Raw genomic sequence first — 57,671 nt, 5'->3', positions numbered from 1 at the left:
CTGAATATGTAGAAGATTTACTTTATTTGTTGCAATGTTATCAGCAACATTATCCCCATCTCCCCTCGACATTGCAAGCCGAAATTGAGGATGTAGATATTGATTTCATTGTCGATGATTTACCTAAACTTTTAGCTTCTATGAAAGTAGGTGCTAACCGCATTCGGGAAATTGTTTTATCTTTGAGGACTTTCTCGCGCTTAGATGAAGCTGAAGTCAAAGAGGTTGATATTCACGATGGCTTAGACAGTACTTTGATGATTCTCCAACACCGCCTCAAACCTAAAAATGGGTGTGCGCCGATAGAAGTCATCAAAGAATACGGCCAGCTACCGCTAGTAGAATGCTATGCAGGACAACTCAATCAAGTGTTTATGAACATTCTTGTCAATGCCATAGACGCTTTGGAAGAGTATAATCAAAAGCGATCGCCACAGGAAATATTAGCAAATCCCAGCCAGATTACTATCTGCACTGAATTTAGAGACGGAGATATAGGAATTGAACCCTATATCAGCAAATCTGAATCTTCAATAGTGATTCGGATTATAGACAATGGCCCTGGGATTAGTGAAGCAGTCTCCAATCGTTTATTTGACCCTTTCTTTACCACCAAAGAGATTGGTAAAGGTACAGGTTTAGGTTTGTCTATTAGTTACCAAATTGTTGTGGAAAGACATCAAGGGCAAATTGAATGTTATTCCATTCCTGGACATACAGAATTTGCGATCGTCATTCCCCAACAGCAGGTAAAAACGAAAGTTTAGCCAGTTTACTCCACAACCTCATTCACAGGGAATCTATCAATTAACTGTATGGCACGGTAAGCATTACGTACTAGTGAATCTGGCAAATTAGGAACATGGGGGATTTGGGATAATAAATCCAACGTCCGGCGTAATATTCTTACCACATCACCTTCATCTAAGGTCGTATTTTCACATAGTTCTGTCCACTCAATGCCCAACGCCCATTGTTCTACCAAAGCAATTAACTCAAACTCTAACCACATAGGCAGTGCCACATTATACCGCCTTTGCATTTGGAACATCTGGCGGCGAATTCCCCGCAGTTTTGCCAAAGCCTCAACGACTTGATTGCTCAACTCGAAACGGACTTTACTATCTGGGCGAGGAGTTTCTGTCACCAAAGCAGCAACAGCAGCTGCTAAATGCTGCGGATCTAAATTGTTCAATTCACCGCTGGCGAGTACCAAACCCAGCCATAATTCATTTTCTCCCCGGATGGCGGCGGCAACTTGTCCTAATGCTGTTGGGACTAAGTTATCTAAACAGCCGAAGTGCTGCAAAATTTCAATTAAATTGAGAAACTCTTCCCAATGATGTCGTGATTGTTGCTCTACATGCTCTTGCAATAATTGCAGTTCGGCTTCTAATTCTACATAACGTGCCTTACCTTTAAAAATAAATGCGGCATTGCCTGATTGATAAATCGGATGAGCTTCTAATTGCTCTTGTACAGCAGTCATCCGGCTAAGTTGTTCTGCGACTTCTGGAGCCATATATAAAGACTCGCCTGGATCGGGAATTTTTTGAGCAATGGCTGCTGTTTGTTCATCACCACGGTAGATCTGTCCTGGTTTAAAAATTAGCTCTGCTGGTGGCAAAATATCCGGTGGGACATCAACTCGTGGTAGTTCTGCATACAAATCGACGATATCTTCGGTTGTGGCTACATACCAGCGGTTATCCCTTCCCAAGCATACCAAGCATGGTGTTTGCGCAGAAGCGGGGCTTTTGCCGACTAATACTGCGGCGATCGCTGTTGGCACTGTGATATTTTTACCCTTGAGACTCAACATTGTCCCGGACACAGCAAAGTCCAACATCATCCCCAATTGCTCTTTGCGGTCTTCCTGTGCTTGTTTTTCCAGGGTTTTCAAGATTTGCCGTTCTACTTTCAGGCGTTGTCGCAATTTTTCATAAATAGCCACTTCATTTTCATCAATTGCGGCGATTTGCTCCTGAAGTTGCTCTAATTCGGCTTGCAGTTCGGCAATCTCATCGTAATTTGGTCTTAAATGCAAGGTAGCCATGTACTGGCCAAAGCTGCGTTCTATTAGCTCTCTAGTGTCCTCCAAGGTGTGGGTTTGCAGTAAATTCAGTACCATCCCGTAGCTAGGCGTAAACTGGCTGACTAAGGGGTCTGGTTTAGATGTGGCTAAATATGCTGCTTCTTTAGCTCCTTCAAAGGGAGTTTGGACTGTGACCACATGACCTTGTAAATCCATGCCACGACGTCCAGCCCGTCCTGCCATTTGCAGGAATTCGGAAGCGTTCAGCAGACGGTGTCCGGTGTCGGTACGTTTGGAAAGGGTAGATATGACGGTGGTGCGGGCAGGCATATTAATTCCCGCCGCTAGGGTCTCGGTAGCAAAAACTACTTTAATTAGTCCTTGCTGAAATAGTTCTTCTACTAGCACTTTCCAAGCAGGTAAAATCCCGGCATGGTGGGCGGCAATTCCGCGATACAGGGGGGCAATTTGTCCAGAACGACCGGCTTCGGGATTACGGGTTAAAAAGTCATCAATTTGACGGCGCAACACCTGAGATTCATCATTATTTACCAGCCATAAATCACCTACTTCTGCCACCGCTTTATCACAACCTCGGCGGCTGAAAATAAAGTAAATCGCGGGTAACATATCCCGCTCCTGCAAGTGGTTTAAGGTATAAATAATGCTAGGAGCCTCTGGCCTACCACCTCTGCCTTTGTCTCCTGGTCTCCTTTTTCCCCGATTGGCAAGGCGGGGACTGATTTTGGTATTACTGTCGTTGAGGAGAGGAAACAGTCCTTTAGGAGTACAAAAGTGAAATTCTAGCGGTACGGGGCGAAAATCGGAGTAAATCAGGTCAGTAGGCCCGTGGACGCGATTTAGCCAGTCAGTAAGTTGATCGCTATTGGCCACAGTTGCCGAAAGGGCTACTAATTGAACTTCACGGGGACAATAGATAATAGATTCTTCCCAAACAGTACCCCGTTGGCGATCGTTCATGTAGTGGCACTCATCTAGTACCACAGCTTCTACATTTACCAGAGAAATGCCAACTTGCCCTATGGGTGTGCCATAGAGCATATTGCGGAAAATTTCTGTGGTCATAACTAAAATCGGCGCATCTCTGTTAATGGAAGCATCTCCAGTTAACAGTCCCACCTGGTCAAATCCGAATTTCTCGCGAAAGTCGCGTAATTTTTGATTTGACAGGGCCTTTAAAGGAGTAGTGTAAAATACGCGTTTTCCTCGCGCTAGGGCGCGGTAAATAGCGTACTCACCTACTAGGGTTTTGCCCGAACCTGTGGGCGCACAGACAACTACAGAGCGACCATCATTGAGAGAGGCGATCGCATCTTTTTGAAATTGATCCAGATTGAACGGGAATATTGACCCTAGGTCAAGTTCTGGGGATGGTGCGGGATAGTTCACTCAATCACATTTGCAACCAGACTGTTTACTATATTAACGGCTATATTGTCAACTTCGTCATTTGTCATTGGTCAATGGTCATTTGTCATTGGTCAATGGTCATTTGTCATTGGAGATTAATCCCCTTTTCTTCCTTGTCTTCCTAGTCCTGCTTCCCTAGCCTAAGCGCCCCTAGTCCTGGTTCCCCTAGTCTTTATTTTCCCAATTCTTGCGATCTCTCACAAGCTGCTTTGACTGCTTGAATTAAAGCTGAACGAAATGCGGCTTTTTCTAATTGGGCGATCCCAGCAATTGTTGTCCCGCCTGGGCTTGTCACACGGTCTTTGAGTTCTGCTGGGTGCATTTTGCTTTCATGCAGTAGTGTGGCTGTTCCGAGTACGGTTTGCAGGGCTAGTTGGTTGGCGATATTTCTGGGTAACCCTGCTGCTACTCCCCCATCAGCAAGTGCTTCTACCATCAGCGCTACGTAAGCCGGTCCACTCCCAGACAGTCCTGTGACTGCGTCCATGAGGTTTTCGCCAACTTCTACCACTTCTCCGACTGCGGCAAAAATTTGCTGTGCTATTTGATGGTGTTTCCCAGTAGTGTACGCCCCTGAACAAATTGCTGTCATTCCTGCGCCTACGGTAGCAGGTGTATTGGGCATGGCTCTAATTACTGGTAATTGGGGAAACGCCGCTTCTAGCTGGCTTAAAGTCACGCCTGCTAAAATAGAAATCACTAGGGGTGAGTGTTCGGTAGTTTTCATCTCGATCGTCTCTGCCAATTCTTGAGCGATCGCACTGAATACTTGGGGTTTCACCGCTAACAAGACAACTTCCCTACTTTGTGCCAAAATCAAGCGATTATCTGTAGTTACGCTCACGTCGTATTGCTGTTTTAAAAAATTTTGGCGCGAGGGCTGCGGTTCGCTGACTATGACTTCTGATGATTGATAAATTCCACGCGCAATAAGGCGGGATAACAGCGCTTCTCCCATTACCCCACCACCAATTAAACCAAATTTTGTAGTCATTAATTAGTCATTAGTCATTTGTCATTTGTCATTGGTCATTAGTCATTTGTCATTTGTCATTTGTCATTTGTCAATCGTTAAGATTCATCACCTTTAACTGTTGACTTTGGACTATTAACTTTGGACTATTAACTTTAGACTATTGACTAATTTAACTTTATTGTGCCGCCATCCGGTTAACTTCACTGCCCCATGTTGGTGTTGCACCTGGGGTACGTGGACGTGCTGGGGGTTGTGGTACTTCATGAATAACTCCACCGTGGGTGCTAACTTGCACACAGCTGGGTGTAAATAAAAATATGCTTTCGCCAATCCGCTCTTGATGTCCGTCTAATGCGTAAGTACCACCTGCGACAAAATCAACTGCCCGTTGAGCTTGATCGGGGTCCATAATTGTTAAATTTAATACTACCGACTTGCGCTCACGCAAAGCTTGAATTGCCTGGGGCATTTCTTCAAAGGTGCGTGGTTCAAGTACTAATACTTCCGAAATTCCGTTAATTGCTCCTGGCATACCGATCACATTCCCCATTGACTTTGACCCTGTTGCTACATCATTACCCATTGTAGGCATGGGTTCCCGCCAACGTCGATTCTGAGTTGCAGGTTCTGGAGGCGCTGGTTGGACATTCTCTTCTTGATAGAGATTTTGGTAGCTTTCGGCTTCTGGTTCTTCTTCGTAGTACTCGTATTCTACCTGCTCATTGAGTCCTACAAAATCTCTGAGTTTAGAAAATATATTGTTCATTTTGTCCGCTCCTGGTGCAAATTACGCTTATGTTTACCTGGCGATAAATCAGTGTAGCCGACTTTGATCGCTACACAAGGGTTTATTCAGCAATTCTATTACTAGCTGTAGCTTCTATTACTGCTTTAGGTGAGGAACAGACGCTTGGTCAGACATCTGAACATTACCTAGCTGGGATAATGAGTCAAGATTATATACTAATGTTTTTGTAAATGAAAGTTCCCGTAACCCCGTATTTTTCTGAGTAGATTTTTTGATAAAACTATATCTTTTGTTACCTATTGCAATATTTAGCTTGAGAACTCTTCTCAAAAGCAGGTGACAGCTTATGATACAAATACCACAAGCTATTGAACAATGTTTTGCGGGCGATCCCCGAACAAGATAGTTCCTAACCTTACCATAGTTGTACCTGCTTCTACTGCTATTTCGTAGTCACCTGACATCCCCATCGACAGGTGCTGCATTTTGATCTGCGACCAGTTTTGCTCTCTAATGGTTTTTGCTAGGTCTGAAGTAGCATTAAATACATCAAAAATTTCCGCTTTATTTAATCCTAAAGGCGGAATTGTCATCAAACCTTGAATTTGTAAATTTTTATATTGATTGATTACAGGTAAATCAGCTAACAGTTGGGGTACAGTCCAACCTGACTTGTTGGGATCGGGGAGAATCTTGACTTGCAGGCAAATTTGGGGATTCACTCCTAACTCTTGGGCTAAGTGATTTAAGCGCTGTGCCAGTTGCAAGTTATCTACGGAGTGAATCCATTGAAATTGTTCTAGGGCTTTTTTGGCTTTATTGCTTTGTAAATGTCCAATAAAGTGCCAAGTAATATCTGATAAGTCTTGTAACTCGGCTTGTTTACTGGCGGCTTCTTGAATCCGACTTTCGCCAAAATCACGTATTCCTGCGGCATAGGCAGAGCGGATCATGTCCGCTCTAACCGTTTTGCTGACTGCAATCAGGCGAACTGAATCAGGGAGGGAGGAGCGAATTTTAGTAATACGTTCGCTAATCGAACTACTCATTGGAAGGTGCGTTGGAAAACACTCTGAAGCTGATCGTACTCCTGTAACTGCCCTGTGCGACGCAGAGTACGCAAGCGATTTTCCAACATCATTCTGGCTTCGGTACGACCTATCGGCTGAAATTTTATACCTTTGATGTCATTTGCTACTAAAAAAAATAAGCGTTGGGCATACAGTGTAGTGAACAGATCCTGGGCCTCATCAACCATACAGATTTTGTAAAGTAAGCCCCAAGTCGGATGATTAATGTAAGTTTCTGCGTTTTCTGGATTCATTTAATAGTCAAGGTAAGCGTCAATTGTTCTTTTCGCCGTTTTAGTACAAACAATCAGACGATAATAACTCCCTTTCGTCAGAATATTTGTGCTTTCTTTATGCGAAATTCAATAAGTTTTGCTGTGTAACGGCAGCTGTGAAGCCCTTGATCTCGTTACTCATAGAGATATGATGCTACAAGTGGGGATTTGGTCTTTTGGAACTTCCACTAGGTGCTATGCAAGAATCGGCTCTGTGATCTTGTTTCTAGTTAAGAACGGCAGGGTAATGCGCCGTCAGACTTGTTTTTGCATAAGCCTCTCTCTATGCTGCCATAATTCTTGCCTATCGGCACATTATGGTCAAAGGTACACTATTCATTAATTGAGCTTGTTGTGTTGAGTGCCATTAGTTGTGCTTGAGCTTTGTGCAGAGATTCATCCCATTCTCGCTCACGATCGCTCTCTGCGGCAAGACCTGCGCCAACTTCCAATATAGTTTGGCTCAAAAGATAGGGGATGAGGGGGATGAGGGGGACAAGGGGGACAAGGGGGACAAGGGGGACAAGGGGGAATAAATTTTTTACTTCTTCATCTCCTTCATCTTCCCCATCTCCCCTATCCTATTTAAAAATTTTCAAACATCAGTACCGATCGCTAACCGCACGCCCCAAAATAGAGTTAATGTGGCAATAGCCAGCCAATCCCACCGTTTTAACCGTAAGTCATGCCAAGGCACTCGATGCTCATTCGGACTGGTAAAACCGCGTACCATCATTGCACTAGCCATTTGTTCTGCCCGGAGTAGCAGATTTTCTAACAGTCGCTCTGCTACAATCATCCAAACTTTGACTGCTCCTTTGAGTCCTAGCTTTTTCCAATTAATTGCCCTAGTCATTACCGATCGGATTAAGTTCTGTACTTCTTCCAAGACTAGAGGTATAAATCTCAAAGATAAAGTCAAAGTCAGCGCAACTTCAGTTACAGGTATCTTCAGCCGTCGCAAGGGTTGCATTAAGCTTTCCATCCCGGCTGTGATTTCTTCTGGTGCGGTTGTTAGCAGATAAAGATTGGTGCTGTAAATTACTGTAAATAAAATTGTACTCAAGCGCACAGCTAAATCTAAAGAACGGCGGTTGACTTTGACTGGCCCTTGATGAAATATTACGTATTTATATTCTTTATTACCAAATGCTGCTTGTTCATCAACTTTGGCAGTATTTGTGGTATTTGATTGGGGGCTGAAAACTTGTTCGTTGGCTGGTAAGCGTGGCTGATAGTTGATCCCCAACCCATCGGGACTGATGGCTGCAATTGCAAACACAAAAAAGCCTAATAGCAACAACCAGCCCATTTGCTGTTGCCATACTCGCCGGGGAATTCTGGCAGTTAACGTCACTATAATTAATAACGTCACCAATAGTATGCGCCATTCGTTCCTGGCAAAAGTGTAACTTGTGAGAAAGCTCATTAACCAAGCAAACTTGACTCTGGGGTCAATTTTATGTAGCCAAGTTTGAGGTTCTTCTAAGTAAAGTCCTAGTGGTAGCGATCGCAGTAAATCCATAGATCAGGCAAAAGTTAAAAGATAAAAGAAAAAGGTAACACTTATTCTCTTTTACCTTTTTACTTTTTACTTTTTACTTGATTACACGCGGGTAGCACGATTGACCGTACCACTTTCCACATCACGGACTTTCTTACTGCGCCATAATAACCGAATCGGAGTTCCTTTAAATCCTAATTGTTGGCGAAATTGTCGTTCTATGTAGCGACGGTAATTGTCGTTAAAGCGTTTGGCGTCGTTGACGAACAGGGCGATCGCTGGAGGTTGGGTACTAACTTGCGTCCCATAATAAATTTTACCTTGTCGCCCGCCCCGTGAGGTTGGTGGGGAATGCCAACTCACAGCGTCTTCGAGAACTTCGTTAATCACTGCTGTACTTACACGGCGCTTGTGTGACTCAGCAGCTTGATTTACCAATTCTAAAATTTTTTCTACCCGCTGTCCGGTTACAGCACTGACATATATCGTGTCTGCCCATTCGGTAAAATGTAGCCGTGATTGCAGGTCTTTTTCGTAGTCATAAATCGTGTAAGAGTCTTTTTCGACTGCATCCCACTTATTAACTACGACTATACAACCTCGTCCTTCTTCCAGAATTCGTCCTGCTAATTTTTGGTCTTGTTCGGTAACTCCATCTAAAGCGTCTATCACCATTAAGACTACATCAGCGCGCCTAATCGCTTTAAAAGCACGGTTAATACTAAAGAATTCTGTGCCGTAGTCTATGCTTTTCTTTTTGCGAATGCCAGCGGTATCAATCAAGCGATAGGTTTGTCCATTCCGTTCGACTACTGTATCAATCGCATCACGGGTTGTGCCAGAAATTGGACTGACAATTGCTCTCTCTTCGCCGACGAAAGCATTCAATAAACTGGATTTACCGACATTTGGTCTACCAATTATGGCTACTTTAATTTCGTTAGTTTCCGGTACTTCGGTAACGAGAGGAATGTGCTGAATTAACTCATCGAGCAAGTCGCCTGTACCGCTACCATGAATTGCAGAAATCGGGTAAGGTTCACCTAATCCTAATTCCCAAAATTCCGCAGCTTGAATTAAGCCTTGTTCGGGGGATTCACATTTATTGACAGCCAGCAGCACAGGTACTGGTTGTTGGCGTAACCATTCAGCAATTTCTTGGTCAGCGGGTAATGGGCCTATTTGACCATCAACCACAAAAATAGCCGCACTCGCTTCGGTGAGTGCTGTCATGGCTTGTTGACGAATCAGGGGTAAGAATTCGGTGTCATCATTAAAGACTAAGCCGCCTGTATCCACCACCAAAAACTCGCGATCGCGCCAGTAAGATGGCAGATAAGTGCGATCGCGTGTCACTCCCGGTTCATCGTGGACAATCGCCGTTTGTTCCCCGGCGAGGCGATTAACCAGGGTGGATTTGCCCACATTTGGGCGTCCGATAATAGCAACAATTGGCAGTCCCATAAACTCAGGATAATGTAGAGGATTAATATATCATGTCTCTACATTTTATCTACTTTAATGCTTTTATGCTTGTAAATAATAGAAAAACAGGAGGCTAAAAACCTCCTGCTGTTTTGCGATTTTAATTGTTACTTAAGTGCTGTTAATAGCGATCGCGATGGTTGCGTTGCTGTTCCAGTCTACGTTGGCGTTCACGTTGACGCTCGATTTCTAGGCGCTGTTGGCGATCGCGTTCTTCCTGAAGTCTACGTTGGCGTTCGACTTCCAATCTATGTTGGCGTTCGACTTCCAACCGATGTTGGCGATCGCGTTGTAGTTGTTGTTCACGCCAATCATGTCGCTGATTCCCGCCAAGAATTACCTGGATTTGGGCAGAGGCTGGTTGTGCTAAAACGCTAGAAGCTAGCACAACACCTAATAAGCAAGATGAAATAATTCGTTGCATAAAATCCATCCTTGCATGAAATTTATTGTTAGAAATGGCAGAAAAAGAAGCCACTATTAAGTAGCTTCTAAGAGCATAAGGAACGGTAAAAGTAATTGCTGGTTGACTTATCTGTAGTTGGGATTTGGTCAGCTTTTATCGCGTAGAGAATTAAGCAGATAGCACCTTTAGCTTTGCCCTAGCAAATTGACAGTTACTATTTATTTATTGCTCTTATTACTTAGTAACAGCTTCAATTTCAAATGGTAGATGCAAGTTATATTAAAGCTCTTTTTTAAAAAAAATAATTCAGACAAAAGTCATGGATTTATTCGTGACTTTTGTCACATTGGGCATAGGGCATGGGGCATTGTCACTTGATGCGTAGATGCGTTCGACGAAGTCGTTCCCGTTCGCGCAGCGTCTCCTTCAGGAGAAGGGTAGCGGCTTTTCGTAGACATCGCTTGACTTTGAAAACAGTCGCTACAGCTTGAGGAGATCTCCACAAAATTAGGACTCAAAATTAGGACTTATGCATTGACAATCAATACCAAATATGAATTATGGAAAAAACACACCTATTGTAGGGGGTTTAGCACTGCTAAACCCTCCCTAGCTCCAAATATACTTTTCCTGAGTCAGGAGAGCGATAGCACTTTTTTGTACTAAGAGCGATCGCTCCTGCTGCATTTACCAGTGTTTCGCTCAGGTTGTGCGATGTCTAATGACAGGAATTTAAAAACAAGCTGCTTTCTAATAGTACTGTCTAGAGAGGCACTGGAAAATTGTGTCCAATGATATTAGAGAAACTAAAAGCCATACCAGGATTATTGGCATTACCAATAAACTCGAAGTTCTTCACGTGCATATCTGTAGAGCCAAGACTTATTGTGTAAAAACCCTCGTTATCTGTGGTTTTTGAGACTGTATATTTTCCAGCACCAAAAAGCAGCATATCTTTACCATTGCCGCCATCAAAAAATCCGCTCCCAAATCCTTTGATGATGTCTTTACCATCGCCAAGTCTGGTAGTGCCATTGCCAGCAAAGCCACCAGTGAGAGCATCAACCATGTCGTTACCACAGCCGGTATCGATGGTGCTGTCGTTGATGATGCCAACTTGAGTACCCGTGCCAATGATGGTGTCATTGCCCGTTCCACCAACAATAGTGCCCGAAGAATTATTGATGCCGACTTGACCAGTACCGGAGATCAAATCATTGCCCGCTCCGCCATCAATAGTGCCACCAGGTATTCCGAATTCACGGTTGTTGATGAAAATGCCGAGGCCATTGGGGGCGTTGCCAGTGATGGAATCATTACCATCTCCACCACTGATGGTGCCATTGATACCGAGACCGTAACCAGGTACCCCAGCAACGGCAGTACCAGAGATAGTATCATTACCATCGCCGCCACTGATGATGCCTTGGGAAAGCCCTTGGGAGTCACAGGTGATGCCAAATGCGATTCCAGTGCCGGAGATAAAATCATTGCCCGCTCCGCCATCAATAGTGCCACTGCGGTTTTCGATTCCTATAAGCCCGCCATTACCAGTGATTGTGTCATTGCCAGAGCCGGTATCGATGGTAGCACCGATCCCGTTGAAGATGCCGTAGCTCCCATTTCCAGTTCCGTTTGAAGTTCCAGTGATGGAGTCCTTGCCATCTCCGGTATCGATGGTGCCGCTATTGTTGATGCCGATGCCGCCAGCGCCAGTGATTATGTCCCTACCATCACCAGTATCGATGGTGCCGTCATTATAGATGCCGTTGCCCTGAGTGGAATTGCCAGTGATTGTGTCGCGGCCAGCGCTAGTATTGATTATGCCATCGTTGTAAATGCCAAAAGATCCGCGAGAAGACCCAACGATGGAGTCATTACCATCTCCAGTATCGATTTTGGGCTTTTCATTGTTGAAGATACTGTTGAAAATGCCTATTTGGTTGCCAGTGCCGATGATAGAGTCATTACCATCTCCAGTATCGATTTTGGCCGTTCCAAAGTTGTTGATGCCGATCGATCTATCATCATCCAAGCCAAAACCATTAATAGAGTCGTTACCATTCCCCGTATTAATCGTGCCACCGCCAGAAATGCCAATGGAGCCTCCAAACCCATTAATAGAGTCGTTACCGTTCCCAGTATTAATTGTGCCTGTGGTGTTCTCGATGCCACCACCAGATCCCTCCCCGAAGATATAGTCATCCCCTGCTCCTGTATCAATTTTGGACTTTTCAAAGTTGAGGATGCCTAATTGTTGGTTGCCATACCCAGTGATTTTGTCGTTACCAGCACTAGTATGGATAGTGCCTAAGTTGAAGATGCCGGTGGAAGTGCCCTCGCCAGTGATTGTGTCATTACCAGCGCCGATATTGATGGTGCTACCAGTGTCATTGTAGATGCCGAAGGAGCCGCCAGTGCCGGTGATGCTGTCGTTACCACCAAGGGTATTGGCAGTGCCAGTATTGAAAATTTCTGCTTTAGTCCCTAACGGAGGGATGATATCAGCCTTGTTGGTAAATCTGAGTGTGGAAAGGTTTATAGCCATATTAAAAACAGTAATAACTATGAGTTTTCAACCTTCGTCAAATTAGGAAAAACCATGCCAAAACAAGAGAAATTTACGAATCGTGAAAAACTCACAATTATGAAATTCCTGCCTATCAAAGTGTTTAGCGCAAGTATCAAAAGAATGGAAAATTTTCGCATTCAGCGCCTAAAGTTGGTTGCAAGTCTTTACTGATTACACTTTTAACGATTCGTGTAATTTCCACACAAAAAATCTTTTTCAGCACAGTCTCGCCTACTTTGAGATTAGATCAAGATTGTGAGGAACTTGTGACGGAACCAAAAAAATTAAGTAATTATATGTGAGTTCGATGGGGAGTTTAAAATCACAAGAACTGCGATCGCCCCCACTGACTTCAAGCGAGGAAACCCCAGAGAAGCGATACACATTTTTGTCAGTTGTCATTCTTACAAAGTTCTAATCTAAGGAAGCCTTAGCTCAGACTTTGCGCTTTGTCATTTGTCTCCCTTGTCTCCCTTGTCCACTCTGCTTTTCTCATCGAGAAACTTGAGCTGCTGGTATATACAATTAATCTGGGGTAAATTGACACCTGCGGCTTGGGCTTTGCGTAATGGATTGCCAAAAATTGCTTCTACTTCTAAAGAACGGCGTTCGTCGTGGTCAATTTTCATGCTCGTTCGATAAGGCTTCATCTTCACGGTATAATCCAGCATCATTTGAATGAAGCTATCAGAAATGATGCGATCGCAAGTTTTCGCTCCAGCTGCAACTTCATACATCAATTGTTCAGCTAACTTACGAGTATGTTCATACGCCATTAATTCATCGGTTCTGGCGTTGAGAATCACAGATAAACCATTATAGGGGATATTCCATACCAATTTTTTCCATCGCCCTAATAATAAATCTTCTGTTAATTCTATCGAAATACCAGCATTAATAAAATCATCGGCTATTTGCCGCATCTTCTCTGTAATCCCACAAGCATCATAACCAGGCGCATATTCCCCTAAGGTAATTTGTCCATAGTCGAGGTGGCGAATATGTCCTGCGCCGACTTTATTGGAACAGAGAAAACACAATCCACCCATAATACTGACATTGCTCACTATCGCCGCAACTTCTTCTTCTACAGCTAGTCCATTTTGGAGAATTAACACTACCCCATCGTCTTTGACAACGGGTGGCAACATCTGTGGTAATAAATGATTTTGTGTCGTCTTCAGTGCCACAACTACCACATCGCACTGTGGCATTTTTGTCACATCGTTGTAGGCGTTGACTTGGGGTAGGGTGAAATCACCGTCTTTGGATTCAACAACTAAACCAGATTTACTGACATATTCATAATCACTCTTCAGCAAAAAGTGGACATCTAAACCAGCTTTTTGCAGTTTCGCACCATAAAAGCCACCTAATGCACCAGTTCCGAGAATGGCGTAGCTACGATCGGACATTTTGCTTACACAGAGATTTTTCTATGATCATCATAGAGCGATCGCCCTATATCCTTACAGCCCTATTTACCGCTAAATTTGTTTAATATAGCTTAAAAATAGTTTACTATCCTTTAAGATAACATACACACATTAAGGTGGAATATATGGCTGATATTGTTGATATTGCTGTTTCTGCTGACGCTTTTAAAACCTTAGTAACTGCTGTGAAAGCTGCGGGTTTAGTAGAGACATTAAAAAGTCCTGGCCCGTTCACGGTGTTTGCACCGAATGATGATGCTTTTGCCAAGTTACCACCAGGAACTATCCAAACTCTGGTGCAGAATATTCCCCAACTAGCGCGAATTTTGACATATCATGTCGTACCTGGAAAGCTTTACCAGGAAGACTTAGCTAAACTCGGTACGGTTAATTCTGTAGAAGGTTCACCAATTAAAATTGATTGCTCTAACGGTTTTGAAGTGAAAAATGCCACAGTTTTAGCAGCAGATATCGAAGCAGATAATGGTGTGATTCATGTGATCGATACGGTGATTTTAATGGGTTGATTTAGCTATGGTGGGTAACGCCCACCATACTCACGATTAACATTTTACAATTGCCGAGATTAATTTAAATTATGTAACATAATTAATGCGGGCACTGCAATCAGATGCTAAGGTTAGTTCAATTATTTATAAATATATTAAATTTGTTAGTATATGTGAACATTATCCCCACAAATTGATGCTCGATTTCCATACCTTAGCTGAGTTCTCCCGCTCCAACTGCGTGAGTATTTGCGCATTTCTTGTGCCAGCAAACTTACTAACCACAATACTGACAATGATCCTCACAGCATTACATCGCCCATCACATCAAGTGTGGCAATCTGCTGGAATTGCCAGTATTTTTGCTTTAGTAATGGTAATGCATGTATATAGCTGGTTTGTCGTCGGCATAGTGATGCTGCCGACTTATATCTTGTTATGTTTAGCGATTACCTGCTTGTTGATTAATTTGGCAGCAATTCTCTGGCTAAGACGATCGCCTAATCTCACTGTCGCCATTAATACCACTTCCGAGTAAAAATAGTAGTCAACCATAGTAGTCAGGACTTTGGTGCTGACTACGAATACTACATAACAACGCTAATTACTAAAGTGGGCGAGAATCTCAATACTCAAGCCAAGGACAAAGCCAAGCATGTATTTGTGTTCTTAGAAGTTTTTATACATGAAGGTGGTATTCAGTCCTATGTTAAAGATATTTTTCGTGCCTATCAAAAATTGAGTCCCGGCTATCAAGCAGAAATATTTGTACTGCGAGATCGTCCGAATTCTGCAAAAGACTGGGAATCAGAGAAACTGAGATTTCATGGCTTTAAAAACCAATCCCCCCAGATTGGTAGATTGAAAATGACACTGGCGCTGCTGAAGTGTCTGTTGCTACAGCGTCCTCAGCAGGTTTTTTGCGGTCACATCAACTTAGCAAGACTGGTACAAACTCTTTGTCAACCCTTAGGAATTCCTTACACTGTCCTCACTTACGGTAAAGAAGTTTGGGAACCGCTGAACAATAGAGAACGTCACGCACTCACATCGGCATCAGGGATCTGGACAATTAGCCGCTATAGTCGCGATCGCAGCTGTGCGGCTAATTTTATCAATCAGAATCAAGTAAAAATACTGCCTTGTGCCATTGATGGTAATAAATTTACACCGGGAACTAAACAGCCGGAATTGATAGCCAAGTACGGCTTAACTGATGCCAGAGTTTTGATGACTGTAGCACGGCTGTGGTCAGGAGATATTTACAAAGGCGTTGATGTCACAATTCGGGCATTACCGCAAATTCTTCAGGTTTTCCCAGATGTAAAATACTTGGTTATTGGTCGCGGCGATGACCAACCAAGATTAGCCCAACTCGCACAAGATTTAGGTGTAAGCGATCGCGTAATTTTTGCAGGTTTTGTCCCCACAGAAGAATTAATCGCCCATTACCGCCTTGCTGATGCCTACATTATGCCTTCCCAAGAAGGATTTGGTATTGTGTATTTAGAGGCAATGGCTTGCGGAATCCCCGTACTATCGGGTGACGATGACGGTTCCGCCGACCCCTTGCAAGATGGGAATTTAGGGTGGCGAGTTCCCCACCGCGATCCCGGTGCAGTGGCCGCAGCTTGTATAGAAATACTCACAGGAATTGACCAACGTTGTGATGGGTATTGGCTCAGAGAACAAGCGATCGCTCTTTTTGGCATGGATGCTTTGCAAAAACGGCTACAAGAGTTACTTTGAAGGGCATGGGGCATGGGGCATTGGGCATTGGGCATTGGGGGACAAGGAGCACAACTGACAACTGACAACTGACAACTGACAACTGACAACTGACAACTGACAACTGACAATTGACTAATGACCAAACTCGCTATCCTAGAAAGAGAGAAACACGAAATTTAAAAATGAGCCTTAAATCTTTTCCATCACAGCTTGAAAGTCTTCGCCCTTGGCTCACGTTGTTAGCAGTTTTTTGGTTGCTAGCATCTTTAGGCTTGGGTTGGTTAGTGAATTCACTACTGATTATTTTTGGATTGCTGCTATTAGCACCTGTGATTGCCTTTTTTGGGTTTCGCTGGTGGCTGCAACGGAACTTGGTTGTCGATCAGTGTCCTGTATGTCGATATGAGTTTACAGGGTTAAATAACAGCCAGTTGCAATGTCCTAACTGTGGTGAGCAATTGTTAGTCCAAAATAGCCATTTTCGCCGCTTTACTCCCGAAGGCACAATTGATGTCACAGCGGTTGATGTGACGACAAAATCACTGGAAGATTAAAGCCACAAAGCGTTGGTCGTGTCTAATTTTGTCGAAATCAGAGTCAGTTTTTGCCATCTGGCGACATTCATGATGAAGTTTGATAACTTTTTGTAAGGTTTCAATTGCTAAATCCGCATTTCCTAGTAAGGCATAACAGCAAGCTTTGTTGTACCAGGCTTCGTGTTTGTCTGGTTTAATTGCTAAAGCTTGGTCGTAGGATGCGATCGCATCTGGGTATCTGTGTAGGTAAGTCAGTGCTAATCCTCGGTTATTCCAGGCTTCATGTTTGTCTGGTTTAATTACTAAAGCTTGGTCGTAGGATGCGATCGCTTCTAAATATTTTCCTAAGTTACGTAAAGCATTACCCCGGTTGTACCAGGCTTCGTGTTTGTCTGGTTGAATTACTAAAGCCTGGTCATAGGATTTTACCGCCTCTTCATATTTACCTAAATTAGACAAGGCATTGCCGCGATTTTTCCAAGCTTTAGGTTTGTCTGGTTGAATCAATAAAGCTTGGTCGTAGGATGCGATCGCTTCTTCATACCTTCCCAAGTTAAATAAGGCATTACCCCGATTATTCCAAGCTTCGTCTTTGTGAGATTGAATTGCCAGTGCTTGTTCGTAGGATTTTACTGCATCCTCATATTTTCCCAGATGCAACAGTGTATTGCCGCGATTGTACCAAGCTTCGTGTTTTTCAGGATTAATTACCAGTGCTTGGTCGTAAGATTTGACCGCATCCTCATACTTACCCAAATCACCAAGGGCATGACCCCGATTATACCAAGCTTCATCATCAGGTTTCATCGCCAGTACTTTGTCATAAGATGCGATCGCTGCTTCTAATTTACCCAAATTCTTCAGGCAATTACCGCGACTGTACCAGCTATAACTATCCTGGGGTTGAATAGCCAGTGCTTTGTTATAAGACTCCACCGCCTCTGCAAATCGCCCCAGGTTGCGCAAGGCATTTCCCCGGTTCACCCAACTTTGGTGTAAATTAGGGATAATTGCCAGAGCTTGATTGTAAGATGACAAAGCTTCTTCATGTCGTCCTAAATTCCGCAGGGCAATTCCCCGATTATTCCAAGCTTGATGTAAATCTGGTTTGAGAGTCACTGCTTGATCGTAAGATGCGATCGCTTGTTCATGCTGTCCATCTTCATCGAGAACATTACCCCGGTAATACCAGGCTAAATAGTCATCTGCTTTGATTTCTAGTAATTTGTTATAAGATGCGATCGCCTCAGCAAACCGTCCTAATTTACTCAGTACAATACCCCGATTGCCCCAAGCCGGGTAATAATTAGGTTGAATTTCTATGGTTTTATCCCAACAGGTAATCGCTTCCTGATAATAATTTGCTAGCGCCATCTGCACACCAAAATTTAGTAGTAGGCGTTGCATTTCTTGGGGGTGTCGCTTTGCTAGTTTTAATATTAATTTGCTGAAGGGCAATAGATATTGCTTAGCATCTAAATGTTTACCCTTACCTTCTATTTGCCCATCCCTAGGTGAAAGAATACGTTCAGCATGAATGAGAAAGTTCAGAGCAGTGTTTATTTGGTAACAATACCACAGCCGTTGCCAACAATTCCCACCTGCCAACATTTGCGCTGTTGCTTCGACTAGGAAACGTTCTAGCGGGAAGTCGAATTGCTGTAGCAAATCCACAGCATCGTAAATATACTGAGCATGAGGGTAGCGCTGCACTGACTCTTGATAGCGATTTTCCCAAGTCTTCCCCAAACTCTCCCGGTAATTGTTGGCGTTTAAAGGTAAACCGTCATTGCGCAGACGTTGGAGATTTTCTACAACATTTCTAAAAGTTGCATCATTGCGCCTTGCTAGTTCCGCATACTGTTCGGGCTGGGTGGGGATTTTAGTTTTGGGGACAGTTGCAGCTAACACCTCAACAATAGCCCGATCCTCCGGTTCTGGTAATTCATACACTTGAAATTGCTGCCAGAGTTTGGGATACTTGTCCCATTGCAATTTATCCCAGGCGTTAGCTTCTCCGGGAAAATCTGGTTGTTTTTCATTCCGTGCTGTAGCGATGACGCGGATTTCGGCTTTACCGCAAAAAGACTCGTATTTAGTTAAAGTATCTAGCAGACGTTGTTGTAAAGGAACAGTAAATCGTTCCGCCAGACTTTTTTCCGCTTCGGGAGAGATTTCCTCAAGACTGCGGTGCATTTTTTGATTGAGGTCATCTAAGAAAAATAGTAACTTGCGATCGCCTCCAATTAACCTAGGCAATCGAGCAGGCGCATCTAGCCATTCATTCGGCTTGAGATAAAGTACCGTCCAACCTGTTTGGTTAAAATACTTAGCTACTTCCGCAGCTTCCCTAGTTTTCCCCAGTCCATTACGTCCAACAATTAACACCCAACGGTGTTGTTCTAGCAACTGCTGTAATTCTTGGCGGATGCTGCGATTTTCCACCCGCCTTTGATAGGATATATTGCCATCTGCCAAAGGGTCTTTCTCATCCCCACCCAAAATGCGCTGCATCAAATCTGGGCTTTGAGGTTTAATCACCTCAAAAGCAAAATTTTCTGGGGGAATTCGCCGTTGGCGCTGTCGCCAAATCAGCCACCAGAAGAAACTGACAATAGCAGGTAAAATAGTCGGCAACCCGCCTGAGAGTAGATTGTCAATAAATTCCTGATTGTCTGCATAGAAATTGAGCATTGGATCGAGAATATCGAATCCCTCCAATTCTTGCTAGGTTCGGGGATGGGGGACAAGGAAGACAAATGACCATTGACCATTGACCATTGACAAATGACTAATCCCCAATCAACTCCACTGCATCTTTCCCATCCCAATCTTGTAAGTAAACTTTGACAATCTCTTCTTTAGCGGTGGGTAGCTGCTTACCAATAAAATCTGGATGAATTGGTACTTCACGATGACCTCTGTCTACCAAAACCGCTAAACGAATTACCTCTGGTCTACCGTACTCATTTACCGCATTTAAAGCAGCACGAATCGTTCTTCCTTTAAAAATGACATCATCCACCAGAACAACCGTTTTCCCTGTGAGGTCAAACGGAATATTGGTTTTGGCGGGAGTCCTCAACCCAATTTGATCTAAATCATCTCGATAAAATGTAATATCTAATGCTCCGACCTCTACAGATACACCTTCTAATGTCTCAATCTGACGTGCTAATAACTCAGCTAACAGCACACCCCTAGTATAAATACCTAGTAAAACCAGTTGAGATAAATCACGCGTCCTTTCCACAATCTGAGAAGCCAGACGAGTTACAGTACGACGAAGTTCTTCCGATGAGAGAATTTCAACTACTTTCACAGACATAGCCATAGACCGATACCCCTGAGTAATGCATGATACCAGATATTAGAGGCGACTGGGAGCAGAGAAGGAGGACAAGGGGGACAAGGAGGATAAGGGAGATGAGGGAGTGTGGGGAGTGTGGGAAGTTTTCTTCGCCATCTCTCCCCCTGTCCCGCCACAAGCCCAATGCCCAATGCCCAATGCCCAATACCCTATATTTATCATTACCTGTTTGGGTGTATTAAGAATATAGCGATCGCTACCCCTAACCAAAGTAAAAAACAATATCTAGTTAATTGCAAAGCAGATTCAATACTTTGAGGGGTAATGGGATAAATGTCATCTCCCAAAAGTGGTTTTTCTTTGGCTACGCCGCGATACCAGTTTGTACCACCCATCTGTACACCCAAAATGGCTGCATAGGCGCACTCACTCCAGCCAGAATTCGGACTAGGATCAGTTACCGCATCTCGGCGACAAATACGCCAAACATGCAGGGGTTTACCTGATAACAGCGCTAGCGTTATTACTGTCAACCGACAAGGAAGCCACGTCAGATAATCTTCTAAGCGCGCACTAAACCAACCCAAATAAGTATAGGGTGCTTCTCGATAGCCCACCATTGAATCCAGAGTACTACTAGCTTTGTAGGCTAAAGCTAAAGGTGCAGCCCCGACAAAGGGGATGAATGCTCCCACAATTGCATAAAACAGCACAGCCATCACCCCATCAGTTGCATTCTCCGTTACAGTTTCTAAAATCGCTCGCAAAATTTCTGGTTCAGAAAGGTTTTTGGTATCTCGACCAACATAATTACTTAAAGTATCACGAGCTTCTATTAAGTTTCCGGCTGTTAAAGGTTTTAATACAGTCACCGCAGCTGTTCTCAAACTTCTGCCAGCAAAACAACTAGCTAACATTATGCTTTCTACAGCAATTGCGAATACTGGATGCAGCCATCTAGCACTTTGAATTATTAACCAGCTGACAACTGCGCTACCAATTACTAAGATAATACCGAGGAAAATTCCAGCTATTCTTTGAGTGAGAGAATGGTGACAATATTTCCCAGACAGTTGGCTAAAGTGAGAAATTACCCATCCCATAACTTGTACTGGATGAAGCCAACCCCAGGGATCGCCAATTAAGTAATCTAAAATAGCAGCAACGATCAATATATAGATGTTATTAGTCATTAGTCATTAGTCAATGGTCATTAGTCAATGGTCAATGGTCATTAGTCAATGGTCAATGGTCAAGAAATTCTTAACTGTGGACTATGGACTTTTGACTATGGACTATGGACTAAACCACAAAATTCGCTTCTTCTCCTAGTGAAGCTTGCCAACTCCGAGCATCGTAATAGAGATCGGCTAAGGTAATACTGTATATAGCTTCTTTTAGCTTTTGGTTGAGTCTCTGCCAAAGTGTAAAAGTTACCCAATCTTCAGCTTGGGCTGATGTTGGGGCATGATCGGGCAAATAAGCGATCGTTTCACCCACTGACTCTAAAATTTGTCCTATAGATATTTTTACAGGTTCTCGTGCCAATTGGTAGCCGCCAACGCTACCACGAATTGATTTCACTAACCCAGCACGACGCATTTCTATTAACAATTTTTCCAGGTAAGGAGCAGGAATATCTTGGCGATTGGCAATTGCTCTTACAGAAACAGGGCCATACTTGGGCTGTAAACTTAAATCAAGTAAGGCCTTCACACTATAATGTCCTCTCGTTGTTAGTTTCATTCTCAGCAGCTTTGTTGTTTAGTCAACAGTCAATAGTCATTAGTCAATAGTCAATAGTCAATGGTCAAAAAAAGTTGGACTTTGGACTCTTGTAGGGGCGGGTTTAACCAACATATCTCATTTGCAAATGGAAATTTTACAAAACCCGCCCCTACTGACTAAGGATCAGTTTTGCTTATCATTCTGTACCCCAATTCTCTATATCAGCAGGTAGACAACTTTTGTAGCGCTACTTTAGAAAACTTAAACAAGTATAGTCTAGCAGTAATTTACAACCTATCGATAGTTATCAGTATTGCCAGCATTCTATAAAATAGATTGTCTTGGCAATATTGGAAATCAAGTAACAATTCTGCCAATGAATGTAATATACTTGGCAAGGCTGAAATAAAAACTAAAGGATTCTGTTCCTACTAGCTCAATGTCAGCTAAAATAAAATCGATTCAAAGACTTGAAACATTCGTTTTCGACCTAAGTTGATGGCTAAACAGAAAAAAATTGAACCCCTAGTCGGTGAAGATCTGCTCAAAAAAGTTAAAGAGCTAGAGAACGAGAGCAAAGAAGACAAAGCCAAGAAGTGCGGCTACTATACCGTTACCAAAAATGGTATAGAGCGCGTCAATATGATGAAGTTCTTAAACGCTCTGATTGATGCGGAAGGCATTCAATTGGATAGCACACCTAGTGCTAATGGGCGTGGTGGACGTAGTGCCAGCTATAGAATTAGTGTGCAATCGAACGGCAACTTGCTGATAGGTTCGGCTTATACAAAACAGATGAATCTTAAACCAGGAGATGAGTTTCTCATCACTTTAGGTAAAAAGCATATTCGTCTCAGACAGGTAGATCCAGAAGATAGAGAAGATGCTGAAGATATAGAAGCCACTGCTTAATAAATAGTCCATAGTCAAGAGTCCAAAGTCAATAGTCCAAAGTCAATAGTCCAAATAGTGACCATTGACCATTGACTGTTGACCATTGACTATTGACTAATGATTAGTCACCACATCTTTCATCGGCTGGATGAGTAAATGCTGGTGAATTGCCCGACGTGTTACTGCTAAACTGCACGTTAATGCAATTTGCTCTTTTTCAAGTAGACCTAAAATGCGCTCATGGTTGTCTCGTGCTACCACTGGTAACTGATGCAAACCCCGGAGCGCCATGCGGTCTAAAGCTTCAGATAAGGGTTCATCCCTCCAAGCATAAAGAATTTCAGTAGTACAAATATCCCGGAGAGTTTGACTGGATAAATTACTCTCAATTGCGGTGGGCAAATTTTGATAATTTTGCCCAAGGCGGAGTGCGCGGTTAATATCTTCTAAAGAAATAATCCCTATTAATTGCTCGGCTTCATTAATTACTAAAGCACTATGGCAGCGATCGCGGATCATTTCCTTAGCTGCTTCTAACACCCCTACTGTTGCCAATAATTTTTTCGGACAAGTTAGCATTGCATCTTCTACTAAAAGTTGCTGCAACATCTCCGTCTTCTCATCTTTCAATTCCGGCAGCCCAATCTGTTGTAGATTAGTATTAGAGTTGGAATTGGGCTTGATTCGCTCTATCAACCAGACACTCAAACCCACAGCCGCCATTAAAGGTAAAACAATGCGGTAATCACGGGTTAATTCAAACAGCATGATAATTGCTGTTAACGGCGCTCTTACACTAGCAGCCAAAACTGCTGCCATTCCTACCATTGCATAAGCAGGGGGAGCCGCCATTTGTGCGCCAATAGCTGGGGAAATCAAAGCTACGACTTTCGCATAAGCTGAACCAAAAGAAGCACCTAAAAACATCGCTGGTGCAAACAACCCGCCAACAAAACCACTACCACTACTAATCGCCGTCATCAGCAGTTTAACTAACAACAGTACAACTAGCAAAGGTAAAGAAAACTCTACATCTTGCAGCATGGCTTGTACAGTGCCATAACCAATGCCCAAAATTTGCGGATAATACAAAGCGGCTACGCCAACCATCGCACCGCCAATAATCGGATGGATGTACCTGGGAATTCGTCCCAAAAATGCGAACATGGGAACCTCGCCAGCAAAGCAAGCTTTAGCTAAGCGAATTGACTCTTTATAAGCTAGAGAAACAAGACTTGCTCCTAAGCCCAATCCCAAATAAATTGGCAATTCTAAAGGACTGCGGACTTGATAAACAGGTAAAGCAAAAGCAGGTTGTGCGCCCAAACCAATTTGGGCAATTAATGCTGCTACCACGGCGGCTAATAGCACCACACTCACCGCAGAAGTCGCAAAAGAAGTAGCTCCCATTACCACCTCTAGGGCAAAAAACACCCCAGCTATAGGAGCATTAAAGCCTGCTGCTAACCCTGCCGCCGCCCCAGCACCCAAAAGCAAACGCTGTTGCTCTTGAGATACTTGCAGCACCAAAGACAATAACATCCCGAAATTAGCACCAATTTCGACACTAGGCCCCTCTGGCCCCAAAGAAGCACCACTCCCCAATGACACAGATGCAGCCAACATCTTAGTCACCGGGCGTAGTGGCTGCTTGATTTCTTTTCCCTGAGAAGCAGCAATCAAAGAAGCAAGTCCAGGGCCAAAATCTTGCGTGCGCCAGCGCATTAAGCCGACAATTAAGCCGCCGAGAGTGGGAACACAGGCTAAAGTCCACGCACCCCAGACACCAATAACGCCCATTAAATCTTCCAGCATCAGGTCGTGAATCAGCTGGATTAAATAATGAAAAGTAACTACACCCATACCCGTACCGCCGCCAATTAAGATAGCTAAAAGCAGCACAACGGTTTCTAGAGAAGGTTGAAAACGGTTAATTAAGCGGGCTAAACGATTGGAAAGAGAAGGAAAAGCAGGTTGTTCCGTCACCTTCCTCTTTTCAGTGGGAGGCAAGAGAGTCATGGAGAGGCGAGGTAAATGTAAGAAAAAATTTAAATTTTTATCTGTTACTTCTCATTGTGAGCCATGATTTAGCAACCAGACAAGTATGTTAGACGGGCAAGATTTACAAAGTTTCAGTTAAAAAAAATTCCACTGTGCAAAATTTTGATGGCGAGAATGGTTAAATGGGAGAAAATTATTATAGTTATTGGTAACCAAGCAGTGGTAAAGTGCAATTCAGTATAAAGTAAAACTTTGTATACTCAAGCTGTATAGGTAGTCTTGGTGATTGCACCATAGGCACACACTAACAAGGAGTCATCCTTTGCTAAATCTAGCTATACTCGTGTTGCGGTCATTGAACTAACCTGAGTCAAAAGAAAACTGTATGTGTAATTAAGAACTGATGCTAGACCACACAGGTGAGTCTATATAAGTGTTAAGCGGGAATTCACTATAGCGATTGTTTATAGAGCGAGTCAAGGGACTAGGCGGATAAGGTAGATGAATACACACATTTTTGATAATCATTATGTTACTTGCCCAATTTGCCAAAGAAATGCTACGCCTAAACCAATAAAGTCGTGCATTGGCTTGTTTAGTTGTCCATATTGTCAAGAAAAACTAGTAGTTTGTCAAAGCGGTCATTATGTCCGCGATCCATTTACTATCAAGCAAATGATGGTCTCTTCGGCGCTACGTCGTCAAAGTAGTCCGTTAGCTAGGATTGTCCGAGATTTTATCTTTCTTAAGCGTCCTGCGATCGCCCTAGCTGTCGGAAGTTTCATGCTCTTGGGCATGATTGCTGTGACCCAACAAAGCACAAACTACGAACAGCAAATAACTCCGACAACAGAGAACTTAAATGAAAAACTTCAGTAAGTGTTATTACTGAACGTTATGTGGTAAAATATACTATATATGTTATTTTATCAAGTATAACATGAAAAATACCGTATACTATCCCCAATTGGAAGTATACGGTTTAATTTTGTCAAGAGACTGGAGGAAACGGTGAAGGGTTGGAGTTAAGTTTACTTTTTGTTACATACTTCTGTTTATTTGCACCTTTCTACTAATGGTCAAGTCAGAAAATTTATATAATGCTAGTGTCTTCGCTGCTTTTTCTGCTTTGTTGCTGAGATGGAAACTACAAAACTATCCGATCAAGGACAAGTAATTATTCCGGAATTATTGCTAGAAGTTTATGGTTGGGAAGTAGGGCAGGAATTAATTGTCATTGAAATGGGTGATAGTATTCTCTTGAAACCGAAGAAAGTATTTCCTGAAACCACCTTAAATGATGTTGCTGGATGTTTGAAATATCAACGTACGCCAAAAACTCTGGAACATATGGAAAATGTCATGCGTCAAGGTGTAGACGAATTATGGCATAATTGCCGTTGATACATCGCTATTTTGCATATCTAAGCTAGTTAATACTCAACCTATTAATACTGAATAAATTATCAACTCAAAAAAGTTTGATATTATTCGTAGAGATTTTCGGTCAGATATTGCGTAAGTCATAAGCAATAAAACTTTCTACTCCTTGTCTGCAAGAATTCTTCTTTCCTTGTCTCAGTGTCTACTGCATTTAACTGCAACTTAGTATCAGGCTATTGATAAAGGGCTACTAAAATGAACCGTCAATCATTAAATCAGACGAATCAGCCCTCTGAGGGAGATACATCATCGGGAAGTTGGATTTTGCAGCGTGCGGCGGTGCGTGTAATTCCAGAACAAGAGATAGATCAGACACAGAAGGCAGGGGAAAAAGGCTTCACGGAGTCACGCTTTAATCATGATTTTAGTCGGTTGCCACTTCATTCAGTTCATCAGATAGTAGAACCAGGGATTCAACAAATAGGTAAAGCGGAGCAACCCGAAGTCCAAGATAATCAGGAAAAAATTGCTTCTGATGCCAATAGTTATCCTTCAGTTGAAGATTCATTGACCTCCTTTAGTGAAGCGACAAAAGGTCAACCAAGCCAGATTGCCTTTCGCCCTGAAATGGAGGATGCGTTTGGAGAAAATTTTTCAGGCGTAAAGATGTATCTTGGACAATCGGTTCAGATGAAACAACTGAGTGCTAGAGCTGCTACTCAGGGTGAAAAAATAGCTTTCGCCTCCAATAATCCTGACAAAAAACTTGTTGCTCACGAATTAACACATGTAGTCCAGAATCGTAGATTTGGTGTACAAAATGCAGTACAAGGTAAGTCAGAGGTCAGCGATCCAAATTCTACAGATGAACAAGAAGCCGATGTTATTGCTAACCAAGTAGCCGAAGGTAAGCAAGTCAAAGTTCAAGCCAAACCAGCAGCAGGGATTCAACGCAGTTATGAATCTTTAAGTCCAATGGGTAAAACGCGAGTCGATTCTCAGGCAGAACGGACTTATACCCAGAAAACAGAAGAACTAGAATTCAAGATGGGGCCGATGATTTCCAAAGAGCCGACTGCCCATGAAATTGTCAACAAAATGCTAGATATGGTCAAGCAAATCGTTGATGCTTGGGCTAAAGCAACAGGGAAAGAAGCCCAAAAAGATGATGTTTATGTCCGTGAGTTTACTTCTGCAAATACAGAAAAATACTATGGTGCTTTTAACAAAACAGCAGAAAATATCAAGAAAGTACTCAACGATAAATATAATCAGCCGCTGCGTACAAAACTCCACCTTATTTATAATGTAATTTCCAACAATAATTTATCGAAATATCTGGAAATAGCAGCCCTTGAACTTGAAAGAGCAGTTAAAGGGATAAAAGCTCCTCAAAAAATTTATACATCTGGCAATCGTCTGACACAAGATCCGAACTGGGAATCTCAATTAACAGAAGAAGCAGTCCAACCTGGATTTTCTGAAGCATCTGGTCTGAAAACGATTTTAGAGAAAGATAAGAGTAGTCGCCAAAAAAAGATTAGTGATATTGCAGAAAAAAGAAAATGGACTTCTCCATTGCGTCAGAATGAGAAAATTAGCGTCTTTGCACCGGATACATTCAGTGAGGTTCATGGCTTATCGCCTGAACTTAATAAAGCCAACAAATATCGGCGTGGGGGACAGAGTGATGATTTGTTGACAGAGGAAAAGCGAACATTAAAAGTTGGTGATGTTAAAGATCTGACAATACCAGAAATCGAACAGTACCACAGTACTACAGGCAAGACTGTTCCAAAAATTGCTAATTGGATCGCAAAAAATAAATTTAACGCAGACAAAAAAGATACCAAAATTTTTTGGGAGCAGGGAAGAGAGTATTATGACGTTATCCTCAACTCTGAAGTCGATAAGCAAGCTACTAAAATTAAAGCACGGCTAGAAGCAGGTATTTCCGGTTCTACTGACCTATTATTACATGCGGCTAATAATTTGGGTTTGGATCAAAACGACAAGTTGAAACTGCGTTTGGCTCTTGTGGGTTGGATGCTTTCTAACCGAGATCATAGTTTTTACGAAATTATGATAGCGGCAAAAAATTATGGACTACCTTTCTATATTGATGAAAACAAAATTGGTAGTGAGTATGAAGACTCTCAAAATTTTAAACCGATGGAAATTAAAAAAATTAAGGAGTTGTTACCTGAAAAGCAATTCCCCAGCTATTTCCTGTCTAAAGAATATAAAAACAAGTTAGCCGCAGGATTGACAGAACCTGACAAGTCAGTAGATCAATACAAGGATGACCTAGTTTCTTTGAGTGATATTCCTAAAACGATTACAGATCAAATGAGCGAACGGGATATCACGGAACTATATCAATTAGATATTGTCGTCAAAACAACTCAATTTGACAAAACTAGAAGTAATAATTCAGGGAAGAACAACAAGCACATTTTGAGAAACTTAAAAGAAGATTCTGCGTTTCTATATCTAGCTCGTAAATTCCCAGCTCATAGCGAATTAATGCTCAAAACACTGATGGATAAGCATCATGGTGTAGTAACTATAAATAATTATTTGGGTGGACTTCCAAGCTACAAGACATCATCTAAAATTTCTGTCTTAGAAATTAATCAGAATCCTTCAGAGATAAAAAAAGAATTAGTCACAGTAGGTATTCCTGGAGAATACATTGACAACCGGGAAGATTATGAAATATATGAGTTACAGAAATTCCAATTTTTAGTTAAAAATATTTCATTTGATAACAGTGGCAACCCTGGTTCTTATAACAACAATTTCGGGTTAATTAATCTACTCTCTGGGGAACCACTACTTCGTCAAAACTTTGGTAGCCCACAAGGAGATATCATCCTAGCTAATTTGCTTACTCATTATCACACAAAACAGGTGTTTAATGACATAGTTGATGCAGGTATTCCTCGTGGATATGTTGAAAAGTTGCCTAAACTTCTGCAAATTTATGCCATCTACAATTTACAAGAATTCCAAAAAGAGGTCAATAACACAGGATTTAATCAATCGGATACAGACAACAAAATAAAGATGGCAAGCCTTAAAAGAAGTCCAATGAATCAACTGCTAACTAACGTTTTTGGTCGTCAAGCAGATTTATTCCTTGCGGCTTTGGTTCGCCACTATCACCCCAATGTTCGTTTGTTAGAGGGTCAGCAATACTTAGCTGATTTTGCTGAGTTAATGGTTTCTCATGAGGATCGAGAACGTACTGGTAAATCAAGGCAACTCACTCCTAAAAACTTGAGTGAATTAGAAGTTCCTCGTCCTCTTGAATCTGAGAAAGATTCTTACTGGGCAGGAAAAACGGCAACGGAATCACTTAAGGTTAATGCGCAAGCAAAGTCACTTAAAAACCAGATCCAAAACATTATTCTAAACGACCTAAAATCTAATAAACATACTCAACCGATGGTTAATGCTAAGAACATGAGCGATACAATTGATAAATCGCTAGTTCAAACCAGTAATCTCGAAGAAGCAATAAGATTAATTACCGAATTATTGGAGAATTTACAATTTAATGCTTTATCAACTGATGTCAAAAAATCTATTGTGAAGCTAATTACAACAGAATGGGAAGAAGCAGCTAACCTGACGAAAAATGTTCGTAATTTAAAGCAATTAGATGAAAAAGAGCTAGGAGCAATTATGCAGTATACTGGGACGTTTTACAAACCGCTTATAGAAGCTACAGCTAGCCTTGAAACAAAAGATTTTAAGAAGGATGACTTCAGCAATCCAAAAGCAACTGAATGGGAGACTGAAGGTGGTGGGCAGATCTCAACACTGCGCTTTGCTAATCCGATGCTCAAGGCTCTGATCTCTGGACTTGATAAGTTGCCTGCTTATCAAGGAAAAGTATATCGCGGAGAACAATCAAAACAAGATTTGAAAAATCAAACTGAGGACTATAGGAAATGGTATGCTCAATCAAATTATCCAGTAGGAAAAGTAGACTTTAGAACCTATCCAACGAGTACATCAACCACTAAAGACGCTACGAAAAAAGCTCCTGAGGGAGAGAAATTTGACATAATCTATGAAATTTCCGATATCAAAACTGGGAAGTCAGTAGAGTTGCTTTCAACGAAGCCTGATGAACAGGAAGTTTTATTTGCACCGGGCGTCCGCTTTGAGGTAGTCCGTACAGAATCGAAAGATAGTGAGCTTTGGGTGTATATGAGAGAACTTTAATGCGCTCAAGTTAACTCAATGTAAGTAGAAGACTGATAAAATGGGTAATATTTTTGATGCAATTGTAGATTTTTTGACTGAGGATGATTGGGATTTTTCGGTGCAAAGCGATCGCCTTATATTACAAATGAGATTCCAAGGCGATACTGAGCAATGGGTTTGCTATGCCAAAGCTAAAGAAGAGGATGAGCAATTTCTCTTTTTTTCTGTCTCTCCAGTCAATGCACCCATCACTAAGCGATTGACAGTAGCAGAGTTGATTACTCGGATCAACTACAGTTTGCCTATTGGCAATTTTGAGATGGATTTCGATGATGGAGAAATTCGCTACAAGACTAGCATTGATGTAGAGGGGAGTCGTTTAGACTCCGCATTGATTGCTCAGATCGTTCATGCTAATGTCCAGGTTATGAATACCTATTTGCGCTGTATTATGGCTGTAATTGATGATAATATTTCGCCATTAGAAGCACTCGCTGCAATCAATGAGACGAGATAAGGACAAGACAAAAAAGCAAGGGCAGAAGGGGACAAAGAGCAAAGTAAAAAGCTAATGACTAATTGCACCATTAGCCATTAGCAATTTTTCATTACCTATAACCCATTATTGGTGACTACAAATCTCAGTTAGCGAATTCCGCACGCAACTGATTAACAACTTGATCCAATCCCACAGAATGGGCAGCTTTGAACAATAAACGATCGCCTGCTTGCACAAATGTCTTTAATCTCGCCACTAGTTCGGCATGAGTGGCAAAGCATTCTGAGGGTACACCTGCGGCACTTTTGGCGATCGCTTCGGCATCGGTTCCATCTACCAACACTAATAACCCATCTAGTTGCAATTTCTGTACTGTTTCGCCAACTCGCTGGTGCAATTGCGGCGATCGCTCTCCTAATTCTTTCATCGCCCCTAACACTGCAATCTTCCGTTTTCCTGGTGTGTCTGCTAATAATTGTAACGCTGCGAGCATAGCTTCTGGTGCAGCATTATATGTTTCATCTAAGATTACCACATCGTTGGCTAAAGCAAAACGCTGCGATCGCCCTGTGGGCATATCAACATTTACACCATTTTGCAAAGTAGCCCAATCAATGCCGACAACCCTAGCTACTGCCAAAGCGGCTAAGAAATTTGTGGCATTGTGACGACCTCTTAAAGGTAGAGGTAGCTGCATTCCCCCTACTGCCAAAGTTTCATGATCCATTACCTGTCCTTGAATATCGCCACCAGATAAGCCGTAAGTTATGACTTCTCCTTGCCAAACTGTGGCGGCTGTGGAAATTAATAGCGGATTATCCTGGTTGAGAATCGCGACGCTATCTTTGGGCATTTCGGCTAATAACTCACATTTAGCTTGAGCGATCGCCGCTTCGGAACCGAGTAACTCAATATGCGCCGTGCCAACGTTGGTAATTACGCCGATTGTGGGATTAGCGATGTGCGTCAGTTCAGCAATTTGTCCTTTACCCCGCATCGCCATTTCAATCACAGCGTAATCATGTTCTGGACTTAGTTCTAAAAGAGTTTTTGGTACACCGATTTCGTTATTGTAATTTCCGTAAGTTTTGTGGACTCGTCCTTGAGTTGCCAAAACTGCGGCGATGAGTTCTTTTGTCGTAGTTTTACCTACAGAACCTGTTACCCCAATCACCGGAATATCAAAGCGATCGCGCCACCAGCGGGCAATTTTCTGATACGCCTCCAGAGTATTTTCTACCTGTAATACCGGAAATCCAGGGTTTTCGTAGGCAAAATCAACAATTGCCGCGATCGCACCTTTAGCGATCGCTGTGGAGACAAACTCATGTCCATCAAACTTTTCACCTCGCAAAGCCACAAACACTTCACCAGGCTTGAGGATACGAGTGTCTGTTTGGATACCGCTACCCAATTGCGCTAAAGTGGCGGCTGATAAGTTTACAGGCTGGGCTAAAAGAATTTCAACCAGTTGATTTAAAGTGGCAGAACAAGGCATAAGAGAGGAAATTATTCCAAAGAATAAATTATTGAAATATGGTCAAGGGTCAAGAGTCAATAGTCAATGGTCAATGGTCATTTGTCATTGGTCATTGGGCATTGGTAATTGCTATTTTCCCCTCATCTCCCTTGTCTCCCTTGTCCCCCTCATCTCCCCTGCCTCCGTGCCTCCTTAAGTCGGTTTACGATCTAAACTGGTAGCTTGTTCTAGTGCAGCTTTTTCTCTGGATCTGCGAGCATAGGGTTGTAATTGAGAGCGATCGCAACCAGTGAGTATGCTCAAGTTTTCTAAGCTGATACCGCGCATTAACATTTCTACTCGCCAGGTGTGTTGTGCTTGGGCGATCGCTGGTGGTTCTCCTTGGGGTGTTAACATTCCTTGAGTCCATATTTCCCAATGACTGTGAATTTCTGCATCAGAGATTGGTTCTCCTGATGTGCCCAGAAACATTGCAAGTTGACTATCTTTACGACTTTTGAGCCATTTGATTAAGGGATTGTTAGTATAGGAACCATAGTGTTTCCCCAGAATCCATTGATTCACAGGTACTTGGCGGACTAATCCGGGAGTGGTAATTTGCAAAAAGTGCCCTTGTTCATCATAAATTTGGTGCGATCGCTGTAAGCTAACTATTTCTGTGGGGGATAAGCCAGCACCAAATAATATATATGCCAAAGCATAATCTTGTAGTCCCAATCTCCTAGCTTGTCGAAGAATTTCGTGGACTAAAGTAGCAGGTAAATCAGCCACCTCTGTGGTGATAGCACTTTCTAACGAATTATTAATTGCTGATTCTGGGGAAGGGGACATCGCACCACGTAAAAACAACTCAACCAAATTCTCCAGAAAATCATCTCTGTCTTCCCAAAGTTCATGAAATTCGCTAGTAAATTCAATGACAGCGTAGCCTAACAGCATTCCATTCAGCAAACTGGCTAATTTTTCTGCCGGTAGATAGGTATTTAAATGTCCCTGCTGAATTACCGTAGCTAAGTACTGGGCGACATAGCGGTTAGCTTCTGTTAAACCTCTTCCCAAAGCGCGGCGGTTTTCTGCTGGGTATTGATCGGCTTCACCGACTACAGATCTGACTAATTCTGGTACTCGTTCTAATGCAAGCAAGTTATCACTTGCATAATCCTTGAGAGCTTGATAGACGCTACCAGGAGGACTGGCGCGTCTTACTAACGATTCACCTAAATTTTTGAAAGTTGCAGATTCTTCCAAAACAGCTAAAAGCAGTCCATGTTTATTGCCAAAATGCCGAAATAACGTGACTTCGTTCACTTCTGCCTTTTCGGCAATTTGGCGGGTTGTAGTACTACTGACGCCTTGAGCAGTAAACAGTTCCAGCGCTGCTTGAATCAGACGTTGACGAGCTGAATGGGTGGGAGATGCCATAAAAATCATGCAAGTGCCACTTGCATATAAAGTAGAGAGTTGTTAAGATACAAATGTAAGTGATACTTGCTCTACCTTACTGTAACCAAGTTATACAGAACGGGTAAATCCCTTGTCGGTTGTGAAGCGCAATAGCCAAATACACCCAATGCAAGAGTAAATCCCCAAAAAGCAGATCGCTTCATTGTTCATCAACAGGAATTTTTATGACTGCAAAATTTCCAGCGTTCGCCCCTGAACAAGGAACATCAAGGCTAAGTTGGACGAATGTAATATTTTTCGGTACAGTTCATCTGTTAGCTCTTCTAGCTCCTTGGTTTTTCTCTTGGTCAGCATTAGGTACAATGCTGTTTTTGCACTGGTTATTCGGAAGCATTGGGATTTGTTTGGGATATCACCGACTACTCTCGCATCGGAGTTTCCAAGTACCAAAGTGGTTAGAATATGCGATCGCCTTTATTGGCGCTTTAGCTTTACAAGGCGGGCCGATATTCTGGGTTGGTGGACACCGCCAGCATCACGCCCACACTGAAGATATTAATTTAGACCCTTACTCTGCCAAAAGAGGGTTTTGGTGGAGTCATATGTTATGGATTTTTTACCCACGCACAGAGTTCTTTGATGCCGAAAGATATCAAAAATATGCCCCAGATCTAGCACGTCAACCATTTTACCGTTGGTTAGATCGCTACTTCCTGCTATTGCAAATCCCCTTGGGTTTATTGTTATATGCTTTAGGTGGTTGGTCTTTTGTCATCTATGGCATGTTTGTGCGAGCCGTCTTACTATGGCACTCAACTTGGTTTGTGAACTCAGCAACCCACAAATGGGGCTATCGTACCTTTGATGCTAGCGACGATTCCCGCAATCTTTGGTGGGTATCCTTGGTAACTTATGGTGAAGGATGGCACAACAACCATCATACTTATCCCCATGTTGCCAAATCAGGATTTTCTTGGTGGGAAATTGATATTACTTGGTGGAGTATCCAAGCTTTGAAGACCTTAGGTTTAGCTAAAAAAGTGATTATGCCTCCCTCTAGTAAGGCTGAAGTATGAAGTAGGAAATTACTCAAATAAATGATTACATTTTTTAAAGTGTAAATACTTAGCCCACAAGCGATCGCCTGTGGGCTAAATTATCTTCTCAAATTTAGGACGTAAGCAACTTGCACAATAAATTAAGGTTGGGTTTGTCAATAGTCCATAGTCCATAGTCCATAGTCTAGAATTTCTTTACCATTGACTATTGACCGCCTCAACACTAAAAAGATATAACATGCTGCTTTAGTCCCAAAGTTTTAAAGGAGTTTCTTCAAACCTGCTCTTAATCGCTTCAAATTTCTTGTTAGTTGTTCAAAATCTCGGTTATCTTTAACCTTTTGCAGGTCACTAGGGTTAAGTTGTTTCACTATATTATTCCAATTATTAATAGCAATATTCAATTGCGTAATATCCACATTTCCATTGGCTAACAAACCTGATACTGAATCGACAAATGCTTTTGCTAATTCTGGTCTAACTTGATAACTTTCTAGAGTTGATTGGACTTGCTCCTTTGCTTGTGGCGCACAACCTCCCCCGAACAAAACACTGGCAACAGCAGCTAAGCAATCATTAATATCCCGTGCTTCGCCCTTGATTTCACTAGCAATGCCATTCACTCTATTTTGAACTGCTTCTGATACGACAATTTTTCCACTTGGGCTAATTTCTACATTGGTACCTGGTAGTATATTGGGTTGGGCTGATGTTCCCACACCACCAGGAGTAAAAGTATCGCCAGAGAAACCTGATGAATCTGTGGTGTTTCCTAAACTCTGAAATGGACTAGCATCCGCTCTATTAGATGCAACTACCAAAGAACTCGATAATACTAATACCAAACTCAGACTTAAAGAGAATTTTTGCTTGTTCATGTTTTTGTTTCAAATTTAATCAGCAATAAAATGTGGAAATTAGAACTGGAAAATATACCCAGCGCTTACACTAAAACCAGAAGTGTTAGTCGCGGTGCCAGTGACATCTGTGAAAATAGTGTTGATCACTACAGGGGTATCTTTTAAAGGAGCAAAAGATGCACCCAAATTCAAAGCACTTCCTGTCCAGCTAGCTACTACAGATGCTTCAGGTATTACTCGTAAACCTAAACTACCGAATAAATTTGGTGGATTATCACTGGAGCGATCTCTCTGTGCGCCTAAGGAGCGAAAAGCACCACTACCAAGACCAACAGAAACAGTCAAAGGTAATTTATTATTGGGGCTATTTGGCTGCAAGTAAAATGCCTTAGTAACTACTCCATAGATAGTATCTCTAGCCCTATTTCCTTCTCCCCATGTAATTGGGTTCGACCAACCCACAGCAACTGCTGTACCGTCAGCAAAATATTTATGTAATTTGAAACCAATACCTCCACTTTCGCCAAAGTCGCCTAACAATTCCTTTTGACCACCGACGCTGTAAATGTTAAAGTCAATTTCCAGCCCTACGGATTTAACTGCATCTCCTAGACCAAAACCAGCAGCTATGGAACCATCTACTTTTCCTTTATCGAAAGGTATGAATCCGCCAGCACCAATGAAGGCTTGACCCCAACTTGCACCATAGGCGGTAGGAGTTCCAGCACTAGAACCTGGTGCGGCTCCCGCTCGCGGTCTGGGGATCTCGGTGACTATGGGTTCAATAAAAAGCTCTTGGCGTAATCGATTGGCTTCTCCTAAAGTATCCCCCGCAGCTCCAGAAGAATCTGATTGCGCAATTAGTTGAGGTTGTTTTTGCTTGAAGTCTGCATTGTGATTTTCCACAACATCAGAATTGGCAGCAGATGCTTGAGATATTGGAAAAGAACTGAATTCAACACTGGGATTGTCATGTTCTACAACTACCTTTTCCCAGTCCATATCCTGCTCTGCAACACTTTCAAAAGTGGCAGAATCCGCTTGTGGTTTATTTTCAGAACTTAATTTACTGTTGGGGTTGTCAGCTATCAACTTATCTTTAGCAACTGCGGAATGGGTGGATATAGCTGTAGTCAGCAAAAGACTAGTAACTAAGGTTTTTCCTAAACTAGAAAAAATATACTTAACTGGTTTGGGTACTAATATACTTATTGAGTTTTCTTGAATCACAGTAAATTCCTCACACTTTGAAAAAAAGTTAACATTCTACTAGAGTTGATTCATCCTATATTAAAGTATCTATAAATACAAGATGTACAAAGCACACATTGCTCTTCTAGATACGTAAATTAAATGCAAGCCTTGATATATAAGGCTTTATAAGATTTGACATTGATGATTACTAGCCTTTGTTACTTACTAAATGAAAGGTGTGAAATATTCACTAATGTCCAAGCTCCACCGTATTCTGATGAATAGTGACTAGTTTTTTCAGATAGGTATAAAAGAATTACCAACTGAAATCCTTCACGACACACTGATCTCGGATTGAACGTTGTAACGGGTGAAGAGTTTGACCAACCCGTAGCGTTGGGTAGATGATCTGTCCCTATTCATGAGCGCAGCTTATGGACAGCAGTAAATTCACTATTCAGTTATAATCGCAAAATTCAATAACGCCAATTGTGAATTTCACAGTTGTTTAGGCTTTGATAAGGAAAGCACGGGGAACAGGGGAACAAGGAGGAGCAATGACAACTGACAACTGACAACTGACCAATGACTATTGACTATTGACTTTACGTGCGATGAAGGCTAAATGAGCTTTTGGCAGAGAATATTGACCATAACTACGCATGGTCTGAACTTGAAAGCCAACTTGATGGAGTTGATTGGCAATATCCGTTGCTTGATATAACCGTTGGTGGTGTATTTCATCAGAGCGTCTGTAGTGTTCTCCCTGTTTGCGAAAGCTAATAATCCGACGGGTTAAGATGCTTTGTTCTTGATTTTCTTCCTTCTCAACAAGTACTACCCAATCCTCGCCTTCAGTAAATCCTTTGGTAGTTCCTTGAGTAACCTGTCCTGGTTCTGCAATGTCGAAGATGAAGACACCAAGAGGAGTTAAGGCGCTATAGATACGTTGGAACAGACTTATTAGGGTTTGGCGATCGCTATGAGGATCAAACAGGTAATTCAGACATTCACCAATTGATGTTACAGCATTACACGGCGGAATCTCTGCCTCAAACAGTGAACCAATGCGAAACTCGGCATTTGGCACTCTGGCGCGGGCGATCGCAATCATTGCTTCAGAAATATCAATCCCCAACACATGATACCCAGCTTTGGTAAACTCTTGCGCCGATAAGCCGCTACCACAACCTAAATCTACTATTAGTCCTTCGCGGATATTATTTTCAGCTAGAATTTCTAATATCCCCGGAGCAGATTTGAGAGCATAGTCACTGTAACCGACATCATGAATAAATGCGAGGTCTTCTTTGTAATACTCTTGCATAATTAACAAGACTGCACTCTGATAACTTGAACTAGCAGATCCACTAAAATATTAATTTAACTCTCAGCATAATTAGATCGTCCCAGCATTAACTATGTTTAAAGAGTATTACAAGCGAAGATTTCAAGAGATTTTTGGTTTTTCGCTACAGCCATCAGATGGTCTGGGAAATAATTTTGTTCAAGCAAAGCTGGCAGAGTCTGCGTTAACACTTCCCAAAGCACTTATTGATTATTACGCTATAGCTGGTCAACATTGCATTAATAAGGAACACAATCAGTTGCTACCCATCGAGGAAATTGGATGGATAGATAACAAACTTGTGTTCATGGAGGAATACCAATCGGTTGTTTTCTGCGGTATCGACCAGGCTGATGTTAGCAAACTAAATCCAATTGTTTGGCAAGGTATTAAGAGTAATTCCATCGACTGGTATGAGGAGAATTACAAGCTGAATCAGTTTCTCATGGCAATGTGGAAATGGACTGTGACTGGAGAGCAAGAGGAGCCAGAATAATTGGTGGTAGTTGTCACAGTAGAACAAGAGAATAATTGATGGTATATCTTTTATAGGATTGCTCTCGCTATGACCGAGTTGTTCTTCAAAGCGATCGCCTAATTAAACACCAGCTAGTGAACAAGTTGCGATCGCTGCAATATGAAGTTACGCGACTACTGTTTAGCAAGAGTCACGTTGAGCGATCGCATCTGCTGATTATATTATTGCATCGGGCTGCAATTTGATTGCATCGGTCTGCAATGCGATTGCATCGGGCTGCAATTGAATTGCATCGGTCTGTAATGCGATTGCATCGGTCTGCAATACGATTGCATCGGGCTGCAATTTGATTGCATTGGGCTGCAATGCGATTGCATCGGGCTGTAATTGAATTGTATTAGTTTGCAATTTGATTGCATTGGGCTGCAATTGAATTGTATTGACTGGTTACACCACATCGATCAGTGTTGCTTGAACAAGCGATCGCCCGATTAAAAACCTTACCAGCTGGTCAGCAAAATGCGATCACTGCAATAATTCTGTTAGTAAAAACCGCTTGAGCAAGCAATGGCTAAAACTCCCTCTAAAGCTCGTGGTATCCTGGGAACAGGTCTAGGAAACAGATGATGACTGCTTTAGTACAAGAACTTCTCAATACCTTTGACAGATTGACAGACTCAGAGCGACTAGAGTTGGTATTAGAGATTTTGAAGCGGACGGTTGATTTAGACTTTCCGCCCTTATCTGATGAAGATTTAGTTCTAAATGCTAAAGGAATTTTTCTAGAGTTAGATCAACGAGAATCTGCTCATGAGTAGTCCCAATCAAAAGCGATCGCCCAATTAAAAAGCTTACCAGCTAGTCAGCAGGATGCGATCGCTGTTTGGTAAGAGTAACGTTTAGCGATCGCATTTAACTATGAGATACCCTTCTACCGCTTCTCTTCAGGAGGAGCCGCTTTTGGCAATACAGAAAGGTCTTCGTCTTGAGTTGATAGAGGTACGTTTAAATGTTTTCTGGCCATTTCCTCCGCTAGCCTGTGGTCTTCCTTACTTTCAAACTGACTCTCATCTAGTAAATGCTGAGTCCGTGCTGCTTCATCTCGACTTGGCGGTCTGCCATTTTTCCACCTGTATTTAAAGTCCATAAGTTACACAACAGTTAGACTGCGGTTTATTTCTACGGTTTTAATAGTAGAGATGAAGCAAACATTGTGCTTCTACCATTAAGTTGAAGCGACTATAGATTTAGATAGATATAGAGACTTTCAAGTAAAAAAAATATTCCCGAAGTAATTGTTGAGTGTTGACCGTTGACTGTTCACAGTTAACAGTCAACGGTCAATAACTTTAAGCAGAATCATTTATTTTTTGGAATTCCCTTACAGCAGATTGCAAGTTGGTGAGGTACAAATAATTGTAAGGGCACGGCAGTGCCCCTACCGGCATACCTCATTTACCTGAAATACGCTGTAAATTAATTTTTGTTTTCCTTTACTAAAACTAACCTTCCTTCCTTATATGCCTTTCGCAAGGCTACCGCTTCTGCGACGATTTGTTGAGCGCTTAAACCTTCTGTATCGATCATGCTTTGCAGAGTTACCCCTGTACGCTCATCCTCTTCGTGAATTGCGGGAATTTGGCAATACCGTCCCCCATTCTTTGTCCGCCGCCAAATACTTGGTTTTTCCGGTTTTGGTGCTTTGGGTTTGCGATGTTCTTTGACTAAAGAACGTACAGCTTCTTGGGTAATCGCGCTTAAGTCTAACAGTGCGTCTATCACTGGCTTGTACTTATTACTGTTATTTGCTAGCTGATATACAGTTAAAGGTTCAATTTGTGCTAAATCTTGGGGCGCAAACTGACCAAATACCGCCGCAATCTTCAGATACTTTTTTTCTTCACCCCGGAAGTCTCGGTCAACAAGTAGCTTTTTGTACTGCTTGAGCGAAAGCTTTTGTTTTTGTTCAGCTAACCAAAAGGCATGATGTAAAATTGTTTTGGTAACATCAGCCAAGGTCAGGAAAGAATATTTTTCTCCACCAACACTTTTGAGGGCGTTAGGTTTTTCTTCAACATATTGCTCAAATTCTGATGTTGCAATCGCTTTAGAGTCAATTTGCGTGGGAATTACACTCTGTACTTGTGCGATCATAATGTTGACCTCCTAAAAACTCCCTGGCACTACAAATCCATCGCCTTGGGTTCTTCTTCACAGGCGATTTCACTCAAGTTGGTGGAAGTTGGAAAATAAAGTTTGTTACTAGAACAATTGTACTATTTAAATCAAAAAAAGCATCCCTAAACATACCCAAATTTTCGGCAATATGATGCAAGCTTTATACACAAGAGCGTTAACTCACCTATCCAAGAGCATTTCAGATGATTCTGAATGCTTGAAAGCATCCTACAGGAGATGAGCGATCGCTTTTGCAGCGCCATCTTGACTTAGCTAATGGATGCGATCGCACCACCTAAATTTTCGATAAAATTTAGAACTCAACAATCTCAAAAACAGTCTATTAGCTCAGTGTTGTAAAATAGCAATTCAATTAAAATATGTTGAGATTCAATATCTCTTTAGCTATCTGAGTGCTTTGAGTGTTGCTTTCATGCAAACTTATATTGCCAATCATGATGAATATCGTCCGTACTTGAGTACAGCCTATGCTAAATTTATCAGTCAGCCTTCTCTCAACCTCGACCTTTTGCAGTCTTTGGCGATCGCAAAATAGCCTGAATCGGAAATTATCTATAACTATTTAGAAACTACCCAAAAACTGATAGCGTCAAACAAAGGAGAATATTATTGTGGATGTGACAGCTTGAAAACGCGATCTAATTATTGGCAACTACTACCTTATATCCGACCTCAGTGGCAAACTATCACTAAGGGATTTATTGGCATTTTCGGATATGTGCTGGCTACATTAACGCTGATTAATCTCGCAGGTAAATTGGCAGTTCCCTTTGGAGACGGTAATGTAGTAGCGATCGCACAAATAGCTGGAATCTGCGCTGTCGTATTTCTTGTCCGGGGATTTTTTCAGTCTGTGCAAGATATTTACATGGCGCAAGCTGCTCTAAGAGTAGCATTTCATCTCCGTAAACAAGTCTACGCCCATCTACAAAAACTCAACCTGAGCTATTTTGAAACCGCTAAAGCAGGTGATTTATCTTACCGCTTAACTGAGGATGTTGACAGGATTGGGGAAGTTGTTAATAAAATATTTCACGACTTAATCCCCTGTGTGTTGCAATTGCTAGCAATTCCTATCTACATGATTTACTTGAATTGGCAGCTCACACTAGCAACCATAATTGTCGCACCACTGATGGGTATTTTGATTGGTTGGTTTGGCGAACGGTTACAAAAATATTCTCGTCGCAGCCAAAATCGGATCTCAAGTTTATCGGCTATCCTGACAGAAGTTTTTAGTGGGATTCGTTTAGTACAGGCTTTTGCAGCCGAAACCTATGAAATTGCTAGGTTTAGCCATGAAGCAGAACGCAGCCTCAAAGCTAAATACTCAGCCGAACGACTCAAAGCGATTCAAATCCCCATCGTCGGGTTCTTAGAAGCTGTGAGTGCTTTATCACTATTAATGGTGGGAGGCTGGCAAATTTCCCAACGCAATTTAACGGTGGGAGAGTTTTTCAGCTACTTAACAGCGGCGGCGTTATTAATTGATCCTATTGGTCATACTACTAATAATTACAACGAATTTAAGCAGGGTGAGGCATCAGTTGACCGAGTTTTTGAATTATTGGCAATTCAACCAACGGTATTAGAAAAGCCAAATGCGATCGCTCTTCCCCCTGTACAAGGTAAGGTGGAATATGACCATGTGGCTTTTGCTTACAAAAGAGGTGAACCTGTAATCAAAGATATCAGTTTGTTGGCATTACCAGGAGAAGCGATCGCCCTTGTGGGTGCTTCTGGTGCGGGGAAAACCACATTCGTGAATCTTCTACCCCGGTTTTACGATCCTGTGTCTGGTCAAATCTTGATTGATGGCGTGGACATTCGCGATGTCACACTCCATAGTCTGCGGCGGCAAATCGGCATTGTTCCCCAAGAAACTATCATGTTTTCTGGGACTATTGCTCAAAATATCGCTTTTGGACAAGATTCCTTTGAAATGTCAGCTGTAGAAGAAGCGGCAAAAATTGCTAATGCCCATCAGTTTATTACCCAGCTACCCGAAGGTTATGATACTTGGGTAGGTGAACGGGGGATGAATTTATCAGGGGGACAAAGACAAAGAATTGCGATCGCTCGTGCTGTTCTCCTCAACCCGCAAATTTTGATACTTGATGAAGCCACATCAGCCCTAGACTCCGAGTCAGAAGCCTTGGTACAAGAGGCTTTAGAAAGACTGATGCAAGGACGTACTGTATTTATTATTGCTCATAGATTAAGTACAGTGAAAAGATGCGATCGGATTTTAGTGCTGGAACGGGGACAAATTGTCGAATCAGGAACCCATGAAGAACTGTTAGCGCTTCATGGACGCTATGCGCGATTTTATGCACAACAGTTTAGTTAATGGGCATTGGGCATGGGGCATGGGGCATTGGGTATTGGGAGGGGTGAGAAGCCTTTTGATCATTTCCTCCCACACTCCCTTGTCCCCCTCATCCCCCGGTTGCTGAGCGTAAAGCCTGCGGCATAGCTCCGCTTAGCGCGTAGCGTCTCGCAGAGAAGTCGAAGCACATCCCCTTACGCCAATCTGCTTAAAGATGAACTATCATCTGATGAATTAGCAGATAACATCATTTGCTTTTGCTGTTCGTTCATCCAACCTTCAAACAGTTCATTCAACAGGCGCATTCTCATCGAATCATCTAGTTGAGCAGGGATAAATTTCTCCAACTGCACAATTACAATCCATTCCCCGATGCGATTGGGTGGTAAAACCAGGCCTGGTTGATTGTTAGAAAGTAGTTGCGCCATTGCTGGATGGAGTTGGCTGAGTTCAACAGGGCCAACTAACCCACCTGTTTGCGCTTCTGGGCCTTGTGAATATTCTCGCGCTACGTCTGCAAATGTCTGCTCTTTGGCTTGAATGCGAAAGTATAACTCTTGAGCAATTCCGATATCTTGAGTACGCAACAGAGAATAAATTACTTTGTCTAGTTTTGCTTTAGATTGAAAAAAATAGGCTTCGAGTTTTTTACCCCAGGTGAGGTGCTTGAATTTTTCAACTTTTAGCTTACGTACAGTCATCGCTTCTAGTTGATTGGCTCCCAGACCTTGATATTCCATCCAAGCTTTGAGTTCGGCTTCTGATTTTAACTGTCTCTCAGCAAAAAACTGCTGTTTGGCAGAGGTGATTTCTTCTGGGGTACAGTCGATTGATGCGATCGCTGCATCAATAATTAATTCCCGTCGCAACTGTGGCAGCATTTGGTAGCTTGCTAACAAGGGTATCAGTTCCTCAGCCGTGATTGTACGGTTACCAATTTTTAGTATTTCACTCATTAGTTGTTAACTATATATAGATATATGGTTTGTTGGATTGAACAATCTTGATTTGTCGATGCTGATTATGCAGCCTGCACAGAAATTATGCCATAGCCAACTCAGTACTGAGTTTTCATCCCAACTGAAGTTAAATATTTAATAGTTTATATTTTTTAACAATCTGGTGGCTAAGATTACTAATGCCAAATCTGAAAATTGCTATCAATAGCTGCTTATTTTCTATCTACATAGAATTGTAATTGCAAAAATATGCAACTTATTATGAAGTTTCGTTAAAGATAATACTCAGGTAGATAGGTAGACGTAATTAATCTTTAAAGATATCTTGATGGGGCATGGGGCATAGGGCATAAGTCATTTTTCCCCACACTTCCTCTACTAACACAGCGATGGGATAATTGTTTTCTTGGTAGTCCCTTAGTAAAATAGCCTGCACGGAGAAATCATGATCGCATCTGGTGATACAGTGATTTGGCTACAAGAACGCACGCCTTTAGGAATTCTCTCACCTCAGGTGTTAGAGGCGATCGCGCAAGTGATGGAACCACAAGTTATCCCAGAAGGTAGTACCCTAGTAACCGAAGGTACTAAGCCAGAAGCACTTTACATCGTCCAAGATGGACACTTAGAGTGCGAGACTAGTAATCAAACGAACTCAGCCTTAGCTCGTGGATTCCTTCCTGGTGAAGTCATACACCTGCAAGAATTACTATTAGACGAATTAACTCAATTCACAATTATTACCCTCAACGAATGTCATTTGTGGGTGATACCGGCGGAGACATTTCGCAGTTTAGCTACTGAGTATCCGGAAATTAATCAAGCTTTTTCTCGGTTATTAGCCCAAGAATTAGCCGAAGTCACCTCGGCTTTAACCTACGAACAAGAACGTGCGATCGCTTTGCGCCCATATTTAGTCACCAAAGCGCAACGGGGAATTGTCGGTACAAGTCGTTATGCGGTGCGGTTGCGGGAGCAAATTCGAGATGCTGCGGGCGACAGGTTGTCTGTAGATATCTTTGGCGAACCTGGTTTAGAAAAAGATAATATCGCGGCGCTGATTCATTTTAGTTCTGTGCAACGGCGTCAACCGATAATTAAAATCAATTGCGGTATTCTCCAAACTAGTGGCGCGGATTTATTTGGTCGTGCAGGCGGCAAACCAGGACTTTTAGAATGGTTGGGGGAAGGTAGTTTAATTCTCAATAATATCCAAGAATTGCCCACAGAGTTATTACCAGCCGTAGCCCAATTACTCCAAACAAATACATATACTCCTGTAAGTCGTGGTGGAGAACCAAAAGCTGAGCCTCGTACCAGTAAAGTCAAGATTTTGATTGTTTCCGAAAAAGCGCAATCACTCATCGAACGGCGGGTTGGTCATGTAATTAAAGTTCCACCGTTGCGGGTACGCAAAGCTGATATTAAAGCTCAAGTAGAATATTACACCAGTCTCTACAGTCGAGCTAGAGGTTTAGCTAAACCCCATATTACCCCCGAAGCTTTACGCCGCTTGCAAGCTTACGATTTCCCCGGTAATCTCAAAGAATTGAAAAACTTAGTAGAAAGGGCGATCGTCCAAGCGGGAGAAGGGAAAGAATTAACAGAAGAAATTTTTTGGTCAGCCGAACCGAAGAAAAAACAATTTCGCGTCAACTTGTTAAATGTATATCCAGGGTTACGGAGGTTTTTACGGAGTGATTGGTGGCCCGATCGCATTAATTATGGTTTTACATTTGCGGCCTTTGCTTTTTTGATTGGAGTGTTGTTTATTGGGCCGCAAACACGCGATCGCAATTTCGGTTTAAATCTCTTTTGGGCTTGGTGGTGGCCGTTCTTTCTGTTTCTCTTTCCCTTTTTAGGTCGTGTATGGTGTGCAGTTTGTCCATTCATGATTTACGGTGAAATTACGCAAAAATTATCCTTATGGTTGTTTCCTAGACAACTCAAGCGCTGGCCGAGAGAGAAAGCTGAGAAATGGGGTGGATGGTTTTTGTTTGGGCTATTTACCCTGATTTTTTTATGGGAAGAACTCTGGGATTTAGAAAATACAGCTTACCTCTCCGCTTGCTTGCTGCTATTAATCACCGCCGGCGCAATGATTTGCTCAGCCATTTTTGAACGGCGGTTTTGGTGTCGCTATCTTTGTCCCATTGGTGGAATGAATGGTTTATTTGCCAAACTGTCAATGACAGAACTGAGAGCGCAGCAAGGTATCTGTTCTGCAACTTGCACCACCTATCAATGCTATAAGGGTGGGCCACAAAAAGGCGAGGGGATGGAAACTGATGGTTGTCCCTTATACTCTCACCCCGCCCAGTTGGAAGATAATAAAGATTGCGTTTTGTGCATGACGTGCTTAAAAGCCTGTCCCCATCGTTCCGTAGAATTTAACTTACGCCCTCCCGGAATTGAACTATGGACAACTCATGTACCCCACAGCTATGAAGTGGCGCTGTTATTTTTGCTGTTAGGTGGTATATATCTGCATAGATTGCCAGAAATCCAATCTTGGTTAGGGCTACAACTGGATTTAACTATTTTTTGGCAGCACTTAGGATTATCGCTGCTAACTTTGATCGTTCCAGTCACAATTTCCTTAGCAGCTTATGGCTTAATGCAACTAATGAATTTTAGCCGAAAACCGAAAGCATTTATTGAGCTTGCCTATGGCTACTTACCATTGGTGTTAGGAGGTAACTTAGCTCATTATCTACGCTTAGGCTTAGGGGAAGGAGGACGCATTTTACCCATCACTTTTGCTACATTTGGTTTGCATGGTGAGCAGTTACCTGTATTAGTAGCACACCCAGCAGTAATTGCTTTTTTACAAGGCACAACCCTGATTTTTTCAGTGTTATTCACGATAGTGTTAACCCAAAAAATAGCACGGCAATCACTAATAACACTTCTTTGGCAACACTTAGCAACTATTGCACTAGCAGCTAGTATGTGGGTAATTATTGTGTCTTAAGCTCAATACCTTCCCCAAGGTTAATTACTTCTCCCCGTACCTCTCTCAAGTAAGAGCCTAAATTTTGAATTTACCTCTTAAGATTGAGAAAATGAAGACTTTTTACATCTAAAGACTGATAAATTCCCTCCACATAACAGTTAATTTAAAACTGGATGGTGAAGAGAAATCCTTCATCAAAATAGAGTTGTTTACTTGTTGCCCGTGGTCTAATTAAGAGCGTGTGTCATGTGTGGGGAGAGAAATATCAGCTAAGTGCATTTACCAGCTATAAGTAAGCTTGGCTAAAATCTAGGGAAAAATAGCCTAAACTTACCAATGTTAAGTAAAGGACAAAGCAAAAGTAACCCTTGGGTTGAATTTTATTTCTATCCAAGGGTTACTTTTAGTTAATATTACAGGGCATTGGGCATTGGGCATTGGGCATTGGGTATTAATCAAGGGTCAAGAAATTCTAGACTATGGACTATGGACTATTGACTATTGACTATTGACAACCCTAACCCATAGATGGATGAGTGAATTATAAATAGTTGATAATCTATTAATGAAAAAACAGGTAATATTTAGTAAATAGACTTATGGCATCCACAACACCATTGCAAGGCACAGAATTAGTAGATTGTGCGAGAGCAAATGCCAAACAAGGAATTGAAACTGCTGCTTACCAATGCGGTTATGGTAACGACCTCAACAAATTTGCTAGAGAATTAAGGGAAGCTTGTGAGGCAATGAATTTACAAGTTAAAGAACTTACTGAACTGATTACCGACCAGGATTTGATCTTAGAATTAGGTACAGGTGAAGTTATTGCTCCTAATACAGCCAGCGAACTTTAAAGCAATTTTTGCCTGAGTAAAAAATAAAATTAGTGGTGGGTGTGATGCCCACCATAGAGCGTTGAATGAGTAGTTCTAAAGATCTTACATTCTCGCTTATAAGACTTCTGGATATTCATCGCAGTAATCTTCAAAAGCTGTTTTCAAAACCTTTTCGGCTCGTTGGTGCGCTATTTCTGCTTGCAGTTCCTCAACAACATCCCACGCAGCAGCACATTCTTGTGAACGAACACCTGTGTTAGCGCATACTATCCGAGCTTTCTTAATTTCGTCCTGTAATTCTTGTTCGAGTAGCATTGTTCGCGGTTGTTCCAAAAAGTCACTGTGAGCGAGGATATCAGTAAGTGAGATAATTCCTAATAGTTCGCCTTGGATAACTGGCGCTCTGTGGAGATGATGCTGCGCAAATAACCGGGCTACGTATTCCACACCAAGGTCGGGATTGATGGTAATACAAGGCTTGCTCATAATTTCGTAGACACGCATTGTTTGGGGATCTTTGCCATAAGCAATCACCTTATAGGCAATATCGCTCTCGCTAATAATACCGTAAGCATCTTGTTCGTGGCGACGATCAACAATCAGCGCCCGCCAGTCTCTTGACCTTAAGAGCCTCACAGCTTCAGCCACCGTCGCCGAACTCCGTATTGTCGCAACATCTTTCGTCATGATATCTGCTGCTTTCAACATAATTAATCATCTCCAAAAAATTTTTAATGCTGAGTTGAAAATAGGGACTAGGGGTTAGGGGCTAGGAGTTAGGGACTAGGGGCTAGGGGCTAGGGGATGAGGGAAGGGGGACAGGGGAGACAACTGACAACTGACAATTAATGATTGCTAATTGCTGGCTACTGTTTGCCATTCGTGTACTACAGATTGAGGAACAGAGATATTAATAAATTTTTCACCAGGTAAAGGGATACTCAGTAGCAGCGGTTCAACCGATAATTTTGGTAATATATCCTGGAAATTATACTGACCAATAGTTGGTACTGGTGCTGACTCTAAGAAAACATCAGGTGCAATTAAGACTTCACCTGTAGCTGTGGTAATTCGTAATGGTTGTGGGTGAATCAATTCAGCAGAACCAGGAAACCCTACCAAGCGGAGATTTATACTAGGTAAGTAATCAGGATAAACTTGCTTCCACAAAATCACCTGCCAAACATGTCCTGATTGATCGTCTAATTTTAACTGTGAGCGATAAATTACTTCTCCTGGTACTGATTCTAATCGAGTAATAGCAGCGATGCCTCCGGCAACCCCTTCGGTATAAGCGGTTTTCGAGGCGCTGATTTCTAAACCCAGCAAGATAAATATCGTCACTATTCCTAGCAATAGCAACCGCCACAATATTTGTACAAAGCGACGCAACATCAGGTATACCTCCTAATCCCTAGTCCCTAGTCCCTAGTCCCTACTTTCACGCTAGGTTCTTCCACAACTTCTTGGGTTGGGGGACTATTCTTTGGAAGATGAATCACATGAACTGAGCAAGGAGCATGATGAAGGACATAATTACTCACGCTACCAAGAAATAGTTCCGTGATTCCTGAGCGACCCCTCCGCCCCATAACAATTAAATCAGCACCCCACTGAACCACTAATTGACAGATAATCCGACCGGGACTACCAAGTTGTTGCGTAAATTCTGCATTGACACCTACTGTGTTTGCTTGCGCACAGTAGGCTTGCAACATCTCGATACCTTGATTTTTAAATTTATCCCATTGCTGTTGGTAGTACTCGAAACTTTGACTACCCAAACCTGGGTAATAATCAAAATTGGATAACACAGGTGCGTAAGGGCTACCTTCTTCCTCCGCAGATAGGACATGCAGTAGCATTAAACTAGCTCCTGTTGCCTTTGCTAAAGCTAAAGCATGGTCAAAAACCTGTTTCCCCATTGGCGAACGATCCAATGCAACTAAAATCCTGGTAAACATATATACCTCTGCTTTTGTTGAAAGATGGTAATTGAGGTTTTTGGCTTTTAGTTATTACATATATTTTGTAACTAATAGTTACAATATTTTTACTAATTAGCCTCAGTGCTTTGGTCTGCGCTCTGGTGCATACAATTATTGTTATAGAACTTAAATTTGAGGAACTTGTGAGGACGTTAGGGGCTAGGGCGTGTTTTCAAACTTTAAATTCGAGAGTGGGAGACTCAAAGACGCGGTGACACGGAGAGATTTTTGAATTAATTTTCCCCGTGTCCCCGCGTCCTTACCTCAGAGTGTCCGCTATTTATGGTATTATTTGTTACTTTGAAGACACGCCTAGGGCGTGTTTTCTTGCGTCTTAGATCCTCCATTATCCCCCTTACTTTGTGGGACTTTGAAAGATTTTTGCCTTCCTTATTAAGGGGGGTTGGGGGTATCTGCGCCCAATTTTAGGAATAACGATGAGTTTGAAAATACTTCCTAGGGAATAAGGAAGAGAGATTTTCATATTTGGTTGTGGGTTTTTCCCGTGATGGACTTGAAAGAGTCAATCGTCATTTGTCTCCCTTGTCTCCCTTGTCTCTTTCATCCCCCTCGTCCCCCTTTCATACAAGATGAAAATTTTTTCATTTAGAATCGCTTTCTGGCGTGGTTTGCTGATTTTGAAATTTCATTTTTCCCCAAGTCTTTGATTTGCTAGGGGGTAATTCATTTGTTATCTCTGAAGTTGCTGTGGTTACTTCTGAAGTTGCTGTGGTGAGTTCCGCAGTTGCTGTGGTTACTTGTGAAGTTGTTGTGCTTACTTTTGGAGTTGCTGTGGTTACTTCTGAAGTTGTTGTTGTCACCACAAAGTCTCCTAAAGTTAGCTGCTTGACCTTTTCAATATCACCTTGGTCAATGGCTGTTTTCAAATCGCGCTTCAAATGAGCATTTCTAACTGCTTCTTCTTTAGAACGGGAACTGGTTGTAAAGCATTTTTCTAATTTTTCATATATCCCTACGCGCCGCACCATTTTGCGAAATTGGCGTTCTGTGTCCAATAATTTCGCCATCAGTTCTAAGTGCATACCGTCATCTGCACAGATTTCTTCTAGTACCTCCCATTCATCGCTACCGAGTAAACTATTATCTGCACCAGGACGGGGATCGTGGAATACTTCACCAGTCATTTCTTTATAAATGCGGGGTAAACTATCATCAAATTCGTGTTTTTCTTCTAGCCAAATCCGACGAATTTCACTCATTTCTTCGATAGTAATTAAGGTAATATCGCGCATATTTTCTGGCGCTGTACGCCGGATTTGAGTTTGCGCTGCTAATAATTTTCTTAGCCAATATTCACGCCAATATTTAGTATATGGGCCAGGTATTGGTTCGACAGAAAGTTCACCATCTTTATTGCGCTCAAATAGTTGAACTTCACCCCAGATGCGTCGGAAGTCTCTCTTATCCCGGTCATCTTTAATATCTAATTCATTGCGGATATCTAATAAAGGCTGCATCCATTCTTTTTCTTCATCATTTTGGATCATTGCCTCCATTGATTTATCTTTATTAACTAATGTGCAAACCCAGCATCCAAAGCGGGAATCACCACAACTAGGAGTGGAAGTATCAACTACAAGCGGACATTCATTATCTGCTGTCGCACCTCGATACATGGTGAATAAATCTTTGTTGCTATGTCCCCAAGGATTTTGCCACTGATTCAGGTAAATCCAAACTTCATCTGTACGCCAATCGTCGATGGGGCTATAAATTAGAGAGTTAGGTAAACTAGGGCTATGGTAAAGTAGCGATCTAGGTGAAATAGAATTAGAACTGAGGCGATTTTGTAAGCTACCTACTTGATGTTTTTCCATAGAGGTAGCACGTCTGATGCTTTCAGCTTTGCGTGTACCCAAAACAAGAATTACTTCTCCGTTGACTCTCACTACATCACGAACAAAGCGGTTAGATGGAGTAATTTTTAGGCGTTCTGTACACCACCGAAATGTTCCTCTCGGTGCTGGGTAGCCTTTGCCAATCAAATTTACCCAAAATGTTTGTTTTGCTTCTGGCTTGAGTAAATGGGGTTCTATGGGTAATCCTTGCTCTTTAGCTGTAGCTTTCATTTGCTCAAGAGATTTGCTCACCCAAGCTGAGATGACAGGATTTTCTACGAGCGTATCTGTTGTAATTACATAAATTGTTTTGGTTCGCTTTTCTAGGGGTAGTGCGCTTATGGCATTCCAAACCAGCTGTAATGCCGCAGTACTGTCTTTACCCCCCGAATAGCCCACAACCCAGGGAATCTCATCTAAACAATACAATTCTTGAATTTCAGCGGTGAGAACTTGGATATCCTCCACTAAATCTGCTACAGTACGCGATCGCTGAGTTTTATTTTCTGGTTGTTGTGCTGTAGTCATTTATCCCTACCTCTGGAAACTCATCTCTCTATCTGGGCAATCGCATTCGTGCTTACACAGTCAACACTCATCTACCCAGCACCAAGGGTGAACAGGGGTTACATAAATGTTTTTAAAAACTGTACTATTAATAGCGAACTTTTTCGACAACTAAACTACTTTACATTATCTAGGTTTTAAAAATTAATATGAAAGATAGTAAGTCCGACCCAACTGCTGACATCGCTAGAGAATACCTGGAACGGGATAACAAGGATAAACAGGTACTAGCTTTACTTTTCGAGAAGTTCTTGGAGAAAAAAGACCAGATTCTCGTGCAAAAAACCGAGATGGGGGGCACTGAAGCCTATATTGGTTCTGTCACCCTGGAATGGTTTGCGGGTCGGGTTCACTTCGCTTCTGGTTTACCGCTGTTTCAGAAAAAGTATAATTCTGACACAGATAACATCGAAATTGACGCAGATAGCATTGATGAAATTCAGCAACGTCCTGTTGATTGGTCACGTCAAGCACCCTTGGTTCAGTATTTAGCAGCGAGGAAAAATCACAAGTTTCCGCCAGTACTGGTAGTCATTAATCAATCTTGGGTGGATGATCCCAAAGCGACTGAGTGGGATAGTGAAGGAAGAGCTACTAAATCTACAACAGATTTTACTCCTCTGGATAAAGACGGTAAAGTAGGTTTACTCAACATTTCCGAAGATGATGTCACTATTTATGCATTAGATGGTCAACATCGCCTGATGGGTGTACAAGGTTTAATGGAGTTAATTAAAACAGGAAAACTTCAGCGTTACAGAAAAGATAAAAGTGCTGATGATAGTTTTATCAAAATAAATGATTTGATTGAGCAGTATCAAGTAGACCCTGCTTATTTGCAAAGCTTACCCAAAGAAAAAATTGGGATTGAGTTCATTTGTGCTGTTGCGCCTGGGGAAACTCGCACCCAAGCGCGGCGAAGGGTGAGATCAATTTTTGTTCATGTCAACCTGATGGCTGCACCTTTAACTAAAGGTCAGTTAGCACAATTAAATGAAGATGATGGTTTTGCAATTGTGGCACGGAAAATTGCGACAAACCATCCACTTTTAGAACAACGGCCAGGTCGCAAACCTCGCGTTAATTGGAATAGTTCAACAGTTGCAACAAATTCCACAGTGTTAACAACTTTGCAAGCTATTCAAGATATGTCGGAAAGATATTTAGGGCAAAAATTTCCTCATTGGAAACCTTTAGAAAAAGGTTTAATTCCCATGCGCCCAGAAGATGATGAAATTGAAGAGGGGATTAAAGACTTTGAAAAGCTATTTGATAATTTAGCCGACCTTCCTAGTTATAAACTTCTTGATGAAGAAGAGACCACAGCTTTAAGACGCTTCAGCTTTGAAAAAGATGGCGGAGAAGGAAATATGCTTTTTCGTCCTGTTGGTCAAGTAGCATTAGCTCAAGCTTTAGGAATTTTACTATTTAAAAAAGGTTTGGCATTGGGAGATACTTTTAAGAAATTGCGGAAGTTTGACCAACAAGGTGGGTTTAGTGGAATGGAGTATCCGCAATCTCTTTGGTATGGAGTTTTGTATGATCCTAATAAAAAACGGGTACAAGTTGCAGGACGAGAATTAGCAGCGAAGTTACTAATATATATACTTGGTGGTATTCAGGATCAGATGGAACGTGCAGAAATTCGCAAAGCTTTGGCTGATGCTAGAACTTTAGAAAATCAAACAATAGGGTTTGATGGCAAGTTTGTTGAACCCAAGCAAGTAGGATTGCCACCTTTGTTGTAATTACGCTTGAAATATATTTTGGCGATGCCATTGTAGCGCTTCAATTCCTGGAAAGAATTGCTCGGTTTGAGGCAACAATAGTTTTTCGCCATGAAAATCTTTCATTGGTTTAGTATGGGGAGATACTTCTGCTAAATCATTGCTAATTATAATTTTGTATTGTTCATCTACAGCAAACCAACCTCTATCAAATGCCCAATGATGATTTTTACAAAGTGCTATCCCATTATGTATTTTATTATCAAAGAATTGTGCAAAAGGTTTGATGTGTGCGCCATCAACAATATTTTGTTTCACTGTTTTACTTACTTTTAGCCCACAGAAAGCGCATCTGTAATCATAAATCTGTACTACTGCTTTCCGAAAAAAAGCATTTCTAATAGCTGCTCGTTTCAAGCTCCACCTTGGGCTTTTATCTGAATTTGCTGATTCAAGCAAATTGTCTATCTCGAACAGTTCATCTTGAAAAGATTGGTTTATTTGTAAAATTTCTTCTAGATCATTTTCATGATAAGCAAAGAAAGCTGATACTAATGCATCTATTAGTTCTTGTCTAGAAACTCCGTCTTGTAATAAGTGAAATAATTCATTGTCTAGATATGCATATTTAACAGCATCTTTTAGTTTATTAATTGTTTTTGGCTGCAAACCATTAAAGTTTTGCTGAAATTTTATGTGCCAAAAGCCTTCATTCTGTAGATGAAAAAATGGATAATGTAATCCACCTTTGTAAAATGGAGAACCTATTACTTTCCAGTAATTATCAAAGGTTTTAATCAATTCATCTGAAACTAAAATTTCATTAGTATTAATCAAACCCCGCGCCATCAAATCAATTACAGATAAAATTAATATGGGTTTATATTGAGCATTACCACGTTTCTGGCTACTACTCACCTTCAGTTCAGAAAAATGTTGACAATAGTATCCTATATTTTTCATAGTCAATTACTCTAGTTAGAAGTAGCAATATAATTAACAGACTCTTATATATTTCAAGTTAAAAACTTACTTAGATCAAATTCTTCTTCCGACTGTTCTTTATTTCCCCGTTCAGAAATTAAAACTAACAGAAGTCGCTCTGAGTAATCAACGGCTCCTCGTAACTCATTTTGTAAAATTTCAAGTCCTCCATTAGCATACTCTTCAAATATTTGAGTACGCTGATCCTCATATTCTTCTTCTCTGGAAGAGAGTATATTTATATCTTGTATTTCAGTCATACCTAATAATTTGATGATTAGGTCATGTCCCAGTGAAGCGAAATTCTCTTGGGGGATTGGAGATGGTTCTCTTTTGGAGGTTTCTCCGAGGGGAACACGCTTTTTGTTTTTAATCCCCAAAGCGGCTGCAAATACCATTACTTCTACAAAAGTCTGAAAAGGCCCTGTTGTGTCTTTTGATGCTAGCAAAGCTTTAACTAACTCAGCTTTATCCTTAGCAACCCTGATTCTGTTTGCAGCCATTGATTTGCATATCTACATTGTGGCAATTTTAACCGAAACAAAAGCGTGATGTCTCGCAACAAGCCACTTCTCTACGAGACGCTACGCGATCGCATCTACGCACTACTTAATCCCATCAAGCAAATAATTCCCTTACCTTGACTTCAACCTCAGCAAAAGCCACCAGTGAAATCGTTGCATTCTCATCGAGGATGATTTGCTGAGTATAACGATTATCTAACGGTTCACGGAACACATAGACTTGGCGACTATTCACATCCAAAACCCAGTAGTCGGCTATTTTCGCTTGGGCGTAAATGCGTGCTTTTTGCTGAGTGTCACGATTGAGAGTGGTATCGGCTACTTCCACTAACAAGAAAATATCATCAGGTATGGGATGGCGATCGCGGTATAATTGGGAGTTAATGCGAACAACAGCAATATCGGGTTCTGGTTCTGAATATAAACTCAAACGAACCGGATCTTGAATACGAATTAAAGCTTTTCCCGAAAGTAACTTCCGGAGAACGTCAGCAGCACAGAGATTTGTCGCCGCGTGGGGAGGATTTTTTGGACTCATGGGGATAACTTGTCCCTCAATCAATTCGACTCGTTCATCAGGAGTGATGATTCCTGCTGCTGCCATGCGGTAATATTCATCAATAGTCCACAAGCGTACATCTGTTGTAGTCATATTTTTATATTTTACTGCTGGCGATCGCTCTTTCTCTTCTCTGCGCTCTCTGCGCCTGGAGTGGTTCGTAAAATCCTACATCGGAAATTGAACATCCTCATACACCAAAGATATCGGAAAGCGGAAATCAATGCTGGTTAAATGCACTTTATCCCCCTCTTCATAAGGATGTAACTCCCAAAGTCCCCTATCATTTAACCGAAAACAATCTAAACCAATTTTTTCAGCATCAATAAGGACATATTCTTGCAAAGTCTCAATCCGACGATACCGGGTAAATTTAGCACCTCTGTCGTAAGCTTCCGTACTTGGGGACAGAACTTCGACAATTAAACAAGGATACTGGAGAAATTGAATCGCTTGTTTATCCCGTTCATCGCAACTCACCACAACATCGGGATAATGAAAAGGCCCCTTCTCCGATACCCCTACCTTCGCATCCGCCATAAAGGGAATACACCCACTCCCCCTGAGATGACCTTTTAACGCTGAAGCTAAGTTTAAAGCAATACTTGTATGGGGAAGAGTACCCCCAGTCATGGCGAAAACTTCACCATCAATATATTCATATTTAATTTCTTGACGTTCTTCCCATTCCAAATATTCCTGGGGAGACATATACTTGCTGTCTGGACTCGCAACCATAACCTTATCCTTTCTCAAAAGCCACCTTTTTCAACTGTAACTAAAAAACCTTTGCGTCTCCCTTCGGGTTCACCAGTCGCCTGCGGAGGGAAACCCTCCCGCAGCGCTGGTTCACTGCGCCTTTGCGTGAGATATTTACCCCTCAGTCCTCACCGTTACAACCTGCGGTGGCGTAGAATCAGGAGGATACAAAAAATTCACCTGTACTTGTCGCTTCTCCCCCCCTGACATCTTCAACGTCGCCAACGGTTCACCCATTTGTCCCCGACGTTGTACTAAATGCACATAGCGCGTCTTATCCACACCATTATCATCGGTATAACGCACCTTCACCGTACCGCGAAAAAATATCTGTTCCACCCGTGGCTTTAAAAACAGCAGTCTATCTGTTCCCCCTTCATCCTTTACAGGTGTATGCATTGATACGGTCACAGTCTGAGTTTGATTGCTAGAATTTTGTAGCGGCAAAGTCAGATTGTACTCTACACCGTAGTTACTGTGAGCAAAGTACGCCGTATCAGGATAGCGTTTCAACATTGGCGCACTCTGGATTTGTCCGGTGCTGAGGGTAATTAAATGTACAGTACCTAAAGGATAAGCAAAGGCTTTCCCTGGCTGCGGTATCGTCAACTCGGACACATTAGGATTATCCGTCAGATTTGCTTGCCATTGCGCCCCTTGGGAAACACCAGCGACGCGGCTAAATACCGTCGGTTCTTTGGGAGGGTCAAGCGGCGTGGGAATTGGATCGCGTTTTCCTGCTAAACTGCCTGTATCTAACAGCTTTTGCCATTCAGCTAGGGTAGGAGGCGTAGCGCTATTTTTGGCTAAATTGGCTACATAAACTGGGCTACTACTTGTCAATCGCATCATC

General features: G+C 42.0%; 52 protein-coding genes (2 of these 52 only partly in view). 18 read left to right on the top strand and 34 right to left on the bottom strand.

Annotation, left to right across the window (positions count from 1 at the left end; translation table 11 throughout):
• A protein-coding gene (locus AACU32_RS03085) for a PAS domain-containing sensor histidine kinase (protein WP_096597757.1) crosses the window boundary here: on the top strand, positions 1-767 show its end. 1,021 nt of this gene lie to the left of the window's left edge; the window shows 767 of its 1,788 coding nt (coding positions 1,022-1,788); its start codon lies beyond the left edge, outside the window; its stop codon occupies positions 765-767.
• A gap of 5 nt (positions 768-772) precedes the next feature.
• Here AACU32_RS03085 and AACU32_RS03080 read toward each other — a convergent pair whose 3' ends face one another.
• The 11 genes from AACU32_RS03080 to AACU32_RS03030 form a co-directional block, all read right to left on the bottom strand.
• On the bottom strand, positions 773-3,445 hold the full coding sequence (locus AACU32_RS03080; protein WP_096597755.1) for a DEAD/DEAH box helicase: 2,673 nt from the start codon (positions 3,443-3,445) through the stop codon (positions 773-775).
• 193 nt (positions 3,446-3,638) lie between these two features.
• On the bottom strand, positions 3,639-4,460 hold the full coding sequence (gene proC / locus AACU32_RS03075) for a pyrroline-5-carboxylate reductase (protein WP_096597753.1): 822 nt from the start codon (positions 4,458-4,460) through the stop codon (positions 3,639-3,641).
• 157 nt (positions 4,461-4,617) lie between these two features.
• Positions 4,618-5,208, bottom strand: coding sequence for a cell division protein SepF (locus tag AACU32_RS03070; RefSeq protein WP_096597751.1), 591 nt, complete (start codon positions 5,206-5,208; stop codon positions 4,618-4,620).
• Positions 5,209-5,555: 347 nt separating this feature from the next.
• On the bottom strand, positions 5,556-6,239 hold the full coding sequence (locus AACU32_RS03065) for a YggS family pyridoxal phosphate-dependent enzyme (protein WP_096597749.1): 684 nt from the start codon (positions 6,237-6,239) through the stop codon (positions 5,556-5,558).
• Positions 6,236-6,514, bottom strand: a complete 279-nt coding sequence (gene pipX / locus AACU32_RS03060) for a transcriptional coactivator PipX (protein WP_096597747.1) — start codon at positions 6,512-6,514, stop codon at positions 6,236-6,238. The genes AACU32_RS03065 and pipX overlap by 4 nt, the downstream gene beginning before the upstream one ends.
• A gap of 353 nt (positions 6,515-6,867) precedes the next feature.
• Positions 6,868-7,002, bottom strand: coding sequence for a hypothetical protein (locus tag AACU32_RS03055; RefSeq protein WP_339378736.1), 135 nt, complete (start codon positions 7,000-7,002; stop codon positions 6,868-6,870).
• 128 nt (positions 7,003-7,130) lie between these two features.
• On the bottom strand, positions 7,131-8,060 hold the full coding sequence (locus tag AACU32_RS03050) for an energy-coupling factor transporter transmembrane component T family protein (protein WP_096597745.1): 930 nt from the start codon (positions 8,058-8,060) through the stop codon (positions 7,131-7,133).
• An 81-nt stretch (positions 8,061-8,141) separates the two neighbouring features.
• Positions 8,142-9,503, bottom strand: coding sequence for a ribosome biogenesis GTPase Der (der, locus tag AACU32_RS03045; protein ID WP_096597743.1), 1,362 nt, complete (start codon positions 9,501-9,503; stop codon positions 8,142-8,144).
• Between the two features lie 142 nt (positions 9,504-9,645).
• Positions 9,646-9,948 (bottom strand): hypothetical protein, encoded by a 303-nt coding sequence (locus AACU32_RS03040; RefSeq protein ID WP_339377454.1) that lies wholly within the window; start codon positions 9,946-9,948, stop codon positions 9,646-9,648.
• A gap of 745 nt (positions 9,949-10,693) precedes the next feature.
• Positions 10,694-12,478 carry a beta strand repeat-containing protein gene (locus AACU32_RS03035; RefSeq protein WP_096597739.1) on the bottom strand — a complete coding sequence of 595 codons (1,785 nt, stop codon included), beginning with the start codon at positions 12,476-12,478 and terminating at the stop codon, positions 10,694-10,696.
• A 476-nt stretch (positions 12,479-12,954) separates the two neighbouring features.
• Positions 12,955-13,917: a putative 2-dehydropantoate 2-reductase gene (locus AACU32_RS03030; protein ID WP_096597737.1), complete on the bottom strand. Its 963-nt coding sequence runs from the start codon at positions 13,915-13,917 to the stop codon at positions 12,955-12,957.
• Positions 13,918-14,063: 146 nt separating this feature from the next.
• On the opposite strand from AACU32_RS03030, the gene AACU32_RS03025 reads away from it, so the two are divergent.
• The 4 genes from AACU32_RS03025 to AACU32_RS03010 all read left to right on the top strand — a co-directional run bounded on the left by AACU32_RS03025 (position 14,064) and on the right by AACU32_RS03010 (position 16,732).
• Complete coding sequence (locus AACU32_RS03025; protein WP_096597735.1) at positions 14,064-14,465, top strand: fasciclin domain-containing protein; 402 nt, start codon at positions 14,064-14,066, stop codon at positions 14,463-14,465.
• 178 nt (positions 14,466-14,643) lie between these two features.
• Positions 14,644-14,985, top strand: coding sequence for a hypothetical protein (locus AACU32_RS03020; RefSeq protein ID WP_096607834.1), 342 nt, complete (start codon positions 14,644-14,646; stop codon positions 14,983-14,985).
• 65 nt (positions 14,986-15,050) lie between these two features.
• A complete protein-coding gene (locus tag AACU32_RS03015) occupies positions 15,051-16,196 on the top strand; it encodes a glycosyltransferase family 4 protein (RefSeq protein WP_445223213.1) in 1,146 nt (381 codons plus the stop codon).
• Positions 16,197-16,360: 164 nt separating this feature from the next.
• Positions 16,361-16,732 (top strand): hypothetical protein, encoded by a 372-nt coding sequence (locus AACU32_RS03010; RefSeq protein WP_096607833.1) that lies wholly within the window; start codon positions 16,361-16,363, stop codon positions 16,730-16,732.
• Here the strand turns inward: AACU32_RS03010 and AACU32_RS03005 are convergent.
• The 4 genes from AACU32_RS03005 to AACU32_RS02990 all read right to left on the bottom strand — a co-directional run bounded on the left by AACU32_RS03005 (position 16,718) and on the right by AACU32_RS02990 (position 21,770).
• Complete coding sequence (locus AACU32_RS03005) at positions 16,718-19,408, bottom strand: tetratricopeptide repeat protein (protein ID WP_339377452.1); 2,691 nt, start codon at positions 19,406-19,408, stop codon at positions 16,718-16,720. The two genes, AACU32_RS03010 and AACU32_RS03005, sit on opposite strands and share 15 nt — an antisense overlap.
• A gap of 97 nt (positions 19,409-19,505) precedes the next feature.
• A complete protein-coding gene (pyrR, locus tag AACU32_RS03000; protein ID WP_339377451.1) occupies positions 19,506-20,048 on the bottom strand; it encodes a bifunctional pyr operon transcriptional regulator/uracil phosphoribosyltransferase PyrR in 543 nt (180 codons plus the stop codon).
• Positions 20,049-20,245: 197 nt separating this feature from the next.
• The gene (cbiB, locus tag AACU32_RS02995) at positions 20,246-21,217 is read right to left on the bottom strand and encodes an adenosylcobinamide-phosphate synthase CbiB (RefSeq protein WP_096597731.1); all 972 of its coding nucleotides are present in this window, start codon (positions 21,215-21,217) and stop codon (positions 20,246-20,248) included.
• Between the two features lie 109 nt (positions 21,218-21,326).
• A complete protein-coding gene (locus AACU32_RS02990) occupies positions 21,327-21,770 on the bottom strand; it encodes an Rrf2 family transcriptional regulator (protein WP_096597729.1) in 444 nt (147 codons plus the stop codon).
• Between the two features lie 480 nt (positions 21,771-22,250).
• On the opposite strand from AACU32_RS02990, the gene AACU32_RS02985 reads away from it, so the two are divergent.
• On the top strand, positions 22,251-22,664 hold the full coding sequence (locus AACU32_RS02985) for an AbrB family transcriptional regulator (RefSeq protein ID WP_096597727.1): 414 nt from the start codon (positions 22,251-22,253) through the stop codon (positions 22,662-22,664).
• 96 nt (positions 22,665-22,760) lie between these two features.
• On the opposite strand, the gene AACU32_RS02980 is transcribed toward AACU32_RS02985, so the two are convergent.
• Positions 22,761-24,665 carry a chloride channel protein gene (locus tag AACU32_RS02980; protein ID WP_096597725.1) on the bottom strand — a complete coding sequence of 635 codons (1,905 nt, stop codon included), beginning with the start codon at positions 24,663-24,665 and terminating at the stop codon, positions 22,761-22,763.
• Between the two features lie 483 nt (positions 24,666-25,148).
• On the opposite strand from AACU32_RS02980, the gene AACU32_RS02975 reads away from it, so the two are divergent.
• The 4 genes from AACU32_RS02975 (at position 25,149) to AACU32_RS02960 (ending at position 30,765) form a co-directional block, all read left to right on the top strand.
• Positions 25,149-25,526, top strand: a complete 378-nt coding sequence (locus AACU32_RS02975; protein ID WP_096597723.1) for a hypothetical protein — start codon at positions 25,149-25,151, stop codon at positions 25,524-25,526.
• A 261-nt stretch (positions 25,527-25,787) separates the two neighbouring features.
• Complete coding sequence (locus AACU32_RS02970; RefSeq protein WP_096597721.1) at positions 25,788-26,051, top strand: AbrB/MazE/SpoVT family DNA-binding domain-containing protein; 264 nt, start codon at positions 25,788-25,790, stop codon at positions 26,049-26,051.
• 234 nt (positions 26,052-26,285) lie between these two features.
• On the top strand, positions 26,286-30,266 hold the full coding sequence (locus AACU32_RS02965; protein ID WP_096597719.1) for an eCIS core domain-containing protein: 3,981 nt from the start codon (positions 26,286-26,288) through the stop codon (positions 30,264-30,266).
• A 40-nt stretch (positions 30,267-30,306) separates the two neighbouring features.
• The gene (locus AACU32_RS02960; RefSeq protein ID WP_096597717.1) at positions 30,307-30,765 is read left to right on the top strand and encodes a YbjN domain-containing protein; all 459 of its coding nucleotides are present in this window, start codon (positions 30,307-30,309) and stop codon (positions 30,763-30,765) included.
• A gap of 124 nt (positions 30,766-30,889) precedes the next feature.
• Here AACU32_RS02960 and AACU32_RS02955 read toward each other — a convergent pair whose 3' ends face one another.
• Both AACU32_RS02955 and AACU32_RS02950 read right to left on the bottom strand, forming a co-directional pair.
• Entirely contained in the window at positions 30,890-32,245 is a 1,356-nt protein-coding gene (locus tag AACU32_RS02955) for a UDP-N-acetylmuramoyl-tripeptide--D-alanyl-D-alanine ligase (protein ID WP_096597715.1), read from the bottom strand.
• Between the two features lie 174 nt (positions 32,246-32,419).
• A complete protein-coding gene (locus AACU32_RS02950; RefSeq protein ID WP_096607830.1) occupies positions 32,420-33,649 on the bottom strand; it encodes a TetR family transcriptional regulator in 1,230 nt (409 codons plus the stop codon).
• 206 nt (positions 33,650-33,855) lie between these two features.
• Here AACU32_RS02950 and AACU32_RS02945 point away from each other — a divergent pair, with 206 nt between their 5' ends.
• Complete coding sequence (locus AACU32_RS02945; protein ID WP_096597713.1) at positions 33,856-34,707, top strand: acyl-CoA desaturase; 852 nt, start codon at positions 33,856-33,858, stop codon at positions 34,705-34,707.
• A 242-nt stretch (positions 34,708-34,949) separates the two neighbouring features.
• Here AACU32_RS02945 and AACU32_RS02940 read toward each other — a convergent pair whose 3' ends face one another.
• The 3 genes from AACU32_RS02940 to AACU32_RS02930 form a co-directional block, all read right to left on the bottom strand.
• Positions 34,950-35,567: a hypothetical protein gene (locus AACU32_RS02940; protein ID WP_096597711.1), complete on the bottom strand. Its 618-nt coding sequence runs from the start codon at positions 35,565-35,567 to the stop codon at positions 34,950-34,952.
• A gap of 39 nt (positions 35,568-35,606) precedes the next feature.
• A complete protein-coding gene (locus AACU32_RS02935; protein ID WP_339377450.1) occupies positions 35,607-36,779 on the bottom strand; it encodes a hypothetical protein in 1,173 nt (390 codons plus the stop codon).
• 553 nt (positions 36,780-37,332) lie between these two features.
• On the bottom strand, positions 37,333-38,070 hold the full coding sequence (locus AACU32_RS02930) for a class I SAM-dependent methyltransferase (RefSeq protein ID WP_096597709.1): 738 nt from the start codon (positions 38,068-38,070) through the stop codon (positions 37,333-37,335).
• Positions 38,071-38,164: 94 nt separating this feature from the next.
• On the opposite strand from AACU32_RS02930, the gene AACU32_RS02925 reads away from it, so the two are divergent.
• Positions 38,165-38,587, top strand: a complete 423-nt coding sequence (locus AACU32_RS02925; protein ID WP_096597707.1) for a hypothetical protein — start codon at positions 38,165-38,167, stop codon at positions 38,585-38,587.
• Positions 38,588-38,785: 198 nt separating this feature from the next.
• Here AACU32_RS02925 and AACU32_RS02920 read toward each other — a convergent pair whose 3' ends face one another.
• On the bottom strand, positions 38,786-38,998 hold the full coding sequence (locus AACU32_RS02920) for a hypothetical protein (protein WP_096597705.1): 213 nt from the start codon (positions 38,996-38,998) through the stop codon (positions 38,786-38,788).
• Between the two features lie 194 nt (positions 38,999-39,192).
• On the opposite strand from AACU32_RS02920, the gene AACU32_RS02915 reads away from it, so the two are divergent.
• The gene (locus AACU32_RS02915; RefSeq protein ID WP_339377449.1) at positions 39,193-39,387 is read left to right on the top strand and encodes a hypothetical protein; all 195 of its coding nucleotides are present in this window, start codon (positions 39,193-39,195) and stop codon (positions 39,385-39,387) included.
• 113 nt (positions 39,388-39,500) lie between these two features.
• Here AACU32_RS02915 and AACU32_RS02910 read toward each other — a convergent pair whose 3' ends face one another.
• Together AACU32_RS02910 and AACU32_RS02905 are read right to left on the bottom strand one after the other, a co-directional pair.
• Positions 39,501-39,716, bottom strand: coding sequence for a bromodomain-containing protein (locus AACU32_RS02910; RefSeq protein WP_096597701.1), 216 nt, complete (start codon positions 39,714-39,716; stop codon positions 39,501-39,503).
• A gap of 329 nt (positions 39,717-40,045) precedes the next feature.
• The gene (locus AACU32_RS02905; protein WP_096597699.1) at positions 40,046-40,723 is read right to left on the bottom strand and encodes a hypothetical protein; all 678 of its coding nucleotides are present in this window, start codon (positions 40,721-40,723) and stop codon (positions 40,046-40,048) included.
• Between the two features lie 457 nt (positions 40,724-41,180).
• On the opposite strand from AACU32_RS02905, the gene AACU32_RS02900 reads away from it, so the two are divergent.
• Together AACU32_RS02900 and AACU32_RS02895 are read left to right on the top strand one after the other, a co-directional pair.
• Positions 41,181-41,303, top strand: coding sequence for a hypothetical protein (locus AACU32_RS02900; protein ID WP_339377448.1), 123 nt, complete (start codon positions 41,181-41,183; stop codon positions 41,301-41,303).
• A gap of 90 nt (positions 41,304-41,393) precedes the next feature.
• Positions 41,394-43,118 (top strand): ABC transporter ATP-binding protein, encoded by a 1,725-nt coding sequence (locus tag AACU32_RS02895; protein WP_096597697.1) that lies wholly within the window; start codon positions 41,394-41,396, stop codon positions 43,116-43,118.
• Positions 43,119-43,291: 173 nt separating this feature from the next.
• Here the strand turns inward: AACU32_RS02895 and AACU32_RS02890 are convergent, their stop codons facing one another.
• Positions 43,292-44,053, bottom strand: a complete 762-nt coding sequence (locus tag AACU32_RS02890; protein WP_096597695.1) for a peptidylprolyl isomerase — start codon at positions 44,051-44,053, stop codon at positions 43,292-43,294.
• Between the two features lie 451 nt (positions 44,054-44,504).
• Here AACU32_RS02890 and AACU32_RS02885 point away from each other — a divergent pair, with 451 nt between their 5' ends.
• Together AACU32_RS02885 and AACU32_RS02880 are read left to right on the top strand one after the other, a co-directional pair.
• On the top strand, positions 44,505-47,030 hold the full coding sequence (locus AACU32_RS02885; protein ID WP_096607828.1) for a cyclic nucleotide-binding domain-containing protein: 2,526 nt from the start codon (positions 44,505-44,507) through the stop codon (positions 47,028-47,030).
• A 581-nt stretch (positions 47,031-47,611) separates the two neighbouring features.
• Positions 47,612-47,869: a hypothetical protein gene (locus tag AACU32_RS02880; RefSeq protein ID WP_096597693.1), complete on the top strand. Its 258-nt coding sequence runs from the start codon at positions 47,612-47,614 to the stop codon at positions 47,867-47,869.
• A 96-nt stretch (positions 47,870-47,965) separates the two neighbouring features.
• Here AACU32_RS02880 and AACU32_RS02875 read toward each other — a convergent pair whose 3' ends face one another.
• The 4 genes from AACU32_RS02875 to dndC form a co-directional block, all read right to left on the bottom strand.
• Positions 47,966-48,559: a CBS domain-containing protein gene (locus AACU32_RS02875; RefSeq protein WP_096597691.1), complete on the bottom strand. Its 594-nt coding sequence runs from the start codon at positions 48,557-48,559 to the stop codon at positions 47,966-47,968.
• Positions 48,560-48,706: 147 nt separating this feature from the next.
• Positions 48,707-49,246: a DUF3122 domain-containing protein gene (locus AACU32_RS02870; protein WP_096597688.1), complete on the bottom strand. Its 540-nt coding sequence runs from the start codon at positions 49,244-49,246 to the stop codon at positions 48,707-48,709.
• 26 nt (positions 49,247-49,272) lie between these two features.
• On the bottom strand, positions 49,273-49,815 hold the full coding sequence (locus AACU32_RS02865) for a universal stress protein (RefSeq protein ID WP_096597686.1): 543 nt from the start codon (positions 49,813-49,815) through the stop codon (positions 49,273-49,275).
• Between the two features lie 626 nt (positions 49,816-50,441).
• Positions 50,442-52,226 (bottom strand): DNA phosphorothioation system sulfurtransferase DndC, encoded by a 1,785-nt coding sequence (gene dndC / locus AACU32_RS02860; protein ID WP_096597684.1) that lies wholly within the window; start codon positions 52,224-52,226, stop codon positions 50,442-50,444.
• A 188-nt stretch (positions 52,227-52,414) separates the two neighbouring features.
• Between dndC and AACU32_RS02855 the strand changes: the two genes are divergently transcribed.
• On the top strand, positions 52,415-54,013 hold the full coding sequence (locus AACU32_RS02855) for a DGQHR domain-containing protein (protein ID WP_096597682.1): 1,599 nt from the start codon (positions 52,415-52,417) through the stop codon (positions 54,011-54,013).
• On the opposite strand, the gene AACU32_RS02850 is transcribed toward AACU32_RS02855, so the two are convergent.
• From AACU32_RS02850 to AACU32_RS02830, 5 genes are all read right to left on the bottom strand, one after another.
• On the bottom strand, positions 54,014-54,955 hold the full coding sequence (locus tag AACU32_RS02850; RefSeq protein WP_096597680.1) for an HNH endonuclease: 942 nt from the start codon (positions 54,953-54,955) through the stop codon (positions 54,014-54,016). It lies immediately after the preceding gene.
• 53 nt (positions 54,956-55,008) lie between these two features.
• Positions 55,009-55,479: a DNA phosphorothioation-associated protein 4 gene (locus AACU32_RS02845; protein ID WP_096597678.1), complete on the bottom strand. Its 471-nt coding sequence runs from the start codon at positions 55,477-55,479 to the stop codon at positions 55,009-55,011.
• 115 nt (positions 55,480-55,594) lie between these two features.
• Positions 55,595-56,152, bottom strand: coding sequence for a Uma2 family endonuclease (locus AACU32_RS02840; protein ID WP_096597676.1), 558 nt, complete (start codon positions 56,150-56,152; stop codon positions 55,595-55,597).
• A gap of 75 nt (positions 56,153-56,227) precedes the next feature.
• On the bottom strand, positions 56,228-56,797 hold the full coding sequence (locus AACU32_RS02835) for a Uma2 family endonuclease (RefSeq protein WP_096597674.1): 570 nt from the start codon (positions 56,795-56,797) through the stop codon (positions 56,228-56,230).
• A gap of 135 nt (positions 56,798-56,932) precedes the next feature.
• A protein-coding gene (locus AACU32_RS02830) for a DUF3370 family protein (protein ID WP_096597672.1) crosses the window boundary here: on the bottom strand, positions 56,933-57,671 show its 3' end. 1,160 nt of this gene lie beyond the right edge of the window; only the last 739 of its 1,899 coding nucleotides appear in the window; its start codon lies beyond the right edge, outside the window; its stop codon occupies positions 56,933-56,935.

The organism is Calothrix sp. NIES-2100, assembly GCF_963875285.1.
Classification (GTDB): Bacteria; Cyanobacteriota; Cyanobacteriia; order Cyanobacteriales; family Nostocaceae; genus Aulosira.
The sequence above is the reverse complement of the archived record's forward strand: the minus strand, read 5'-3'. Positions and strand labels throughout refer to the sequence as shown.

Excerpts from the sequence above, each read along its gene's own strand:
- AACU32_RS03025 (WP_096597735.1), top strand. The coding sequence starts at position 14,064 with ATGGCTGATATTGTTGATATTGCTGTTTCTGCTGACGCTTTTAAAACC.
- AACU32_RS02945 (WP_096597713.1), top strand. The coding sequence starts at position 33,856 with ATGACTGCAAAATTTCCAGCGTTCGCCCCTGAACAAGGAACATCAAGG.
- AACU32_RS02985 (WP_096597727.1), top strand. The coding sequence starts at position 22,251 with ATGGCTAAACAGAAAAAAATTGAACCCCTAGTCGGTGAAGATCTGCTC.
- der (WP_096597743.1), bottom strand. The coding sequence starts at position 9,503 with ATGGGACTGCCAATTGTTGCTATTATCGGACGCCCAAATGTGGGCAAA.
- AACU32_RS02840 (WP_096597676.1), bottom strand. The coding sequence starts at position 56,152 with ATGACTACAACAGATGTACGCTTGTGGACTATTGATGAATATTACCGC.
- AACU32_RS03005 (WP_339377452.1), bottom strand. The coding sequence starts at position 19,408 with ATGCTCAATTTCTATGCAGACAATCAGGAATTTATTGACAATCTACTC.
- AACU32_RS02940 (WP_096597711.1), bottom strand. The coding sequence starts at position 35,567 with ATGAACAAGCAAAAATTCTCTTTAAGTCTGAGTTTGGTATTAGTATTA.
- AACU32_RS02960 (WP_096597717.1), top strand. The coding sequence starts at position 30,307 with ATGGGTAATATTTTTGATGCAATTGTAGATTTTTTGACTGAGGATGAT.
- AACU32_RS02845 (WP_096597678.1), bottom strand. The coding sequence starts at position 55,479 with ATGGCTGCAAACAGAATCAGGGTTGCTAAGGATAAAGCTGAGTTAGTT.
- proC (WP_096597753.1), bottom strand. The coding sequence starts at position 4,460 with ATGACTACAAAATTTGGTTTAATTGGTGGTGGGGTAATGGGAGAAGCG.
- pipX (WP_096597747.1), bottom strand. The coding sequence starts at position 6,514 with ATGAATCCAGAAAACGCAGAAACTTACATTAATCATCCGACTTGGGGC.
- AACU32_RS03010 (WP_096607833.1), top strand. The coding sequence starts at position 16,361 with ATGAGCCTTAAATCTTTTCCATCACAGCTTGAAAGTCTTCGCCCTTGG.
- AACU32_RS03050 (WP_096597745.1), bottom strand. The coding sequence starts at position 8,060 with ATGGATTTACTGCGATCGCTACCACTAGGACTTTACTTAGAAGAACCT.
- AACU32_RS02865 (WP_096597686.1), bottom strand. The coding sequence starts at position 49,815 with ATGTTTACCAGGATTTTAGTTGCATTGGATCGTTCGCCAATGGGGAAA.
- AACU32_RS02925 (WP_096597707.1), top strand. The coding sequence starts at position 38,165 with ATGTTTAAAGAGTATTACAAGCGAAGATTTCAAGAGATTTTTGGTTTT.
- AACU32_RS03040 (WP_339377454.1), bottom strand. The coding sequence starts at position 9,948 with ATGCAACGAATTATTTCATCTTGCTTATTAGGTGTTGTGCTAGCTTCT.
- AACU32_RS03035 (WP_096597739.1), bottom strand. The coding sequence starts at position 12,478 with ATGGCTATAAACCTTTCCACACTCAGATTTACCAACAAGGCTGATATC.
- AACU32_RS02850 (WP_096597680.1), bottom strand. The coding sequence starts at position 54,955 with ATGAAAAATATAGGATACTATTGTCAACATTTTTCTGAACTGAAGGTG.
- AACU32_RS02970 (WP_096597721.1), top strand. The coding sequence starts at position 25,788 with ATGGAAACTACAAAACTATCCGATCAAGGACAAGTAATTATTCCGGAA.
- AACU32_RS03065 (WP_096597749.1), bottom strand. The coding sequence starts at position 6,239 with ATGAGTAGTTCGATTAGCGAACGTATTACTAAAATTCGCTCCTCCCTC.
- AACU32_RS02900 (WP_339377448.1), top strand. The coding sequence starts at position 41,181 with ATGCAAACTTATATTGCCAATCATGATGAATATCGTCCGTACTTGAGT.
- AACU32_RS03030 (WP_096597737.1), bottom strand. The coding sequence starts at position 13,917 with ATGTCCGATCGTAGCTACGCCATTCTCGGAACTGGTGCATTAGGTGGC.
- AACU32_RS02855 (WP_096597682.1), top strand. The coding sequence starts at position 52,415 with ATGAAAGATAGTAAGTCCGACCCAACTGCTGACATCGCTAGAGAATAC.
- cbiB (WP_096597731.1), bottom strand. The coding sequence starts at position 21,217 with ATGACTAATAACATCTATATATTGATCGTTGCTGCTATTTTAGATTAC.
- AACU32_RS02910 (WP_096597701.1), bottom strand. The coding sequence starts at position 39,716 with ATGGACTTTAAATACAGGTGGAAAAATGGCAGACCGCCAAGTCGAGAT.
- AACU32_RS02870 (WP_096597688.1), bottom strand. The coding sequence starts at position 49,246 with ATGTTGCGTCGCTTTGTACAAATATTGTGGCGGTTGCTATTGCTAGGA.
- AACU32_RS02955 (WP_096597715.1), bottom strand. The coding sequence starts at position 32,245 with ATGCCTTGTTCTGCCACTTTAAATCAACTGGTTGAAATTCTTTTAGCC.
- AACU32_RS02980 (WP_096597725.1), bottom strand. The coding sequence starts at position 24,665 with ATGACTCTCTTGCCTCCCACTGAAAAGAGGAAGGTGACGGAACAACCT.
- dndC (WP_096597684.1), bottom strand. The coding sequence starts at position 52,226 with ATGACTACAGCACAACAACCAGAAAATAAAACTCAGCGATCGCGTACT.
- AACU32_RS02905 (WP_096597699.1), bottom strand. The coding sequence starts at position 40,723 with ATGATCGCACAAGTACAGAGTGTAATTCCCACGCAAATTGACTCTAAA.
- AACU32_RS02915 (WP_339377449.1), top strand. The coding sequence starts at position 39,193 with ATGATGACTGCTTTAGTACAAGAACTTCTCAATACCTTTGACAGATTG.
- AACU32_RS02880 (WP_096597693.1), top strand. The coding sequence starts at position 47,612 with ATGGCATCCACAACACCATTGCAAGGCACAGAATTAGTAGATTGTGCG.
- AACU32_RS02930 (WP_096597709.1), bottom strand. The coding sequence starts at position 38,070 with ATGCAAGAGTATTACAAAGAAGACCTCGCATTTATTCATGATGTCGGT.
- AACU32_RS03020 (WP_096607834.1), top strand. The coding sequence starts at position 14,644 with ATGCTCGATTTCCATACCTTAGCTGAGTTCTCCCGCTCCAACTGCGTG.
- AACU32_RS02975 (WP_096597723.1), top strand. The coding sequence starts at position 25,149 with ATGAATACACACATTTTTGATAATCATTATGTTACTTGCCCAATTTGC.
- AACU32_RS02990 (WP_096597729.1), bottom strand. The coding sequence starts at position 21,770 with ATGAAACTAACAACGAGAGGACATTATAGTGTGAAGGCCTTACTTGAT.
- AACU32_RS02965 (WP_096597719.1), top strand. The coding sequence starts at position 26,286 with ATGAACCGTCAATCATTAAATCAGACGAATCAGCCCTCTGAGGGAGAT.
- AACU32_RS03070 (WP_096597751.1), bottom strand. The coding sequence starts at position 5,208 with ATGAACAATATATTTTCTAAACTCAGAGATTTTGTAGGACTCAATGAG.
- AACU32_RS02875 (WP_096597691.1), bottom strand. The coding sequence starts at position 48,559 with ATGTTGAAAGCAGCAGATATCATGACGAAAGATGTTGCGACAATACGG.
- AACU32_RS02950 (WP_096607830.1), bottom strand. The coding sequence starts at position 33,649 with ATGGCATCTCCCACCCATTCAGCTCGTCAACGTCTGATTCAAGCAGCG.
- AACU32_RS02835 (WP_096597674.1), bottom strand. The coding sequence starts at position 56,797 with ATGGTTGCGAGTCCAGACAGCAAGTATATGTCTCCCCAGGAATATTTG.
- AACU32_RS02890 (WP_096597695.1), bottom strand. The coding sequence starts at position 44,053 with ATGAGTGAAATACTAAAAATTGGTAACCGTACAATCACGGCTGAGGAA.
- pyrR (WP_339377451.1), bottom strand. The coding sequence starts at position 20,048 with ATGGCTATGTCTGTGAAAGTAGTTGAAATTCTCTCATCGGAAGAACTT.